The sequence below is a fragment of the Polaromonas sp. YR568 genome, from assembly GCF_943369415.1.
Taxonomy (GTDB): Bacteria; Pseudomonadota; Gammaproteobacteria; order Burkholderiales; family Burkholderiaceae_C; genus Polaromonas.
The window spans coordinates 1-41,112 of the sequence record NZ_CALRNF020000045.1; the positions used below are offsets into that span (position 1 = coordinate 1).

The following is a 41,112-nucleotide window of genomic DNA, read 5'->3' on the forward strand; positions in this document are numbered from 1 at the left end:
GGCTTTGATGAGGTCGCGGCGGGGCGGGTCGCGCTGGTGGTCACCGAGCTGGGTACCAACCTGGTCAAGCACGCAAAGCAGGGCCGGCTGCTGGTCGCCTCGCGCGAGTTCGACCAAAGCCCGCCGGAACTGGAAGTCCTCTCCATCGACGAAGGGCCGGGCATTAACGATATCGACAGGTGCATGCGCGACGGTTTTTCCACCGGCGGCACCCCCGGAACGGGCCTGGGCGCCGCCAAAAGGCTGTCCGACGATTTCGACATCTATTCCGCAGTGCCTTCCGGCACGCTGATTGTTTCCCGCGTGCGTGCGCGGCCGCACCGCCATGACGGGATGTTTCGCTTCGGCTATGTCGCGACCCCGGCGCCCGGCGAGACCGTGAGCGGGGATGGCTGGATACTGGCCGTCGACGGCCCCAAGGCGGCGGTCTTCATGGCGGACGGCCTGGGCCACGGCCCCATGGCGGAAGAAGCCGCGCAGGCCGCTGTGGCACACTTTCGGCGCAAGCCCTTCCATGACCTGTCCGACATGCTGCAATCCATCCATGAAACGCTGAGATCGACACGCGGCGCCGCGGTGGCCGCTGCGTTCCTGGACATGGGCGCCTCCGCCATCCGGTCGGTGGGCGCGGGCAATGTGGTTATGCGCGTGCTCTCCGGTGTCTCGGACCGCACGCTGCTGACCCAGCACGGCACGGCGGGCCTGCAGATCCGCAAGCCCGAAGAGATTTCCACGGCTTGGCCCGACCATGCGGCCTTTGCCATCCACACCGACGGCATCATGCAGCGCTGGCCCGGCGCGGCGATCGCGCCGCTGCTCGGGCGCGACCCGAGCCTGGCCGCCGCCCTGCTGATGCGCGATTTCTGCCGTGGCCGCGACGACGCGACCATCCTGGTCGCGCGGAGGAAAGAATGAACACGCCGGCACAGCTGCTGGACGTGCCCAGCCGCGAAGAGCTGCTGGCCCAACTCGCGGCCAGCAGGCAGGACGTCGAATCGCTTCGCAGCGAACTCGACGAAACGAACCGCGGCGTGCTCGCGCTGTATGCCGAACTGGACGCCCAGGCCGATGAACTTCGGCAGGCGACCGAACTCAAAAGCCGCTTCCTCGCCTACATGAGCCACGAGTTCCGCACGCCCATCGGTTCGGTGCTGAGCATCGCCAGGCTGTTGCTGGACCGGGTGGACGGCCCGCTCACCGACGAGCAGGAGCGCCAGGTCAAATTCATCCAGGAGACCTCGGTCGAGTTTTCCGACATGGTCAATGATTTGCTGGACCTCGCCAAAGTCGAGGCCGGGCGCATCGACATTTCGCCGGACTGGTTCGAGATGGTGGACCTGTTTTCCACGCTGCGCGGCATGTTCAAGCCGGTGCTGACCAATCCCGACCTGCTGCTGGTGTTCGAAGAGCCGCACGACGTTCCCAAGCTGTTCAGCGACGACCGCAAGCTCGCGCAGATTTTGCGCAACTTCATCTCCAACGCGCTCAAGTTCACCGCGAAGGGCGAGGTGAGAGTCTCGGCCAGGAGGGGAGAGGACGGCATGGTGGTGTTCTCGGTGGCCGATACCGGCATCGGCATCGCCTCGGAATTCCACCACGCGATGTTCAAGGACTTCAACCAGATCGATTCACCGATCCAGAAGAGGCTGCGCGGCACGGGACTCGGCCTGTCGCTCAGCAAGAAGCTCGCCGAGTTGCTGGGCGGCACGGTGGGATTGACCAGCGAACCCGGCGTGGGCTCGACGTTCTTTGTGGCCATCCCGGCCGGCGCGCCGGAAGCCGCGCATGGCTGACATGGACGTCGTCGGCATCACCATAGACCGCGCCGAACACACGGTGCTGGTCGTCGACGACAATCCGGCGACCCGGTACGCGACCGCCAGGACGCTGCGTGCCGCGGGCTTCAAGACCGAGGAGGCTGCGAACGGCACCGAGGCCCTGAGCAAGAGCGAAAACAATATCTCCGCGGTCGTGCTCGATGTGCATCTTCCCGACATAGGGGGCTTCGAGGTCTGCCGCATGCTGCGCGCAAAGCCCAAAACCGCCGTGGTGCCGGTGGTCCATCTTTCCGCGACCTACGTCGAGGACAAATACAAGGTGGCGGGGCTCAATTCCGGCGCCGACGCCTACCTGACACACCCGGCAGAGCCGCCTATCCTGATCGCGACCGTGCAGGCCCTGGTGCGCGCGCGGCTCGCCGAGGAGCAGCTGCGCAAAAGCGAGGCCAAATTCCGCGCGATCTACACGCAGGCGGAAACCGGGATCGCCCTGGTGGATTCCGGCGGAACCATCGTCGAAGCCAACCCGGCCCTGCTGCGCATGCTGGGGCGCGCGGCCGATGAGGTCCTGGGGCGCAAGGTTTTTGAACTGGCGCCGCCCAAATGGACGGCGGCCGTTCGCGCCCTGGTCGAACAGGACGAGCTGCCGGCGCGGCAATGGCGGGAGGTCTTCGCGCTTGCGCTGCCGGATGGCGAAGAAGTCCACCTGGAATGGACGATGTCGCCGCACATCGAGCCGGGCCTGCGCGTGGGGGTCGTCTCCAATATCTCCGCCCGCAAAAAGCTCGAAGAGCAGCGCGAGAGCCTGCTGGAGCGGGAAAAAGCCGCGCGCACGTCGGCCGAGCAGCACAGCCAGACCAAGGACAATTTCATCGCGGTCCTGTCCCATGAGTTGCGCAACCCCCTGAACGCCATGCTGATGGGCCTGCACGTGCTGTTCAAACGCGGCGGGACACCTGAGACCATGACGGGCTTGCGCATGATTGAGCGCAACGTACAGGCCCAGGCGCGCATCATCTCCGACATCCTCGACGTCTCCCGCATCAATTCCGGCAAGCTGACGCTCCACCGCGAGCTGATCGATCCCGCGGCGGTGCTGTCGTCCGCGCTGGACGGCATGAAAGAGGCGGTCGAGCAGCGGCGCCTGACCGTCACCCTGGAGGCCGATTCCGCGCATGAGCCGGTATGGCTGGACGCCACGCGCTTCCAGCAGATGTTCTGGAACATCTTCAACAACGCTATCAAATTCTCCGAACCCGGCGGAGCCATCGAAGCCTCATTGAGGCGTGTCGATGATTCGCTGGTTTTGACGGTGCGGGATCACGGCAAGGGCATCGCGCCGGACTTTCTTCGCACCATCTTCGACAAGTTCTCCCAGGGCGCCACACCCGGCAACCGCTCGCACGGCGGGCTGGGCCTGGGCATGGCCATCGTGAAGCATCTGACGGAACTGCACGGGGGCTCGGTCGTGGTCGAAAGCGAAGGCCTGGGCAAAGGCGCCACGGTGACTTTGACAATTCCCGCGCTGGCCGGGCCGCTGCACGGCGAGAACCTGAGCGTCGACTCCGCGCGGCTGGACCCGGATTCCAACCTGTCGGGGCTGGTGATTCTGGTGGTCGAGGACGAGCCGCAGAACCGCGAAATGCTCACCCTGATCCTCAGGGACCGGGGCGCCGCCGTGGTCACCGCGAAAGATTACGAAGAAGCCATCCAGGCCCTCGATGGCAACCACCCCGCCATCCTGATCAGCGACATCGGCTTGCCCGGCCGTGACGGTTACGACCTGATCAGGGAGCTGCGGCGGCGTGAAAGCGAAAACAACGGGTCGCGGCGGCTGCCGGCGATTGCCCTGACCGCGTTCGGGCGGCAGCAGGACATCGAACGCGCGCTGGAGGCGGGATTCGACGCCCATTTGGCCAAGCCCCTGCACGCCCACGAACTGGTCACCCGCATCAATGCCCTGGCGCTTCGCTGACGTCTTCATTGCCGTGAATGGCAGCCGGCGCCGAGCCTGCCGCAATGCCGTGACGTCCCCGGTGAATCGTGAGAAGCTGTAATCGAACCCGGGTCCCACATCACGACCCGCTATCATTGCCCCATGCTTGAACAACGCATAGAACAGCAATTCATCGACAGTGCCGACCTCAAGTACCAGGCCGCGCAAGTCCTGTCCAAGCCCATCGCCGCGGCTGTGCAGGCGATCCTGGCCAGCGTCACCAGCGGCGGCAAGGTGCTGGCTTGCGGCAATGGCGGCTCGGCCGCCGCGGCCCAGCATTTCGCCGCCGAGTTTGTCGGCCGCCATGAACGCGAGCGGCCCGAGCTCGGCGCCATCGCCCTGACGACGGACAGCTCCATCCTCACGGCGATCGCCAACGACTACGACTTCTCGGTGATCTTCTCCAAGCAGGTGCGGGCCCTGGGCGGCGCCGGCGACGTGTTGCTGGCCATGAGCAGCAGCGGCAACTCGGCCAACGTGCTGGCCGCCATCGAGGCCGCCCACGAGCGTGAAATGACCGTGGTGGCCCTGACGGGCCGCGGCGGCGGCAAGATCACCCACGCCTTGCGTGAAACCGATGTGCACATCTGCGTGCCGCATGAGCGGACCGCGCGTATCCAGGAAGTGCACCTTCTCGTCCTCCATTGCATTTGCGACGGTGTGGACACCCAGTTACTTGGCGACCAGGAGACCTCTGTATGAAATTTGTTCCGTTTAAACGCCTGACCTTGGCCGTCGTCACGACGACCCTGCTTTGCGGGGCCCTGACGGCCTGCTTCCCCCTGGTGGTGGGGGGCGTGGCCAGCGGCGCGTTCGTCGCCACCGACCGCCGCACCTCGGGCGCGCAGCTTGAAGACGAAGGCATCGAATTGCGCGCCGTAAGCCGCATCCGCAGCAACGTCGGCGAGCGCGTGCACGTCAACCTGACCAGCTACAACCGGCAGGTGCTGCTCACGGGCGAGGTGCCGAATGCCCAGGACAAGCAGCTGGTCGAGCAGATCGTCGCGCGCGTGGAGAACGTGAACTCGGTGGTCAACGAACTGGCCGTCATGGGCGCATCGACCCTGACGCAGCGCTCTTCCGACACGCTGGTCACCGGCCGCGTCAAGGCCATGCTGGTCGATGCGCGTGACTTGTCTTCCAACGCCTTCAAGGTGGTGACCGAGCGCGGCACGACCTACCTGATGGGCCGTGTCACGCAGCGCGAAGCCGATCGCGCCACCGACGTGGTGCGCGGCACCCCCGGCGTGCAGAAGGTCATCCGCATTTTTGAAATCATCAGCGAAGAAGAACTGGCCCGCATGTTGCCGGCCAAATCCGCCGCACCGGCCCAGCCCAAGCCCGCGGGCGGCTGAAGCCGCACAAAACAAGGCGGCTGCACCGGGCAGCCGCTTTTTTGCGCCTGAAATCTGCGTCTTACTTGAGGCGCTTGATGAGGCTTGAGGTATCCCAGCGCTGGCCGCCCATGGCCTGCACGTCCGCGTAGAACTGGTCAACGAGTGCCGTCACCGGCAGGCGGGCGCCGTTGCGCTTGGCCTCGTCCAGCACCAGGCCCAGGTCCTTGCGCATCCAGTCGACGGCAAAACCGAAATCGAATTTGTCGGCCACCATGGTCTTGCCGCGGTTGTCGAGCTGCCAGCTTTGCGCCGCGCCCTTGCCGATCACGTCGAGCACCTGGTTCACGTCCAGACCGGCTTTCTGGCCGAATGCGACCGCTTCGCTCAAGCCCTGCACCAGCCCGGCGATGCAGATCTGGTTGACCATCTTGGTGAGCTGGCCCGCGCCGCTGGCGCCCATCAGCGTGAAGGCTTTGGAAAACGCCATGCCGGCCGGCTTGACGGCGTCGAAGGCTGCCGTGTCGCCGCCGCACATCACGGTGAGCGCGCCGTTCTGCGCGCCGGCCTGGCCGCCCGACACAGGGGCGTCGATGAACTGCAGGCCCAGCCTGGCGGCCGCGGCGTAGAGTTCGCGCGCCACGTCGGCGGAAGCCGTGGTGTGGTCGACAAAAATCGCGCCGGGCTTCATGCCGGCGAAGGCGCCGTCCGCGCCCAGCGTGACGGAGCGCAGGTCGTCGTCATTGCCGACGCAGCAAAACACGATGTCGGCGCCGGCCACCGCCAGGCGCGGCAGGGCGGCCTGCGCGGGCTTGGGGCTGGCGGCGAATTCGGCGACCCATGCGGCGGCCTTGGCCGGGCTGCGGTTGTAGACCGTGACGGAGTGCCCGGCCAGCGCCAGGTGCCCGGCCATGGGGTAGCCCATGACGCCCAGGCCCAGAAAGGCGACCTGGCGGGGCGTGGAGGACTCGTAGGTTTTGGATGCGGTGCTGGACATGGGGGTGCCTGAGGATGTGGGTGCGTGGAGACGAGGAAGGAAGGCAGAAGGCGGCCGCCGCCGGCGCGAGGCCGGCAGGCGGACCGGCCTTAAACGATGGCGAAGTTTTCGGTGCCGGCTGCCAGGTCGGTCGACTTGGCGCGCTGCGAGTTGAGCTTGATCTGCAGGCGCAGGTCGTTCACCGAGTCGGCGTTGCGCAGCGCGTCTTCGTAGGTGATGAAGTGGCTCTCAAACGCGTCGTACAGCGCCTGGTCGAAGGTCTGCATGCCCAGGTTGCGGCTCTTTTTCATGATCTCCTTGATCTCGGAGACCTCGCCCTTGAAGATCAGGTCGGAGATCAGCGGCGAGTTGAGCATGACTTCCACCGCGGCGAAACGGCCCTTGCCGTCCTGCTTGGGGACCAGCCGCTGCGAGATCATGGCTTTGAGGTTGAGGGACAAGTCCATCAGCAGCTGGGTGCGGCGCTCTTCGGGAAAGAAGTTGATCACGCGGTCCAGCGCCTGGTTGGCGCTGTTGGCGTGCAGGGTGGCCAGGCACAGGTGGCCGGTTTCGGCAAAGGCGATGGCGTGTTCCATGGTCTCGCGGTCGCGGATTTCGCCCATCAGGATCACGTCGGGCGCCTGGCGCAGCGTGTTTTTCAGGGCCGCTTCCCAGCTGTCGGTGTCCAGGCCCACTTCGCGCTGCGTGATCACGCAGTTCTTGTGCGCGTGCACGAACTCCACCGGGTCTTCAATCGTGATGATGTGGCCGTAGGACTGCTCGTTGCGCCAGTCCACCATGGCGGCCAGCGTGGTGGACTTGCCCGAACCGGTGGCGCCGACCAGGATGGTCAGGCCGCGCTTGCTCATCACCACTTCCTTGAGCACCTGGGGCACGCCCAGCCCGTCGATGGTGGGCAGCACGGCCGGAATCGTCCGCATCACCATGCCGACCTTGCCCTGCTGGATGAAGGCATTCACGCGGAAACGGCCCACACCGGGCGGGGAAATCGCGAAGTTGCATTCCTTGGTGCGTTCGAACTCGGCCGCCTGCTTGTCGTTCATGATGGAACGGGCCAGCGCCAGCGTGTGGCCGGCGTTCAGCGGCTGCGGTGATACCTTGGTGACCTTGCCGTCCACCTTCATGGCCGGCGGGAAGTCGCCCGTGATGAACAGGTCGCTGCCGTTGCGGCTGACCATGAGTTTCAGCAGGTCGTTGATGAATTTACTGGCCTGGTCGCGTTCCATGAACGACTCCTTTAATCAAATTCTGCAGCCGAAAACACGGCAAGGGATGAGGGATCTTCAACCAAGCCGGGGCCGCGGGACTGGCTTTGCCAGACCGCAGGCGCAGCGGCCCCCTCGGGGGGCAGCGCATTACACGCAGTCGAAGACGCAGTGAAAAGCGTGGGGGCCATATCTCTAGCCTGGGAAGTTCTCTGGAATCTTGGCTTTGCCGCGAGCCTCTGCGGCGGAGATCACATTGCGTTTGACCAGCTCGGTCAGGTTCTGGTCCAGCGTCTGCATGCCCACGCTGTTGCCGGTCTGGATGGAGGAGTACATCTGCGCGACCTTGGCTTCGCGGATCAAATTGCGGATGGCGCTGGTGCCCAGCATGATCTCGTGCGCCGCCACGCGGCCCGCGCCGTCCTTGGTCTTGCACAGCGTCTGCGAGATCACCGCCTGCAGCGACTCCGACAGCATGGAGCGGATCATTTCCTTTTCCTCGGCGGGGAACACGTCGATGATCCGGTCAATCGTCTTGGCGGCGCTGGAGGTGTGCAGCGTGCCGAAGACCAGGTGGCCGGTTTCAGCGGCCGACATGGCCAGGCGAATGGTTTCCAGGTCGCGCATTTCACCCACCAGGATGGCGTCCGGGTCTTCACGCAGCGCGGATTTCAGCGCGGCGTTGAAGCTCAGGGTGTGCGGTCCGACCTCGCGCTGGTTGATCAGGCATTTTTTGGACTCGTGCACGAACTCGATCGGGTCTTCCACCGTGAGGATGTGGCCGTACTCGTTTTCGTTCAAAAAGTTGACCATGGCCGCCAGCGTGGTGGACTTGCCCGAGCCGGTGGGGCCGGTGACCAGTACCATGCCGCGCGGCTTCATGGCCAGCTCGCCGAAAATCTTGGGGGCGTTGAGCTGCTCGAGCGTCAGGATTTTGGAGGGAATGGTCCGCAGCACGGCGCCGGCGCCGCGGTTCTGGTTGAAGGCATTGACGCGGAAGCGGGCCAGCCCGTCGATTTCAAAGGAAAAGTCGACTTCCAGGAATTCTTCGTAGGTTTTGCGCTGGGTGTCGTTCATGATGTCGTACACCATGGCATGCACCTGCTTGTGGTCCAGCGGGTCGATGTTGATGCGCCGCACGTCGCCGTGAACCCGGATCATGGGCGGCAAGCCGGCCGATAAGTGCAAGTCAGACGCCTTGTTCTTGACGCTAAAAGCCAGCAACTGCGTGATATCCATCCCGGACCCTTTTGAAAATGGTTTTCAAACTAAGTTTACAGTTCGATTATGACCACGATTGTGCGCAATCTCCAGCTAGTCCGTGACCGTATCACCACGGCCTGCGTCGCCGCCGGGCGGAACCCGGCGACCGTACGTCTGCTGGCTGTATCCAAAACCTTCGGCGCCGAGGCCGTGGCCGATGCGGCCACGGACGGGCAGCGAGCCTTCGGTGAAAACTACATCGCCGAGGGGGTGGAGAAAATCCTCGCGTTGCGGCAGCAGCCGGCCGTGCCGGCGCTGGAGTGGCATTGCATAGGCCCGGTGCAAAGCAACAAGACCCGCCTGGTGGCCGAACACTTCGACTGGGTGCAGTCGGTGGACCGCCTGAAGATTGCCCAGCGCCTGAGCGAGCAGCGGCCTGCGCACCTGCCGCCGCTGCAGATTTGCCTGCAGGTCAATGTCGATGGCGGCGCCAACAAGTCGGGCCTGGCGCCGGCCGATGTCCAGGCCCTGGCGCAGGAAGTCGCGCAACTGCCGCGCCTGGTCTTGCGCGGCCTGATGGCGATCCCCGAACCCGCCGCCGACTTCGACGCGGCCTGCGAGTTGCACGCCAGGAGCAAAGCCATTTTTGATGCGGTCAACGCCTCCGGTGTGCTGCCGATACCGATGGATACTTTGTCGCTGGGCATGACGGCGGATCTGGAGGCTGCGATCCACGCGGGCAGCACCATGGTGCGCGTGGGTACCGCGATCTTTGGCAAGAGATGACTTCCGCTCGCTAGATTAGCGCTGCCCTTCGATACCTCAGGGCGAACGGGGAGGGATTCTAAATACCAGCAGGGGCCGCGGAACCGGCTTTGCCGGGCCGCAGGCGCAGCGGCCCCCTTGGGGGAGGGAGCTACACGCAGTGAGCGACCGTGGGGGCTATTTCCTTGGTTTGATCGAGCCGCAATCGGCCGACAGCCATTTGCCCGAGGAATCCATGCTCATCTTCTCGGCCTTGTCCTTGACGGTGGTCGTGGTGTTCATCTTCATGGTGTAGGCGGTGTCGCCAGAGAAGGTCATCACGCCTTCGCCGCTGGAAGGCGGCTGCGTGCAGACATAGGAAAACTTCATGGTGTTGCCGCTGCGCGGCGACTGGGTGGTCTTGCAGTCGCCTTGCTGCTGTTGCGGCAGTTCATTGCGCTCGGCCATTTCCCTGGTGAGGCAGGTCTTCATGCTCATGCCGCCGCCGCTGGCGCTTCCCATCGACACGCCCTGTTTGGCCATCATGTCCTGCATCTGCTTGCGCTGCTCGGGCGGCATGCTCGCCATCTGCTTTTCCATGTTGGCCATGGCTTTTTCCATCTCGCCGGAGGACGACTGCATTTTGGTGTTGATCTCCCACAGGCCCGGTTTTGTGCTCTGGGCGTAGGCGCCGGTGGCCAGGGCCAGCGTGAGTGTGGCCAGGAGGGCGAGGCGGTGTTTCATAGGCAGTCCTGTTTGAAGGCGAGAGGTCTGGATGGGGATGGAAAACTCGCATTATTGCCAGCGCCCGCAGGTTTGCAAGCGCTGGACGGGCTTCACACCCCCAGCGCGAGCCGGGTGGTATTTTTCACCTCTTCCATCACCGCATAGGTGCGGGTTTCGCGCACGCCTGGCAGCTGCCACAGCACGGTGCCGGCAAAAGAGCGGTAGGCCGCCATGTCGGCCATGCGGGTCTTGAGCAGGTAGTCGAAGCCGCCGGCCACCATGTGGCATTCGCTGATTTCGTGGTGCACCTGCACCGCCGCTTTGAAGGCCTCGAAGACGTTGGGCGTGGTGCGGTCCAGCAGCACTTCCACAAACACCATCATCCCGGCGCCCAGCTTGAGCGGGTTGAGCAGCGCTTCATAGCCCAGGATGTAGCCGTCCCGGCTCAGTCGCTGCACACGGGCCAGCACGGCCGTGGGCGACAGGGCCACGCTCTCGGCCAGCTTGAGGTTGGAAATGCGGCCGTCCTGCTGCAGAACATTCAGGATTTTGAGGTCAATGCGGTCAATTTCTGGGGAGGCTTCAAACATGACTAGTGAGTTATTCGGTTAATTCTTCAAATTTAGCGGGAAATTCGGCATTATTCAATGGAACATCGTTGCATTCACTCAATACCCGTCCCAAACCGTGCAATCCACCTTGGAGCCCCTGATGTTTGCTTCCCCCCGCCTGCCCTTCCCTTACCGCCCTGAAGCCGACGTCGTGGCCGGCCAGCTGCGGGGCCTTGCCGGCGCGCTGGACTGGGCGGCAGCGGCGCACTCCGCCCAGCCCTGGGTGCAGGCCGTGCGCGACAACCCGCCGCCCTTTTGGGCCATGGAAAGCCTGCTCAAGGAATACCCGATTTCCAGCGCCGAAGGCCTGGCCCTGATGCGCCTGGCCGAGGCCCTGCTGCGCGTGCCCGACGCCGAAACGGCGATCGCCCTGACGGCCGACCAACTCGGGCGCGCGGATTTTGACGGCGCCGGCGACGGCGTGATGGCGCGGCTGTCGGCTTCGGCCATCTCGATGTCCAAGATGTTTTTGCCCGAGGGCGGCCAGCCCAACCTGATGAGCAAACTCGGTGCGCGCACTGTCGTGGCGGCCACGCTGCGCGCCGTGCAGTTGCTGGGCCGCCAGTTCGTGCTGGGCCAGACGATTGCCGACGCCATGGGCGAGGCCGACGACAGCCGCAAAAAAATCCCGAATTTGCGTTTCAGCTACGACATGCTGGGCGAGGGCGCGCGCACCGACGCCGACGCGCTGCGTTACCTGGCCAGCTACACGAATGCCATCCGGGCCATCGCCGCCGGCGCCGATGCAACGGGCGCCACGGAAACAAACGACGGCATCTCCATCAAGCTCAGCGCGCTGCACTCGCGTTATGAAGACGCCCAGCGTGAGCGCGTGATGGCCGAACTGGTGCCTCGCGTCTGGGGCCTGTGCGAGCTGTCGGCCCGCGCCAACATCAACCTCACGATAGACGCCGAGGAAGTCGACCGGCTGGAACTCTCGCTCGATGTCTTTGAAGCGCTGGCCGCGCTGGTCGCAAAGCATCACCCCCAGTGGCAGGGCTTCGGCCTGGCCATGCAGGCCTACCAGACGCGCGCGCTGGATTTGATAAACCACATCGCCGCCATCGCCCGCAAGTACAAGCTGCGCCTGATGTGCCGCCTGGTCAAGGGCGCGTATTGGGATTCGGAAATCAAGCGCGCGCAGGAGATGGGCTTGCCGCACTACCCGGTGTTCACGCACAAGCACCATACCGACGTGTCTTACCTCGCCTGCGCGCAGGCCCTGCTGGCCGCGCCCGATGCCATTTACCCGCAGTTCGCCGGCCACAACGCCGCGACCATCGCCGCCATCCTGCAGATGGCCTCGCGCAACGCCGTACCGTTTGAGTTGCAACGCCTGCACGGCATGGGCGAGGGCGTGTTCCGCGAGGTGCTCAAGAACCCGCTGATCAGCTGCCGCGTGTACGCGCCCGTGGGCGCGCATCGCGACCTGCTGGCTTACCTGGTGCGCCGCCTGCTGGAGAACGGCGCCAACTCCTCTTTTGTGCACCAGCTTGCCGACGAGTCGGTCGGCATGGGCGAACTGCTGACCTCACCGCTGCGGCTGGAGCCCGACGCCTCGCTGCCGCTGCCGCCCGCGCTCTACGGCGCCGGCCGCGCCAACAGCCTGGGGCTGGACCTGACCGTTGAAAGCATGCGCGCACCGCTGCTGGCCGCGCTGGAGACCACGCCGGTGCCGGTGGTGCCGGAGTTTGACGCCGCGCGCGCCGCCGACCTTGCGAAGACAGGTGTCAACGGCTACCAGCAATGGAGCAAGGTGGACGTGGCCGAACGCGCCGCCATCCTGCGCCGCGCCGCCGACGCGATGGAAGCGCAGATGCCGAAGTTCTGCGCGCTGCTGGTGAAAGAAGCCTTCAAGACCTGGGGCGACGCCGTCTCGGAAGTGCGTGAGGCGGTGGACTTCCTGCGCTACTACGCCAACGAGGCCGAGCGCATCATGCGGCCTGTGGCCTTGCCCGGGCCGACCGGCGAGACCAACGAGTTGCGGTTGACGGCGCGCGGCGTCTGGGTCTGCATCAGCCCCTGGAATTTCCCGCTGGCCATCTTCACCGGCCAGGTCGCGGCCGCGCTGGCCACCGGCAACGCCGTGCTGGCCAAGCCCGCCGAACAGACGCCGGGCATTGCCTGGGAAGCCGTGAAGCTGCTGCACCAGGCCGGCGTGCCCGAAGGCGCGCTGCAGATTGCGCACGGCCCCGGCGATACCGTGGGCGCCGCGCTGGTGGCGGCGCCGCACATCGCCGGCGTGGTCTTCACCGGCTCCACCCAGGTCGCAAAAATCATCAACCGCGCGCTCGCCGCCAAGGACGGCCCCATCGTCCCGCTGATCGCCGAGACCGGCGGCATCAACGCCATGCTGGTCGACAGCACGGCGCTGCCCGAGCAGGTGGCCGACGCGGTCGTGCAAAGCGCGTTCCGCAGTGCCGGCCAGCGCTGCTCGGCGCTGCGCCTGCTGTGCGTGCATGAAGGCATTGCCGGCCACGTGATCGACATGATCAAAGGCGCGGCGCAGGAACTCGTGGTGGGTGAAACCGCCGACCTTGCCACCGACGTCGGCCCGGTCATAGACCGCGAAGCGTTTGACAACATCCAGAAGCATTTGCAGCGTTTGGGTTCAAGCGCCAGGGCGCTGGTCACGCCGGCCGGGCGCACGCAGGCCGTGTCCGGTCCGCTGGCCAACCTCATCGCCCCCGCGGCCTTTGAGGTGCGCAGCCTTGCCGAAGTGAAAGACGAAATCTTCGGCCCGGTGCTGCAGGTAGTTCGATGGGGCAGCGGCGATCTCAAGGACCCGCAGGCCGTGATCGCGCAGATCAACGCGCTGGGCTACGGCCTGACTCTGGGCATACAGACCCGCATCGACTCCCGCGCGCAGGCGCTGGCGGCGGCCGCGCACGTCGGCAACATCTATGTGAACCGCAACATGATTGGCGCGGTGGTGGGGGTGCAGCCGTTCGGCGGAGAGGGGCTCTCCGGCACCGGCCCCAAAGCCGGTGGGCCGCATTACCTTTACCGGTTTTGTGCCGAGCAAACGGTGACGGTGAATACGACGGCTGCCGGGGGGAATGCTGCTCTCCTGGCTGGAGGGGCTTGAGGCCGGGTCTTGCTTCGGCCTTTGCGCTCTTTGCTGAGGGCGGTTGGCCGGGACTCGCCCCGGCGGGCGAGGCACTTTTACCGAAACCCGCAAAGCGGGTTTTCTTTGTTCGCCAAAGGCGCGCTACGCGCGCGGGGTTTGCTCACTTCGCGCAGCGAAGTTACGCAAACACCAAAAGTACCCAAAAGAAAGGCGACCCTGGTTGCTGCGTCCCCTGCGCTTCGCTCCGGGGCAACCTGCGGTGCTCGAGCCAAGCGGGGTCTGGCTAAACTCGCTACGCTGCGCTTCGCTCAGACAACGCCAGCCCTGATCCGCTTGTCTCTGCGCTCCTCGGCGCATCCACAAGGGGCAATCGGGATCGGGAGCGGGGACAGAAGACAAAGAAACCAATACCAATACAAACAAGGACTCGCCATGGCGTGTCCTTGTGGTTTTCGGTATTCGGGGTTTGTCTTCGGCTGTTTGGTATCTCCCCTCCCCGCTCCCACCCCTTGTGGATGCGCCGAGGAGCGCGGGGCCAGACGGATCAGGGCAAAAACTTGTTGAGCCGAAGGCGAGTTGTTTTTGACCCCGTCTGGACCGAGCACCGCAGGTTGCCCGCAGCGAAGCGGAGGGACGCAGCAACCAGGGTTGCCTTTTGGTATTCGCGTAACTTCGCTTCGCGAAGTGAGCGAATCCCCACTGCGTGAACTTTGCTTACGTTCTTTTGGCGAAGCAAAAGAACGTAAGTCGCCCGCCGGGGCGAGACCCGGCCAGCAGGACTAAGAGGAGGGCGCACCCGCCGGAGCAAGAACCGGCGAAAATACCCCTTATGCCCACCCCAACCTCTCCCTGCCACTGGTCCACCCTCAAAACCCCAGACTTCGCCAAGCTGGACCTGGCCCGCTGCATCGCGGTCCTGCCGGTGGCGGCAACAGAGCAGCACGGCCCGCACCTGCCGCTCAATGTGGATGCAACGCTGGTCGAGGGCGTGATAGCCGCGGCCCTGCCGCACCTGCCGGCCACGCAGCCCATCCTGTTTCTGCCCACGCAGGCCGTGGGTTTCAGCCCTGAGCACACGCGCTTTGCCGGCACGCTGACGCTGAAAGCCGAAACGGTGATACGGCTGTGGACCGAGCTGGCCGAGTCGGTCGCGCAAACCGGCGTTAAAAAACTGGTGCTGCTCAATTCGCACGGCGGCCAGGTCGGTTTGCTCGACGTGGTGGCGCGCGACCTGCGGGCCCGGTTGGGCATGCTGGTCTACAGCGTGAACTGGTTCAACCTGCCGCTCACCGGTGAAGACGGCAAGCCGGTGAACGAGTTGTTCAGCGCCGCGGAGCACCGCTTCGGCATCCATGCCGGCGAGATTGAAACCTCCATGATGCTGGCGCTCAAGCCGGAGCAGGTCGACATGGCGAAGGCGCAAGACTTTCATTCCACCTCGCAGGATCGCGCTGAAAAATTCAGCATTCTGGGCGACGGCCGTAGCGCCAAGCTGGCCTGGCAGATGCAGGACTACAACCCGCACGGCGCCGTCGGCAATGCGGCCGTCGCCACCGCCGACAAGGGCCGCGCCCTGCTGGGCGCGGCGGGCCGCAGCCTGGCGCGGCTGCTGGTGGAAATCGACCAGTTGCCGGCCGATACGCTGAGCGATAAAACGGCTTTTTAAGAACTGGTTTAGCGCAGGATCACCGTCTGCCGCTTCCACGCGGCGTCCTGCCAGCGGAAGGCGGCCAGCGTGCCCGGGTCGCCGGCCTGCTTCTCCGCTGTCAGGCTGTCCAGGCGCGCCACTTCGAAATTGCGGCGCAGGCGCCCGGCAATGCGGGTCTCGCGGGCCAGCAGCATCTGCGGCGCGCCGCGCACCCAGCCTGCAAATTCCACATAACCGAGTTCGGGGTCGTTGCTGGCGGGCGGCAGCACATCGATGTTCCACTTCCCGGCGCGCTTGCGAAACACCCACAGTTCGCGCCAGGCATCCAGAGGCTGCACCGCGAGCGCCAGCGCCTGGCCGTCGGGGTGGGCGCTGGCGGAGGCGGCCCAGACGATGCCGTAGGTGCAGCGTCTGGCCACGGCCTCCTTGCCGGGTTTGCCGTCGGCCTTGTTTTCATACAGCGCCACGCAGGTTTCGCCGGCCTGGCCGGCTTCGGTGGCCAGCGTCAACCTGGCAAAGCGGGGGAGGGCGGTTTCGGCGGCCCAGCGCGAGGCACCCACGCGTATCGCCGCGTCGTTGTAGTCCTGCCTGTCGCTGTCGGTCAGTTCCAGCTTGTTCACCGCGGCGAGCTCCGCGATGGCGCGCTGGGCCGCCGCCGCGGGCGCTTGGTCGCGGCGCGCCTGCCCGAAGGCCAGGCTGGCAAACACGCCGGCGCGGCGCAGGCGCAAGCGGTTTTTGCTGACTTCGGACAGCTGGGCGAACTGCGCGGCGCTGATTTTGTCGAGCACCTCGGCGCGCCACTGGTCCTGCGCCAGGCGCTCCTGCGGGTGCAGGTCGGGGCTCATGCAATCGTGGCGGGTCACGGCCAGCGCGGCGCGGGCGCGCTGCTCCGCGTCCGATGGCAACGCCAGCACGCGGCGAAAGGCCTCGCCGTCATAGCAAAGCTGCATGCTGCCGCCCTGCTCATAGCCCTTGAAGCTCACGCCGTAAAAAGACGCCACTTCCATGTGCGCGGAGATCACGTCACTGGTGGCCTTGCCGTGCTTCATCGATGCGCGGCGCGCCAGGCGCTCGGCCATGGTGCCCAGCGCGTCAAACGCTTCAGCGCCTATGGCCTCGGCCGGCGCGGCCTTCAGGTAGGCGGCGGTGTAGGCAATGCCCAGCGCTTCGGCGCCAGGGCTTTCGCGCAGGAAGCGCACCACCGAGAGCAACTGCGGCGCGTCCTCGGGCTGCAGCGAGACGGTGCGCACCTGGCTCACGTGGATGAAGCCCGCGCGTTCGCGCCTGTGGTCGTAGACCTGCATGTAGTCCATGCGCTGGCCGCGAATTTCCAGCGCGTCGCCCTGCCACAGGGCGGCTTGCTGCGCGGCCGAATCGCGCGGCGCGGCGCGCAGGGTGGCCTGGTCCTGCGTCACGATGGCCAAAGTCAGGAGTGCGGTGGTGATCATTATTCGGCCTCTTGCTCTTCTTGCGCGTTGTTGCCGCGAGGTGCTTGTGCCACGGTGCGGCCGCCTTTGGGCGCGCTGCCCAGCAGGCCCGCGCCCACAAAGCCGCCGTCGGTGGAGGGCGGGGCGATGATCACGGTGATCTTGTCGCTCAGCTTGTCGGCCATGGTCTTCTGGATCAGCAGCGGGTGGCGCGTGATCAGCACGCCTTCACGCGCCATCTGCTCGCTGTTGATCTTGCCCACGCGGTCCAGCCGGTAGGCTTCGGCATCCGCCAGTTTCTGGCGCGAATCGGCCTCGCCCGAAGCTTCAATGCGCCTGGCCTGCGCGCTGCCTTCGGCCGTGCGGATGCGCGACTGCTTGTCGGCTTCGGCTTCCAGCTGGCGTTGCTCGATCTGCTTTTGCTTGAAGGGCAGCACGTGCTTCATGGCTTCCTCCTGTGCCCGGGCGGCGATCACCTGCTCGCTGGCGGCGGCCTGGGCGTTGGTCTCGCGGCGCACCTTGTCGGCCATCGCGTCGAGTTCGGTTTCCTTGACGCGTTTTTCCTTCAGTGCCAGCGTGTAGCGCATTTTTTCCGTCGCGAGTTCTTCGGCCAGCAGCTTGTCCATGCCCTGGCGGTAGTCGGCGGGCAGGTCCACCTTGCCCATCTGCACCGTGCGCAGCAGGATGCCGTCGGCCGCGAGTTTGGGTTTGAGTTCGGCTTCAATGAGCTGCTGGATCTCGGCGCGCTTGGTCGAGAAAATCTCCCGCACGGTGTAGCGGGTGAAGGTCTTGTAGATCACGCCCTGCACGGCGGGCTGCACGATCTGGCCCGCGATGTCGTCGGGCAGGTTTTTGGACAGCGCGTTGACCTTGGCCGGGTCCAGCGCATAACGCACGGTGAGGTCCACGCCCAGCGACATGCCTTCGATCGACTGGAAGGGCGAGGGGCCGTCGGCGCGGCTGCTGCCTTCGGGGCGGTAGACCTGGTCGCGCAGCGAGAAGGTGCGCACTTCATGCAGGCCGGGCAGCAAGAGCAGCGAGCCCTCGCGGAATTCGTCCACACCGCCGGTCAGCTGGTTGGTGCGTATGGCCACGTCGCCGCGCGCCACGGACTCCACGGGCGGGTGCACCCACAGCAGGTAGCCGGCGCCGGCCGCCGCGGCGGTGGCGATCATCAGGCCGCTGGCGCTGGCGGCGCGCCGCACTCCCGTGGCGGCGATGCGGCGGGTGCCGTGCACCCCCCTGGAAAAGATGGCGCGTATGCGCAGGGCGATGCGGCTCAAACGTGGGTTCATGAAAGGCTCCTCCGGTGGGTTTGGCGAGAGGCGCGGACTGCGTTCTCTCTGGCCTCCATTGTTCGAACCGGGCCCGGAGCATTCAATGAGGGCGCGCGGTGTCTTTGCGCGGCCTGCCGGCGGCAATCGTCCGCCAACGGAAGAAACACTCACACGGCCTGGCGCGGCCGGCACCCATAATGAAGCCACCCCATCCTCCGCACGCCACGCCCCATGACCAAAATTGCCGTGATCGAAGACGACTTGCCCATGAGCAAGCAGCTCAAAGGCTGGATTGAATCGGCCCGGCCGGGCATACAGGTCGACCAGTGGTTCAACCGCGACGACGCCGAAGCCGCCATCGCCCGCGAAGGCTACGACGCGGTGGTGCTGGACATCGAACTCGGGCGCGAGCGCCATGCCGGCGTGGCCATCATCAACGCCATCAACAAGCAGCGGCAGGGCACGCCGGTGCTGGTGGTGTCCGCCATGCCGGCCGCCATCTACCGCAGCATCATGAAGGCCCTGGATGCCTGGGACTACCTGCAGAAAACCACCTTCGAGGAAGCCGACTTCATCGAGACCTTCCTGGACATCCTGCGCAGCGCCAAGGCCAGGCCCGCGGGCAAGGCGCCCGCCGCGGGCGGCCAGGAGCTGCAACTCGACCCGCTGCGCCAGAACACCGCGATCTGGCGCGGCCAGCGCGTGAACCTGCCGCTGACGGCGCAGCGCATCCTGGCGGCGCTGCATGCGCGCCGCGGCGAGGTGGTCAGCTACGACGACCTCTACCTTGTGGTCAAAAGCGGCCGCAACCGCGACAACATCCGCAAGCACGTCAGCACCATACGCGACGCCTTCAAGGAAATCGACGCGACGTTTGACGGCATTGAGAACGTCCCCATGCGAGGCTTTCGCTGGGCTGAAGCGACCGAGGGCAAGGCGTGAAGCTGCCGGCCAGCCCGGGTGTGGAGCGCCTGCTGCCGGCGCGCGTCCCCTTCGGCCTGCGGGTTTTCTTTCGCGGCGCTTTTTTCCTGCTGGGGCTGGCCACCCTCGCGCTGGCCGTCGCCGTGCTGCAGGACGAAAAGGAGCGCAGCTACCGCAACTACCAGGACGGCTTTCGCAAAAACCAGGCGCAGATCGCGGCCAAACTGCGCCACCCCACCGGCCAGCTGGTGCTGCTCAACCCGACGGCCTACGACCATGAGGTGACACCGCTGCGCCCGCTGGTACTGCCGTTTTCCGCCATCGACTTCGACGACCGCAACAAGGCCCAGCAGGCGGTCGAGATGGCCGGCTGCCTGGTGCAATACCCCGACGCGGCCTCCATGTGCGTGGCCGTCGGCAACAACCCCTTTGCCGGCGGCTTTCTCTACGCCGTCGGCAGCTTCAACAGCGGGCCGCTGGTGTCGCATACCTCGGGCACGCTGGATTTGAGCCAGGCGCACCGCGCCCGCATCACGGTGGACATGCGCGGCCAGCGCTACCGCTGGATCGCACCCTTCCAGGCCATGCAGGCCATGGACGAGGGCCGCAACGCCTCGCCCTTTGCCAACACCCGGGGGCGCCTCGTGGGTTTTGCCGACGACGGCCCCATCACGCCGGCCAGCCGGCCCGTGCGCGATTTCCGCGGCTGGCTCTGGCAGGACGGCCGTTGCGTGGACGGCGCGCCGGCGGGGCCGGACTGCACGCGCCGCGCCTTCGTCAGCGTGCGCCTGCCGGTGGAGCTGTTTCGCGAGGCCTTGTTTGCCAAAGGGCCGGCCGGCATCGTCTGGCCGCCGGCCGACCTGGACCAGATCAAGGTGCAGGTGGAAATGCTGGCGCCCGGCGAAGGCAAGCCCCTCTTCGACAGCAATGCCCAGGGCGCCGCCGCGCCTTTTTCATGGGCCGAGCTGACGCCCCTGCTGCTGCCTGGCGAGAAGCTGCAGATACGCAAGCTGGGCGCCGCCGGCACCAGCACCGGGATCGTGGCGCTGTCCGGCGCCGAGGCCACGGAACGCTCCTCGCCGTTGATCGCCTGGCTGATACGCCGGCTGCAGGTCGAGGGCTATGACGCGCCCGTCACCAGCACCGACATCATCAGCACGCCGCTGGGGCGTTACGAACTCACGCTGACCGGCGACATCCGCAGCGTCAACAAGGTGCTCACGACGGTCGCCACCCGCGTGTCCTGGTTTGTGGGCGGCATGCTGCTGGCCATCTTCGCGACCTGGCTGGCCATCGAGCTGCGCATCATCCGCCGCATCACCGAGCTGACCCGCCGCGCCGCCACCGTGTCCAAGGGCGTGCGCGCCAGCGACAGCCTGGCGGCGGTGGACCTGGCCGACCTGCGCGGCGGTGACGAGCTGGGCGTGCTGGCCGGCGGCCTGCAGGACCTGCTGCAGCGCGTGAACGAGGACGTGCGCCGCGAGCAGATCCGCGTGGCCCAGGAAAAAGACACATGGCACGCGGTCGGCCACGAAATCATGTCGCCCTTGCAGTCGCTGATGGTGCTGCATGGCGATGCCGCCGACCCGGCGCATCGCTACATCAGCCGCATGCAGCAGGCCGTGCGTGTGCTCTACGGCAGCGCCTCGCCCAGCGAGGCCTTTGAATCCACCGCGCTCAATGTGCAGACCCTGGACGCCAACGAGTTCCTGCGCCACGTGGCACGCAATGCCGCGGCCGCCGGCATTCCCGGCGTGGCCTTTGAGCCGCTGGCCCAGCCTGTGACGGTGCGCGCCGACGAATATTCGCTGGAAGACGTGGTCTCGCATGTGCTGCGCAATGCCGAGCGCTACCGGCGGCCCGGCAGCCTGATCCGCATCACGCTGTCCCTGCAGGCACAAGAGGGCACGGCGCCCGAGGCGGTGATCGCCATCAGCAACCTGGGCCCGCAGATAGACGACGGCATGCTGGGCAAGATTTTTGAATACGGCGTGTCCGACCTGCCGGAGGCCGAGAGCGCCGCGCCGGGCCAGCGCGGCCAGGGCCTGTTTGTCGCCAAGACTTATATGGCCAAGATGGGCGGCACCATCACCGCGCACAACCTGGCGAACGGCGTTTGCCTGGAGCTGCGGCTGCAGTGCGCCGCTGGCTGAACCCGGCGGAAAAAATCAAAGCCCCCAGCGAGCGGTAACTCGCTGGGGGCTGTGTCTTGGCGGGCGGACCGGTAAGCCCGCTGCCATGGAAGAAAGTATCGCCCGGGAGTGCCCGAAGAATTTACTTGATTTACCGCTGAATTTGCCAAATACAGATAAAAAATCTGAAAATTCGTAAATTTCAGATAAATTACCTGAATGGACACTTTAGACCGGAAAATCCTTCAGGTTTTGCAGGCCGATGCGCGCACCAGCCTGCAGGACATAGGCCAGGCCGTGGGCCTGAGCCCCTCCCCCTGCTGGGGCCGCATCAAGAAGATGGAGGAGGCCGGCGTGATCGAGGGCTACACCGTGCGCCTCAATGCGCAGGCGCTGGGCCTGGGCGACACGGTGATGGTGCAGGTCACGCTGGACAGCCACTCCGACAACACGCTGGAAAAATTCGGCGAGACGCTGGCGGCGATTCCCGAGGTGATTGAGGCTTACCTGGTGTCCGGCGAGTACGACTACCTGCTGCGCATCGCGGTGCACGACACCAAGGACTATGAGCGCCTGCTGCGCGAGCGGCTCTACAAGATCAAGGGCATACGCCACAGCAAGTCCAGCTTTGTGCTGCGCACGCTGAAGAAGGCTGACCTTCCCTTGCTGCCTGGCTGAAGGCCGGCGCTGACAACCCGGCGGGGGCGCGGCTGACAGCGCCGCTGCCGCCGCAAGCGCACAGTGGTCGGGCGGCGCATTGGTGCGGCGCGCGGCACCCCAGGGAGACTTTATGCGTTCACCGGCTTTTTTCGCCAAGGCATGGCTGGCGCCCGCCATCTGCGTGGCCATCGTCGGCGGCCTGGTGGCCTGCGGCGAGACGGCCTTGCTGCCGCCCGAGGCCGGCATGGGCTCCAACCCCACGTTGCCGCAGCCTGTCAAAAGGCTGATCCCCACCGTGAACATCGCGCCCGCGCAGGGCTGGCCCGAAGGCCAGATGCCCACACCCATGGCCGGCCTGGGCGTGACCGCGCTGGCCGCCGGCCTGGACCACCCGCGCTGGGTCTATGTGCTGCCCAACGGCGATGTGCTGGTCGCCGAAAGCAATGCGCCGCCCAAGCCTGAAGACGGCAAAGGCATCAAAGGCTGGTTCATGAAAAAAGTCATGGGCCGCGCCGGTGCCGGTGCGCCCACGGCCAACCGCATCAGCCTGCTGCGCGACACCGACGGCGACGGCAAGGCCGAAAGCCGCAGCGTCTTCCTGGAAAACCTCAACTCGCCCTTCGGCATGGTGCTGGTGGGCAATGATTTTTACGTGGCCAACACCGATGCGGTCGTGCGCTTCCCCTACCAGCCGGGCCAGACCCGCATCACGGCCGCGCCCGTCAAGGTGGTGGATCTGCCGGCCGGTCCCATCAACCACCACTGGACCAAAAACATCATCGCCAATGCCGACGGCAGCAAACTCTACGTGACCGTGGGCTCCAACAGCAACGTCGGCGAGCGCGGCATGGAGGCCGAAACCGGCCGCGCCGCGATCTGGGAGGTGGACGCCAAAACCGGCCAGCACCGCGTGTTCGCCTCCGGCCTGCGCAACCCCAACGGCATGGGCTGGGCGCCCGGGACCGGCGCGCTCTGGACGGTGGTCAACGAACGCGACGAAATCGGCAGCGACCTGGTGCCCGACTACCTGACCTCGGTGCGCGACGGCGTGTTCTACGGCTGGCCTTACAGCTATTACGGCAGCAACGTGGACGACCGCGTGAGGCCCGCGCGGCCCGACCTGGTGGCCAAGGCCGTGGCGCCCGACTACGCGCTGGGCTCCCACGTGGCGCCGCTGGGCATGGTTTTCTCGGAAGACAAGGCCTTGTCGGCCGCGCTGGCCAGCGGCGTGTTCGTCGGTGAGCACGGCTCCTGGAACCGCGTGCCGCACAGCGGCTACAAGGTGGTGTTTGTGCCCTTCCAGAACGGCTTGCCCGCCGGCCTGCCGGTGGACGTGCTCACGGGATTCCTGAGCCCCGAGGGCCATGCCTACGGGCGGCCTGTGGGCGTGGCGATTGACAAGCGCGGCGCGCTGCTGGTGGCCGATGACGTGGGCAATGTCATTTGGCGCGTGAGCGGCAGTGCTGCCAAATAGGCCGAACCAAATCAACAGCGGGTATGTTGTGCGATCTTTTCAGGGGATTTCGGATCCGATGCCGGCATATGAAAGTCATCTAAGTTATTGATATTGCTAAAGATTTCTATTGGTTTTATAATGAACCACATGGACATCGAAGGCCGGATTTTGCAGTCTCTTCGCCCCCGTCGGGACGGTGTACTTTTGCGCTCCGATGTGAGTGCCTTTGGCAGCTCGAGCCAGGTTTCAGCAGCGCTCAAAGCACTGGGAGACAAAGGCCTTATCAAGCGAATCGGTCGCGGCGTCTACGTCAAACCGGACAGAGTGGCTCAAGTGGGTACGCAGGCATTGTTGGCCCAAGCCTTGGCCAGGGTCAAGCGCCTGCGCGGTCAGTCCCAAAAGCAAGCTGCGCAACGCCGGTTGACCCCAACGGCACGCTACGTGTTGAAACTGGCCAGGCACGAGGGTGTGGCGTTCGCCCCTACGTTCGCAGATCAATGGGCGAGCGCTGTCACCAGGCTCGCGGGCGACGACGTGAAAAGTGACCGCACCGACGACCTGCTCGTCGCGCTCACCCGGGCAGGCAAGCTGCCGCCCAGCGATATGGCCAAGCTGGTCATTGCACATCATCGAGAGTTGAAGCTTGTTTGATCCCTTCGGTGACTTCTCGTCGATGGGGTATCTGCGCAATTCAGGTGCAGAGAAGAACCTGGAAATTATCAAAGCAGTTGAGCACCAGCTTTTTCGCGCGCAACTGCCGGAGGCCCTGGATTTCCTGGCCCGCCTCAAACGCATCGAGTATTCGGATTTCCTTGAGGTGCATCGAATACTTTTCAGCGGCCTCTACCCATGGGCCGGTAAAGACCGCGCCGAAGTGTTGCCTGACAGGGCGGTAAGCAAAGGCTCAGTGTTCTTCTGCCATCCTCGGGACTGCAGGCGCGCGGTCCAGGAGGGACTGTTCCACGCGCAAGACAAGAAGCAGATAAGGACACGCTCTGGCTTCATCATGGGCATGTTTGCCTATGGCCACCCCTTTCTTGACGGAAATGGGCGGACCATGCTTCTTGTTCACGCCGAGCTGTGCTTTCGCGCCGGCATGTCGGTGGATTGGACGCGCACGAGCAAGGAGCCCTATCTCCAGTCCTTGACCCGGGAGATTGAAGATCCAAACGCAGGCCACCTGGACGCCTACTTGGGTCCATTCATCAGCGCGAAGATCCCTCGCGAAAGCTGGCTGCAGTCTGTGGCCGCGCTGCCGGGGCTTGACGGGGCATCCGCACAGTCGGACACCTCGGCACAGTACGCTGACCCCGCAGTAGCAGCGAGCTACCAAGCATTCGAGCGTCGCCGTGGGTACAAGCTCGCCTAGGAGTCTCGGTGGCAGAGGCGAGACGGCGCAACCCCCCGAAGTGTTTTATGAGCGGCTTTTAATACCGCAGGCCCTCACGCCGGCGGCAGGACCATGTCCGCCGTACCGGGCCGCATCCAGCGCGGGTACTCGCGCGAGGTGTCTATGCAGCCGCCCGACTGGTACACGCCCTTGGGCTCGCGCATGCGCAGCATCAGTTCGAGGATGCGCGCCGTCTCGACCGGGTCGGCGCTGGAGGCCTTGACGCCGGCTTCGACAATCTCTTCATTGATGCGCAGCTCGCCCGCGTCGTCGGTGTAGGTCGCGTGCCGCCAGTGGAACAGTTCCAGGCACTTGGCCGTCAGCGTGTAGGGCTGCTCGCGCTTCCAGAAATTGGTGAACAGCCCGTTGCCGATGTAGAACACCCAGGAGCCTTCATAGCCCGAAACGTCGGATGAATGTTCGTCGGGGTTGCGAAACCACAGGCGGTCGCCGGGCACGTAGTACTTGGGCGGCAGCGGCTGCTCCATGGACCCGTATTCGCGCAGGAACACGTCGTGGAACCTGCCCGACATGATGGCGCGGCGCTCCCAGCGCTGCTGAACGGCGGCCAGCAGGGGTGGGTTGCAGGTCTCGAGTTCCTGCGCAATCGCCAGCAGGATCACGTACTCGGTCGCGCGGTAGCAGGAAAAGGAATACAGCTTGCCCGAGGCCTCGGGCTGCGTGGCTTTTTGCAGCGCGGGAATCAGCGCGTAACCGGGCCGCACGGTGAAGCCGTCGTCCTCGGAGTAGGTCCAGCAGTCTTCGGGGCGGTTGACTTCGGTGGTGTGGAACTCCAGCGCCGTCTTGCGCGCGGCCAGCACGATGTTGCGGCGCACGCGCACCGCCGAAACCAGTTCCTCATGGCTGGGAAACTCGAAGGCGATGGGGCTCAGCAGCATGGCCAGCAGGATTTCACGCTCCAGGTCATCGCTGCTGTTCAGCGTGTCCAACTGCAGGCGTTCGGACAGGCCCAGGGTGTCCAGGCCGGGCGCCCATATGGCGGCCAGGCCTGCGGAAAGGCGAAAGCGCCGCACCACACCGGTGCTGTTTTGCGCTGCAAACTCTTCGGTTTCCACGGCGTCCTGCAGGCCGAGCTGCTCCAGCTGCACCAAAAAGCGGTAACTGGCCGCCGCCAGCGCGTCGGCCGTGGCGGCATGAAGATGTATCCCTGCGATGACGAGGCTGGTGGAGCTGGTGGCGGCGCGCATGTTGCCGGAGAGTATCTTTGCTTGGCGCAATCCCGGCAATGGCAAAAACACCACGCCGGGCCCTTGCGGCCAAAGCGGTTCAGGCGTAGGTGATCCAGCTTGCGTGCCGGGGCGCGCCGGCCCGCTAGCGCAGTGTTGCCAGATAGGCGGCCATGTCGCGTGCATCGCCCTCGCTCACACCCATGTCGGGCATGGCGGTCAGCGGCTTGACGTTTTTTGGCTGGCGTATCCATCCAACCAGGTTGTCCGGCGTGTTGGCCAGCTTGCCGGCAATCAGGCTGCGGCTGGCCAGGCCCTGCAGCGGCGGCCCGACATTCGGGGATGAGCTGGTGATTCCCGGAATCGTGTGGCAGGCCTGGCAGGCGTACTGCGCCAGTGCCAGCCGGCCCCGTTCCGCGTCGCCGCTGCGGTTTGGCGCCACGCCCGGCGCCCGGCCCGGCGCGGCAGCGGTTTGCGCAGTGGCTTGCGCGTAGGCCTGCGGGCTCAGGGTGGGCAGGAGCTGCACAAAGGCCGCTACGTCCCACAGCGCTTCCTCGTCCAGACGGAATTGCCAGGCGGGCATGCCGCTCATCTTGATGCCGTGGCGCGTGATCCAGTAAATCTCCCGCGGCCGCCAGCGCTGCAGCGCGTCCACCAGGGGGCCGGGAACGGGTTGCATGCTTTTGCCGATGTCCGCTTGCGCCACCCCCGGCGCGCCGTGGCACTGCACGCAGTGGTCGCGAAAAAGCGCAGCGCCGCGCACCAGGCGCTGCGCATCGTCCAGCGGCGGCGTCGCGATGTTGCGGGCACGCCAGCGCACCGAATGCTGCATCGTGGTCTCCAGCAGCGAATGCACGGCTTGCAGGTGCTGCGAGCTTGCGCTGACGTCATACACGCCGCCATACACCACCACGCCCGCACCGGCCAACGCGGCGCCCAGCAGGGCGGCAAAGGTTGCCAGGGCGATCGCGCTTTTTCCCATGGCAGCCATTGTGCGGCGGGCCTGCGTTTTTCAGCGCAAGTGTCGGTGTTGTCCTGCACGGATTTGCGTATGCGCGGACAAGAATCGGCCATGCCGCGCATGCCCCCCCTTTTCCCCGTCCGGTGGACGTGCGCCCTGGCGATGTTTCCCTTGCTGGCAGCATGCGGCGACTATTCTTCTGACCCCTCCGGTTCCGCGGCACCACGGCCATCGGCGGCGCGCGCCGACCCTTTGCTGGGCCAGCGCCTGATCACGCAATACCAGTGCGGCAGTTGCCATGCGATTCCCGGCGTGGCGGCCGCGCGCGGGCGGCTGGGCCCCTCGCTGCAGGCCTTCGGCAAGCGCAGCTATATCGCCGGGCGTGTGCCCAACAGCGCTGACGCCCTGGCGCAGTGGCTGGTGGCGCCGGCCTCCCTGGTGCCCGACACCACCATGCCCAGCATGGGGGTGTCACAGGAGGAGGCACGCCACATGGCGGCTTACCTGGGGCAGCTCGAATGAGCGCGCCTTCGCTGCCGCAGCTTCAGTCGGTGTTCATGCCGGCCGGCGAAGCCGCCGCCCGGATCACCAGCCTGAGCTGGGTGCTGATCATCGGCGCCGCGCTGATTTTCACCGCCGTGATGGGATTGCTCGGCTGGGCGATATGCGCGCAAGGCGGCCGTCCGCCGCGAGTGCGCTTGTGGATTGCCGGCGGCGGCGTGGTTTTCCCACTGGTGGTGCTGGCGGCGCTGCTGGCTTGGAGCATGGCGCGGACCCCCGGCTGGATGGAACGCCCGCCACCCGGTGCGCTGATCGTGGGCATCACCGCACACATGTGGTGGTGGGAGGTGCGCTACCGCGATCCGGCCAGCGGCCGTGAGATCACGCTGGCCAATGAGCTGCACCTGCCCGCGGGCCGGCCGGTCCGGCTGGGCCTGAGCAGCCCGGATGTCATCCACAGCTTCTGGGTGCCGGCGCTCGGCGGCAAGATGGACATGGTCCCCGGCCGGATAAGCCATCTGATGGTGCAGGTGGACCAGCCCGGCAGCTGGCGCGGCCAGTGCGCTGAATACTGCGGCGAGCAGCATGCACGCATGGCCCTGAATGTGGTGGCGTACACGCCCGCCGGATTCGACGCCTGGCTGGCCGCGCAGGCGCTGCCCGCGGCCGCCCCCTCCGGCGCGCTGGTTGAACGCGGCCGGGATGCCTTTTTAACGCAGCGCTGCAATGCCTGCCACACCGTGCGCGGCGTGGCCGAGGAGGGCCGGCTGGGCCCCGACCTCACACACGTCGGCAGCCGCCTTTACCTGGGCGCCGGCACGCTGCCCAACCAGCCGGGCGCGATGGCGCGGTGGGTCGCCCATACCCAGGACGTCAAGCCGGGCGCGCGCATGCCTTCATCGGCAGACATGGACCCCGCAACGCTTGAAGCGCTGGCCGCTTACCTGGAGCACCTGAAATGAAAAGCACGGCCGAGCGCCTGCCCTCCGGCCTGCCGCGTCCATCCGGCGAGCTTGAGCGGCTGGAGCGCGCCTGGCGGGCGCCCAAAGGCTGGCGCCTGCTGTCCGCCGTCAACAACAGCCACATCGGCGTGTTCTACATCGCCACCGCGATGCTGTTTTTTGTGCTGGCCGGCGTGCTGGGGCTGATGATGCGCGCGCAGCTCGCGCTGCCCGACAGCACGCTGCTCAGTGCGCAGACCTACAACCAGGTCTTCACCATGCACGGCACGGTGATGATGTTTCTGTTTGCCGTGCCGGTGGTCGAGGCGATTGCGGTCTACCTGCTGCCCGGCATGCTGGGCGCGCGCGACCTGCCGTTTCCGCGGCTGAGCGCCTATGCCTTCTGGGCCTATGCCATAGGCGGCATCGCTTTTTTCTGCACCCTCTTTTTCGGCGTGTCGCCTGACGGCGGCTGGTTCATGTACCCGCCGCTCACCGGCAAGGAGCATTCGCCCGGCCTGGGCGCCGACTTCTGGCTGCTGGGCATAGGATTCATCGAGATCTCGGCGATTGCCGGGGCCATCGAGCTGATCATCGGCATCCTGTTCACGCGCGCGCCGGGCATGACACTGTCGCGCATGCCGGTGTATGCCTGGGCCATGCTGGTGTCGGCCTTCATGATCGTGTTCGCCTTTCCGGCCATCATTGCGGGCACCTTGTTGCTGGAACTGGAGCGCGCTTTCGACTGGCCATTTTTCATCGCCGCGCGCGGCGGCGACCCGGTGCTGTGGCAGCACCTGTTCTGGTTTTTCGGCCACCCCGAGGTCTACATCATCTTCCTGCCGGCGGCCGGCATGGTGTCCATGATGGTGCCGGCGCTGGCGCGCACGCCGCTGGCGGGCCACCGCGCCATCGTGCTTGCGCTGGCGGCGGTCGGCGTCATCAGTTTTGCGCTGTGGGCGCATCACATGTTCACCGCAGGCCTGAGCCGGCACGCGATGTTGTTTGTCTCGGCCGCCAGCTTTGCGGTGGCGATCCCGAGCGCGGTGCAGGTTTTTTCCTGGATCGCGACCTTCTGGAAAGGCCGCGTGCAGATGAACGCGCCCACGCTGTTTTTGCTGGGTTTTCACTTCATCTTCGTGCTGGGCGGGCTGACCGGGGTGATGGTGGCGGTGCTGCCCTTCGACTGGCAGGTGCACGATACCTACTTCATCGTCGCCCACCTGCATTACGTGCTGATAGGCGGCATGGTGTTTCCGGTGTTTGCAGGCCTCTATTACTGGTTGCCGGTATTCAACGGCCACCGCTTGTCCGAACGAGCCGCGCGCTGGGTCTTCGGCCTGATGTTCGGTGGGTTCAACCTCGCGTTTTTCCCCATGCACATCAGCGGCCTGCTGGGCATGCCGCGGCGCGTTTACACCTATACCGGGGACCTCGGCTGGAACTTCCTGAACCTGCTGTCGAGCGTGGGCGCCTTCATCCTGGCGCTCGGTGTGCTGGTGTTTTTCATCGACGCCGCGCGCGTGCTGCTCAAAAAGAAAATAAAACACGGCAACCCGTGGAACGCGCCCACACTCGAGTGGCTGCCGCAGGAAGACTACGGCATGCGCAGCATTCCGCAGATCACTTCGCGTGAACCGCTGTGGGACCGGCCAACGCTGGCCGCCGAAGTGGTGGCGGGCCGCCACTGGCTGCCGGGAACGCATTCCGGCGGCCGCGAAACGCTGGTGACCAGCTGGCGCGACGCCGTGCCCCGGCACCTGCTGGTGTTGCCCGGCGACAGCTGGTGGCCCTTCATCGCGGCGGCGGGGACGGCCGGGTTCTTCCTGTTGCTGACGGTGGCCCAGGTGGTGCTGGCGTTTGCCTGCGGCATCACGGCCATCGCCGCGATTGTGCTGTGGCTGTGGCAGACCGACAAGCCGCCGCACGCGGCGACAGCCGAGGTGGCCGACGGCATCTTCCTGCCGGTGGGGGCGCGCGGCAAAGCCTCGCATTCCTGGTGGGCCATGATCATTTTGCTGTGCGTCGATGCCACGGTGTTCGCTTCACTGGTGTTCGCGCACGTGCATGTGTCCATGGCTGCCGAGGTTTGCCCGCCGCCTGGCGCCCAGCTGCCGGCGTGGGTCTGGACGGCGGCTTCGGCGCTGCTGCTGTTGCTGGGTTCGGCCGCAATAGCCGGCGCACAGGTGCTGCTGGGCCGAGGGCACAAGGCCGGCACCTGGCTTCTGTTGTTGTTCGCCCTGTCGGGTCTCGCCGCGGCTTTCTGGGTGGGCGGCCGGGGGTTCCAGCTGGCAGGCCTGCAGCCCGGTGCGAACGCCTGGAGCGCGACCGTGGCCGCCATCCTTGCCTACCAGGGGTTTCATGGCGTGGTGCTTGTCCTGATGGGAGGCTACGTTTGCGCACGCGCCTGGGCCGCCAGGCTGCGGCCGGACGCACGCGCATCGCTGGACAACACGGCTTTGCTCTGGCATTACGTCACCGTGCAGGGCCTGGCCGGCATGGGCGTTGTGTACCTGATGCCGCGGCTGGGCTGAACGTCCTTGAGCGCTGCGCGAACAATGGCGCGTGATCGCGCGTCTAGGCGTAGGTGATCCAGCTTGCGTGTTCGGGCGCATCCAGGTGCGGCAGCGTGTTGTAGGTCACCAGCATGTGGCGCTTGGGCGTGAAGGCGAACTCGGTGAGCGAGCAGTTGCGTATGCGCAGGTTCAGCTCTATGGTGGTCTCCGGGCTGGTGCCCAGCACGTGGCCCACGGCCGTCGAGATGGGGCCGCCGCTGGAGACCAGCAGCACATTGCCGGTGTAAGTGGTGCGGACGTGGTCCAGCACGTCGGTGATGCCGCTGACGAACTCCGTGTAGCTGGGCATACCCTTTGGGCTGACCACCCCGGCCATCCACTGCGCCAGGCCGTCGCGCAGCAGGCGGAAGTGGCCGCGGTATTCCTCGGGCGTCGTGGGCTTTTCGAGCTTGTGGGGGTGGATGGCGCCTATGACGGCGTGGCTGTCGTATTCGTTGAGGCCGGGCCGCTGCTCCGCTTGCATCTCCATCCCCATGCCTTCGCAGATGCCGGCAAAGGTATTGACCTGGCGCTGCAGCGTGCCGGTAAAGGCCGCGTCAAACGTCATGCCCTTGTACTTGAAGTACTCCCCCAGGCGCACGCTTTGCTGCCGCCCCATGGGGCTGAGCACGTCGTAATCGTCTTCACCAAATGAGGCCTGGCCGTGGCGCACGAGGTAGAGGGTTCCCATGGGCGGATTGTGGGCGACAGCCGGACCGGGCCTCAGTCCCGCGTGTGACGGCTCAGGCCTGGGCTAGCACCTTGGCGACAGTGGCTGTGTCCACGTTGCCGCCGCACAGCGTGGTGCCGACGACCTGACCCTTGAGTTGTTCGCGCTCTTTCATGGCCGCCGCAAAACTCGCTGCGCCCGCGCCTTCGGCCACGTTGTGCGTGTCGGCGTACAACGCGCGCATGGCCTGGGCTACTTCGTCGTCCGTCACCTTCACGATGCGTTCCAGGTGCGGCAGCAGGATGGCCAGCGCGGCCGGGTCAGCGACGCGGCAGGCCATGCCGTCGGCCAGGTATGCGGTGACCGGCGCCTCCACCACGCGGCCGGCGGCCAGCGAATCGGCATAGGTGGTGGCATGCGCGCTCACCACACCGACGATGCGCAGCGTGCGATTGAGCGCCAGCTTGGCGGCAATCGCCGAGCAGGCGCCCGAGCCTTGGCCGATGGGGACGTACACCACGTCCAGTTGCGGCACGGCGAGCATGAATTCCCACCAGTAAGTGCTGACGCCGCTCAACAGGTCGGCATGAAAGCTGGGCACCATGTGGGCGCCGCGTTCGGCGGCCAGTGCCATCGCGAACTCGCGGCTTTCCTGGAAGTCGTCGCCGTGTTCGATCAGCGTCACACCCAGCGCGCGCATGGCGGCGTTTTTCTCCAGCGAATTGCCGTGCGGGACCACGATGGTGCAGGCCACGCCGTGCGCGCGCGCGGCCCAGCCTATGCTCTGGCCGTGGTTGCCGCGCGTGGCGCTGATGACTTGCTTGGGCAATTCGCCGCGCCGCTGCAGCGCTTCAAAATAAGTCAGCCCGCCGCGCAGCTTGAAGGCGCCGACCGGCGTGTGGTTCTCGTGCTTGATCCAGCAATCGGTGCCCAGGCGCTGGCTGGACAAACCCCAGCGGTATTGCGGCGTCGCCTGGAATTCGCGGTAGACCACGCGGGCCGCGTCTTCGATCTCGCGCAGCGAGGGCAGCATGTTGCCGGCCTTGTCCAGGCCCGGCGCCCGGTCGAGCACGGCGCTCATTGGGTAGCCTCCGCTCTGCGAGCTGCGGCATTTGCCTTGGGAGCGGCCCGGCGGCTCATGCGGCCGCCCGTTTTTCGGCCAGCAGGCGCAGCGCCAGCAGGCCCAGCACCGTGCCCATCACATAACGTTGCACGCGCATCCAGCTGATGTTGCGATTGAGGAAGCCGGCAATCGCCGCCGCAAAGCAGATCAACAGCGTGTTCACGCTGGTGCTGACGCTGATCTGCACCAGGCCCAGCGTCAGGCTTTGCAGCAGCAGGTCGCCGCGCTCGGGGTGCAGGAACTGCGGGAAGAAGGACAGGTAAAACATTGCCACCTTGGGGTTCAGCAGGTTGGTCATGAAACCCATGAGGAAAAGCGTGCGCGGCGGGTCGTGCGGCAGCTCGCGCGTTTCAAAGGGCGCCAGGCCGCCGGGTTTCACGGCCTGCCAGGCCAGCCACAGCAGGTAGGCGGCGCCGAGGATCTTGATCGCATCAAAAGCCACCGGCACGGCCAGCAGCAGCGCGGTCAAGCCGAAGGAGGCGGCCAGCAGGTGCACGACAAAACCCAGCGCCACGCCGCCCAGCGACACCAGGCCGGCGCGCGGCCCCTGGCACAGCGTGCGCGAGATGCAATAAATCATGTTGGGCCCGGGCGTGATCACCAGCACAAAGGCAGCGAGGGCAAACCAGGCGAGTTCGACAGGGGTGAACAGCATTTCAGGCTCCTTGGGATTCAAGCGTGACCAGGCCGCGCGGCGTCTGCAGTGTGGCGATCAAATTCGGCGGGCCCTGCGAAAGGCCCACGCCGGCCAGGCCTATGGCCTCGTAGCCGGCGCGCAGCGCGTCGGGCCGCGGGTGGCTGGCGTGCAGCGATTGCAGCGTGACGCCCGAGGGCGCCATGCCGTCGGCCGGGTGGATATCGCCCCACTGGATCAGCGTGGGCAGCGCGCCGTAGAACAGCCGCTGGCCGTCCTCGCGCACGGTGATCTTCCAGGCGAGCAGGCCTTGCGGCGTCATGCGCGACGCTTCCAGCACTTCGCCCCGGTCCAGCCCCAGCCGGGCCAGGGCGCGCACGCCGCCGTGCACGCGGTTGGTGGCGGCCACGAAGTGTGCGAGCTGCGGGCCGGTGTTGGCCAGGTGCAATTGCAGTTCCTTGTCGTCCAGGTCATACCAACGTTTGGCCGGTGCCACGCGCGGGCTTGGTTTTGCCGGGTTGATCGCGATGATTTCGAAATAGGCACGCGGAAAGGCCGGCGACGCGACGCTGAACAGCCGGTTGTGCGTGCCCATCAGCCCATGCTCGCCGCCCGGCCCGGGCGTGATGCCCAGCACGCGCTCGCACCACTGCACACCCTGGTCCAGGCTGGCCGCCACCACCACGAGGTGGTCGACCTGCGAGGCAGGCGGTGCGGAGGGTGTTGAGCTGTCCATCTTTAACCGTCCTTAAAGCGAGACGCTTCCGTCCACGCAGCTCACCGATTCACCGCCCACCCAGACCTGGCCGGTCGAATCGCGTTCGATGTGCACCTGGCCCGCGCGGCCCAGGCAAACGCCTTGCGAGGCGGTGTAGCGCTCGGGCGCATGGCCTTCGGCGATCAGCCACTGCGCCAGGCTGGCGTTGAGGCTGCCGGTGACCGGGTCTTCGTCTATGCCCATGGGCGAGACAAAGCCGCGCACTTCCAGGTCGGGTGCGAAGTCCGGTGCGGACGCCGCGAAGGCCCTGGCCTCGCGGTTGGCCCGCGCGATCAGCGGCGCGGCTTCTTCACGCGGGTAGCGCGCGGCGGCGCCGACCTTGATGCCCAGCTTGGCCAGCGCCTTGTGGTCGGGCGCCAGCTGCAGCACGGTTTCGGGGTTGTCGAGCAGCAGGCCCAGCCAGAGCGGGCCGTTGTCCAGGCACTGCGCGGCCACGATGTGTGTGGCCTTCAGCCCCAGCGCGGCGGCCACCTGGGCCAGTACCGTGGGGCTGGGCGCCGAGCGCTTGAGCGGCGGCGCGGCGAAGGCCAGGCGCTTTGTGCCGGGCTCGCGGCGGATCTTCACCAGGCCCACCTGGCATTCCTGCACGATGAAGTCTTTGGCATGCGGCTGGCCGCCCGCTTCCAGCCAGCTGTGGCAGCTGCCCAGCGTGGGGTGGCCGGCGAAGGGCAGCTCGCCACCGGGCGTGAAGATGCGCACGCGGTAATCCGCCGTGGCGTCGGTGGGCGGCAGCAGGAAAGTCGTTTCGGACAGGTTGGTCCATTTGGCAAAGCGCTGCATGGCGGCGTCGTCCAGGCCGCTGCCGTCCATCACCACGGCCAGGGGGTTGCCGTAGTAAGGGGTGGGCGTGAACACGTCGACTTGTTTGAATGGGCGCTGCTTCATGGGGCTCTCAAAAGTTTCGGTCAAGACAAGGGCAGGTCCAGCACGCCGCGCGTGGCCGGGCGTGCCAGGAGGGATTGGTACCAGCGGTCCAGGTGGGGCCGCGCGGGCCGCGGCTGCGGAAGGCCGAACCAGCGGTGCATTTCGCAGCCCAGCGGGATGTCGGCCATGCCGAAGTTTTCACCGCCTATAAAAGCATGGTCGGCCAGGTGCGCGTCGAGCAGGGCCAGCAGCGCGTCGGTTGCGGCCACGGACTGCGCGATCAGCTCAGCGTTGCGCTGTTCCGCCGATGTGCGAATCCACTGGATGAAGGCCACGCGACCGGCCGGGTTGAAGGTGGTCTGCTGCCAGTCCATCCACTGTTCGGCGGCAAAGCGCTGCGGCAGTGCCGTGGGGTAGAAGTTGCCGGGCGAATGTTTGGCGCACAGGTAGCGCACGATGACGTTGGATTCCCAGACGAGGACCTCGCCGTCTTCCATCAGCGGCACCAGGCCGTTCGGGTTCTTGCGCTGGTACGCGGCCTCCCTGACGATGCCGAATTGGCCGCCGGCGTCCGTGCGCTGCAGGGTCAGGCCCAGCTCCTGCGCGGCCCACACCACTTTGCGGACATTGATGGAGCTGATGCGCCCCCAGACATGAAGCATGGTCAGAATCCTTTGGAAGGGCGGTCGAGAAACAGCAGCCGCAGCGCGAGCCCGGCCATGACAAAAGCCAGCAGGCCGCGCTGGAATGCCGCGGCGCCGGGCCGGGCCTGCAGGCGGCGTCCTATCTGCCCGCTGAAGGCGCCCAGCACGGTGTTGAACATCAGCGCCATCGCCGACAGCAAAACGCCCAGCAGCAGCAATTGCAGCGTGACGTGGCCGCGCGCCGGGTTCACGAACTGCGGCAGGAAGACCATGAAGAACAGCAGCGCTTTCGGGTTGACCAGGTTGTTGAGCAAGGCCATGCGCACGATGCGCGCGAAACCCGCAGGCTGGGCCTGCACCTTGCCGCGCGCGCCGGCCGGCCGCAGCGCCTGCCAGGCCAGCCACAGCAGGTACAGCGCGCCGGCATAACGCAGCACATCGAAGGACGGCGGCCAGGCGGCGACCAGCGCGGTCACGCCCGTCGCGGCGCACAGCGTGTGCACCAGGTCGGCCGCCGAGATGCCGAGGGCGGCCGCGAAGCCGCCGCGCACGCCATGCGCCAGCCCGTGCGAGAGCACAAAGGCCATGTTGGGGCCGGGCGAGATGAACAGCGCCAGCACCGCCAACACAAACAGCGACAGCGTGCCCGTGTCCATCATGCGGCCGCGCGCAATTCAGGAAGGCCGGCGGGCAACTGCTCGCGGATGGCCGCGGCCAGCGCGGCGATGCCGATGTTGATCTGCTCCACGCTGGAGGTCACGAAAGACAGGCGCAGCGTGCGGATGTCGGCATGGTCGGCATAAAACGCCCAGCCCGGCACGAAGGCCACGTTGCGTTCCACCGCCTTGGGCAGCAGGTCGATGGCGTTCATGCCCTCGGGCAGCCGCACCCACAAAAACATGCCGCCGGCCGGCGTGTTCCAGCTCACGCCTTCGGGCATGTCGCGCTGCATCGCGGCCAGCATGGCGTCGCGCTGCGATTTGTAGAGCGCGCGTATGGTCGGCACGTGGCGCTCCAGGAAATTGTTCTTCATGGTCTCGACCACCATGCGCTGGTTGAAGCCCGGCGTGTGCAGGTCGGCCGCCTGCTTGGCCTGCAGCAGCTTGGGGTACAGCGACTTGGGCGCGACCAGGAAGCCCAGGCGCAGGCCGGGCGCGAGGATCTTGGAGAAGGAGCCCATGTAGACGCAGCCCTCGGGATTGCGCGCGGTCAGCGGCAACGGCGGCGGGGTGTCGAACCACAGGTCGCCGTAAGGGTTGTCCTCGACGATGGGCAGGCCCAGGCGCGCGGCCTCGGCGCTCAGCGCGGCGCGGCGGGCTTCGCTCATGGTGCGGCCGGTCGGGTTCTGGAAGTTGGGCAGCACGTAGAAAAAACGCGCGCCGGCAGCCTTGGAGGCGAGATCCTTGAGATCCACGCCTTCGTCATCGCTGGCCACGCCCACGACTTCAGGTTCCATGGGTGTGAAGGCCTGCAGCGCGCCCAGGTAGGTGGGGGTTTCCACCAGCACGCGGCTGCCCTCGTCGATCAGGATCTTGGCGATCAGATCCAGGCCCTGCTGCGAGCCGGTAGTGATCAGCACCTGCGCCGGGTCCACGTCCCAGGGCAGCATGGCGGCCACCATCTCGCGCAGCGGCGCGTAGCCTTCGCTGGCCGCGTACTGCAGCGCGGCATGGCCGTCTTCGCGCAGCACCTTGTCGCAGGCCTCGCGGAAGGCGGCGACGGGGAAGGTCTTGGGCGAGGGCAGGCCGCCGGCGAAGCTGATGATGCCGGGCTTTTCGGTGACCTTGAGGATCTCGCGGATCACCGAAGGGTTCATTTTCTGGGCGCGCCGCGCCTGGGTCCATGTCATGTCGCTCATTTCACGCTTCTCCTGAAGGGCCGCCGCGGGCGGCCCGGCTCACACAATCGTTGTCCGAAAAATCCTCATGGTGCCACGGCGCGCCGGCTTCGGCCCATGATCGCATCCTGGCGGTTTTGCGCAAGAGACAGTTCATGCTCAGTCCACCACAAACAGGGTGGCGCCCAGCGGCGCGGTGGAGCGGTGCGCCTCGGCCTGGTCGGCCACCTGGTAGCTCATGCCGGGCTCCAGCGTGAAGCGCCGGCCGTCCTCAAGCTCGGTATGCAACTGCCCCTGCAGGCACAGCAGGATGTGGCCTTTTTTGCACCAGTGGTCGGACACATAACCCGGCGTGTACTCGACCATGCGCACGCGGACGTCGCCGAACTGTTGCGTACGCCAGAAGGCCTTGCCTTCCAGGGCTGAATGCTCGGTGCGGGCCACGGCGGACCAGTCCGTCGTGCCGAAGGGGATGTTGGCGATGTTCATGGGTCAGGTTTTCCGGGGGCGCAGCAGCGATTCGGGCATGGCCACGGGCTGGTGCACCGGCATTTTTTTGCCGATGAACACCGTGGCGATCACCGCCAGGCCGAAGCCCACCGTCACGGCATCCAGGCGCTCGCCCAGCAGCGGCACCGCGAACAGCATGGACAAAAACGGCTGCACCAGTTGCACCTGGCTGACGCGCACCGTGCCGCCCAGCGCCAGGCCGCGGTACCAGGCGAAGAAACCCAGCCACATCGAAAACACCCCCACGTAGCCAAAGCCCCACCAGGCCGACGCCTTGATGGGCCCGGCGGGCCAGCTCAGCGCGGCCAGCGGCAAGGTCAGCGGCAGGGCCAGCAACAGCGCCCAGCAGATCACGTGTTCGGCCCGCATGCGCTGCGAGAGTTTGGCGCCGTAACCGTAGCCCACGGCGGCGCACAGCACGGCGGCCAGCAGCAAGAGGTCGGCCGGGCTGATCGCAAGGCCTGCGCTGCTGCCCGAGCGCAGCATGGCAAAGGCCACGACCAGCGCGCTGCCCAGCGCGGCGCACAGCCAGAAGCCGGCGGACGGGCGCTGGCGGTGCAGCAGCGCGCCTACGGCGGCGGTGGCCAGCGGCAGGGCGCCCAGGATCACGCTGGCGTGCACGGCTTCCACGTGGCGCATGGCGATGGAGGTGAAGAGCGGAAAGCCGAACACCACGCCGCCCGCGGTGACGGCCAGCGGCCACCAGTCTTCGCGCCGCGGAAAAGGCGCGCGCGTGGCCAGCAGGAACACGGCCGACAGGCCGGCGGCCACCACGGCGCGGCCCAGCGCGATGAAGAGGCCCGACATCTGCGGCGCCTCGGGCGTGCCCACGGCCAGGCGCGTCATCGGCAGCGTGACCGAGAAGATCACGATGCCCAGCAGGCCCAGCCAGAGGCCTTTGGTGATTTGCGCCTTGGTGTTCATATAAAGAGCATCCAGATCGCGGTGGCCACCAGCACGCCGGCCATGATGTAGTTGAACCAGCGCAGCCGCAGGCCGCTGCCGGCCGGCCCGGCAAGCCAGTCGCGCAGCAGCGAGCCGGCCAGCGCATAGGTCAGGTTGCTCACGAAGGCATAGGCCAGCATCACCGGCAGCACGATGGCCAGGCGCAGGGCGGGCGCCTCGCGGCCGGCGATCCAGCCGCTGACGATGGCCAGCGCCAGCATCCAGGCCTTGATGTTGACGAACTGCAGCGCCGCGCCCTGCCAGAAGCCGACGTTCAGGCGCGCCGCATCGGCCTGGCTGAGCTGGCGCGTCTGTGAAATCCTGAAGGCCAGCCACAGCAGGTAGGCCACGCCGATGATCTTGACGGCCCAACTGAGCAGCGGCAGTGCCACGATGAGCGCGCCCAGGCCCAGCGCGCACACCAGCAGCAGCGCGCCCCAGCCGACCGGCACGGCGCAGACGAAAGGCAGCGCGCGGCGCAGGCCGTGGTTGGCGCCCAGCGCGGTGGACAGCGTGGTGTTGGGCCCGGGCGAAAAGCTCATCGCCGTGGCCAGCACCAGTAAAGCCGTAAATTCTTGCCAGTTCATGTTTCAGACTTTATAGTTGAAAGCAGTACACCGCCAATACAGTTACCGGTACAAATTTTCAAACTGTACTGGTCAAATTGTCAGCACACACGCCCTGTACCAGGGCGACCGAGGCCGCCATGTTGATGAAAACCGCTTCCCAGTCCCTCACCGAGCAGCTCTCGGCGCGCTTTGCCGAGCGCATACGCAGCCGGCTGCTGGCGCCCGGCGCGCGCCTGCCTTCGGTGCGCCTGTGCGCCGAGCAGCAGGGCGTGAGCGTCTCCACCGTGGTGGCGGCCTACGACCAGTTGCTGGCGCAGGGCCTGGTGGTGGCGCGCAAGAACCGCGGGTTTTTTGTGCGCGACGCTTCGCTCAACGCGGCCCTGGCGCCCGTTCCCAAAACGAAGGCGGCGGACAAGCCCGCGCAAACGGATGCCGCGGCCGGACGCGCGCCGCTGAACGCCTGGAGCACCGCCGGCTGGCTGCACGCGCGGCAGGCGCCGGTCGACGCGACCGCGCTGATACGCGGCATGTTCCACAAGGTCAGCAACAAGCCGCAGCCCGGCATGGGGGTTTTCCCGTCGGAGTGGCTGGACACCAACTTCCTGCCCGTGGCCGTGCGCAAGGTCACCAGCGTCGCCGCGCTGCGGGAGTTTTCGCTGCAGTACGGCGAACCCATGGGCGACAGCGGCCTGCGCCGCGCGCTGTCGCAGAAACTGAGCGCGCTCAACGTGCACGCCGTGCCTGAGCAGATCATCACCACCGTGGGCGCCACGCACGCGCTGGACATCGTGAGCCGCACGCTGCTGCGCGCCGGCGACTGCGTGATGGTGGAAGAACCCGGCTGGGCGGTCGAGTTCGCCCGGCTCGACGCGCTGGGCATGCGCATATTGCCGGTGCCGCGCCGCGCCGACGGGCCCGACCTGGAGGTGATGGCGCAGTACTGCGAGATCCACCAGCCCAAGCTGTTTGTCAGCGTCAGCGTGTTCCACAACCCGACCGGCTATTGCCTCACGCCCGGCAGCGCCCACCGCGTGCTGCAACTGGCCATGCAGCACAACTTCCACATCGTTGAAGACGACACCTACAGCCACCTGGCGCCCGAACACGCCACCCGGCTGAGCGCGCTCGACGGCCTGCAGCGCACGATTTACGTCAGCGGCTTCGCCAAAATCCTTGCGCCCGGCTGGCGCGTCGGCTTTATGGCCGCGCCGCCGGACCTGGTCGAACGCTTGCTGGACACCAAGCTGCTGGCCACGCTGACCACGCCCGCGCTGCTCGAAAAAGCGCTGGCCTGGTGTATAGACCAGGGCCAGCTGCGCCGCCATGCCGAGCGCATACGCACCCGGCTCGACGCCGCCCGCGCGCGCAGCGTGAAGCTGGCCGTTGCCCACGGCTGCACCTTCGCGGCCGAGCCCGCGGGCCTGTTCGGCTGGGTGGATACCGGCGTCGATACCGACGCGCTTGCGCAGCGCATGCTGGACGAGGGCTACCTGATCGCCCCGGGCGCGCTGTTCCATGCGGTGCGCGCGCCCAGCACGCTGATGCGGATCAACTTTGCGACCACGCAGGAGGCGGCGTTCTGGAAGGTGTTTGGGCGTTTGCGTGATGCGGTGAAGTAGCCGGGTCTTGCGCCGGCTTTGCGCGCCCTCGCCCTCTGCATGGGCTTGCTGGCCGGGGTCGCCCGGCATGCGACTCACTTTTTTTGCTTCGCCAAAAAAAGTAAGCAAAAAAAGGCGACCCTGGTTGCTGCGTCCCCTGCGCTTCGCTCCGGGGCAACCTGCGGTGCTCGGTCCAGCCGGGGTCAAAAACAACTCGCCT

Annotated in this window: 38 protein-coding genes; 18 read left to right on the plus strand and 20 right to left on the minus strand. The window is 66.3% G+C overall.

The annotated features are described in order from the left end of the window. The 5 genes from ACLV74_RS22430 to ACLV74_RS22450 all read left to right on the plus strand — a co-directional run. Positions 1-915: ATP-binding protein (locus tag ACLV74_RS22430; RefSeq protein WP_411881638.1), on the plus strand; the 915-nt coding region annotated here is incomplete at its 5' end. Further along, positions 912-1,793 carry a sensor histidine kinase gene (locus ACLV74_RS22435; RefSeq protein ID WP_411881639.1) on the plus strand — a complete coding sequence of 294 codons (882 nt, stop codon included), beginning with the start codon at positions 912-914 and terminating at the stop codon, positions 1,791-1,793. The genes ACLV74_RS22430 and ACLV74_RS22435, both read left to right, overlap by 4 nt. Then, positions 1,786-3,753 (plus strand): response regulator, encoded by a 1,968-nt coding sequence (locus ACLV74_RS22440; RefSeq protein ID WP_411881640.1) that lies wholly within the window; start codon positions 1,786-1,788, stop codon positions 3,751-3,753. The genes ACLV74_RS22435 and ACLV74_RS22440 overlap by 8 nt, the downstream gene beginning before the upstream one ends. Before the next feature lie 123 nt (positions 3,754-3,876). After that, positions 3,877-4,476, plus strand: coding sequence for a phosphoheptose isomerase (locus ACLV74_RS22445; protein ID WP_411881641.1), 600 nt, complete (start codon positions 3,877-3,879; stop codon positions 4,474-4,476). Continuing rightward, positions 4,473-5,129, plus strand: a complete 657-nt coding sequence (locus tag ACLV74_RS22450) for a BON domain-containing protein (protein WP_411881642.1) — start codon at positions 4,473-4,475, stop codon at positions 5,127-5,129. Before ACLV74_RS22445 ends, ACLV74_RS22450 begins: the two co-directional genes overlap by 4 nt. A 61-nt stretch (positions 5,130-5,190) precedes the next feature. Here the strand turns inward: ACLV74_RS22450 and ACLV74_RS22455 are convergent, their stop codons facing one another. From ACLV74_RS22455 to ACLV74_RS22465, 3 genes are all read right to left on the minus strand, one after another. Continuing rightward, positions 5,191-6,105 carry an NAD(P)-dependent oxidoreductase gene (locus ACLV74_RS22455; protein WP_411881643.1) on the minus strand — a complete coding sequence of 305 codons (915 nt, stop codon included), beginning with the start codon at positions 6,103-6,105 and terminating at the stop codon, positions 5,191-5,193. Between the two features lie 89 nt (positions 6,106-6,194). Continuing rightward, positions 6,195-7,331, minus strand: a complete 1,137-nt coding sequence (locus ACLV74_RS22460) for a PilT/PilU family type 4a pilus ATPase (RefSeq protein WP_411881644.1) — start codon at positions 7,329-7,331, stop codon at positions 6,195-6,197. Between the two features lie 174 nt (positions 7,332-7,505). Next, positions 7,506-8,549: a type IV pilus twitching motility protein PilT gene (locus ACLV74_RS22465; protein ID WP_411881645.1), complete on the minus strand. Its 1,044-nt coding sequence runs from the start codon at positions 8,547-8,549 to the stop codon at positions 7,506-7,508. A 48-nt stretch (positions 8,550-8,597) separates the two neighbouring features. Between ACLV74_RS22465 and ACLV74_RS22470 the strand changes: the two genes are divergently transcribed. Further along, entirely contained in the window at positions 8,598-9,299 is a 702-nt protein-coding gene (locus tag ACLV74_RS22470) for a YggS family pyridoxal phosphate-dependent enzyme (protein ID WP_411881646.1), read from the plus strand. Positions 9,300-9,455: 156 nt separating this feature from the next. Here the strand turns inward: ACLV74_RS22470 and ACLV74_RS22475 are convergent, their stop codons facing one another. Then, a complete protein-coding gene (locus ACLV74_RS22475) occupies positions 9,456-10,001 on the minus strand; it encodes a DUF3617 domain-containing protein (protein ID WP_411881647.1) in 546 nt (181 codons plus the stop codon). 92 nt (positions 10,002-10,093) lie between these two features. Continuing rightward, positions 10,094-10,573 carry an Lrp/AsnC ligand binding domain-containing protein gene (locus ACLV74_RS22480; protein ID WP_411881648.1) on the minus strand — a complete coding sequence of 160 codons (480 nt, stop codon included), beginning with the start codon at positions 10,571-10,573 and terminating at the stop codon, positions 10,094-10,096. 121 nt (positions 10,574-10,694) lie between these two features. Between ACLV74_RS22480 and ACLV74_RS22485 the strand changes: the two genes are divergently transcribed. Beyond that, complete coding sequence (locus ACLV74_RS22485; RefSeq protein ID WP_411881649.1) at positions 10,695-13,682, plus strand: L-glutamate gamma-semialdehyde dehydrogenase; 2,988 nt, start codon at positions 10,695-10,697, stop codon at positions 13,680-13,682. A gap of 811 nt (positions 13,683-14,493) precedes the next feature. Next, positions 14,494-15,330, plus strand: coding sequence for a creatininase family protein (locus ACLV74_RS22490; protein WP_411881650.1), 837 nt, complete (start codon positions 14,494-14,496; stop codon positions 15,328-15,330). 8 nt (positions 15,331-15,338) lie between these two features. On the opposite strand, the gene ACLV74_RS22495 is transcribed toward ACLV74_RS22490, so the two are convergent. Continuing rightward, positions 15,339-16,760 (minus strand): hypothetical protein, encoded by a 1,422-nt coding sequence (locus tag ACLV74_RS22495; RefSeq protein WP_411881651.1) that lies wholly within the window; start codon positions 16,758-16,760, stop codon positions 15,339-15,341. Continuing rightward, positions 16,760-18,034, minus strand: coding sequence for an SPFH domain-containing protein (locus tag ACLV74_RS22500; RefSeq protein WP_411881652.1), 1,275 nt, complete (start codon positions 18,032-18,034; stop codon positions 16,760-16,762). The genes ACLV74_RS22495 and ACLV74_RS22500 overlap by 1 nt, the downstream gene beginning before the upstream one ends. Positions 18,035-18,247: 213 nt before the next feature. Between ACLV74_RS22500 and ACLV74_RS22505 the strand changes: the two genes are divergently transcribed. The 6 genes from ACLV74_RS22505 to ACLV74_RS22530 all read left to right on the plus strand — a co-directional run bounded on the left by ACLV74_RS22505 (position 18,248) and on the right by ACLV74_RS22530 (position 24,554). After that, positions 18,248-18,958, plus strand: a complete 711-nt coding sequence (locus ACLV74_RS22505) for a response regulator transcription factor (RefSeq protein ID WP_411881653.1) — start codon at positions 18,248-18,250, stop codon at positions 18,956-18,958. After that, positions 18,955-21,090 carry a sensor histidine kinase gene (locus ACLV74_RS22510; protein WP_411881654.1) on the plus strand — a complete coding sequence of 712 codons (2,136 nt, stop codon included), beginning with the start codon at positions 18,955-18,957 and terminating at the stop codon, positions 21,088-21,090. Before ACLV74_RS22505 ends, ACLV74_RS22510 begins: the two co-directional genes overlap by 4 nt. Positions 21,091-21,288: 198 nt before the next feature. Beyond that, the gene (locus ACLV74_RS22515) at positions 21,289-21,747 is read left to right on the plus strand and encodes an Lrp/AsnC family transcriptional regulator (RefSeq protein WP_092132085.1); all 459 of its coding nucleotides are present in this window, start codon (positions 21,289-21,291) and stop codon (positions 21,745-21,747) included. A gap of 112 nt (positions 21,748-21,859) precedes the next feature. Next, positions 21,860-23,203, plus strand: coding sequence for a PQQ-dependent sugar dehydrogenase (locus tag ACLV74_RS22520; RefSeq protein ID WP_411881655.1), 1,344 nt, complete (start codon positions 21,860-21,862; stop codon positions 23,201-23,203). A 129-nt stretch (positions 23,204-23,332) separates the two neighbouring features. Further along, entirely contained in the window at positions 23,333-23,836 is a 504-nt protein-coding gene (locus ACLV74_RS22525) for a hypothetical protein (protein WP_411881656.1), read from the plus strand. Next, positions 23,829-24,554 (plus strand): Fic family protein, encoded by a 726-nt coding sequence (locus ACLV74_RS22530; protein ID WP_411881657.1) that lies wholly within the window; start codon positions 23,829-23,831, stop codon positions 24,552-24,554. The genes ACLV74_RS22525 and ACLV74_RS22530 overlap by 8 nt, the downstream gene beginning before the upstream one ends. Positions 24,555-24,628: 74 nt before the next feature. Here the strand turns inward: ACLV74_RS22530 and ACLV74_RS22535 are convergent, their stop codons facing one another. Beyond that, a complete protein-coding gene (locus tag ACLV74_RS22535) occupies positions 24,629-25,783 on the minus strand; it encodes a hypothetical protein (protein WP_411881658.1) in 1,155 nt (384 codons plus the stop codon). Positions 25,784-25,907: 124 nt separating this feature from the next. Continuing rightward, positions 25,908-26,744, minus strand: a complete 837-nt coding sequence (locus ACLV74_RS22540; protein ID WP_411881659.1) for a c-type cytochrome — start codon at positions 26,742-26,744, stop codon at positions 25,908-25,910. Between the two features lie 99 nt (positions 26,745-26,843). On the opposite strand from ACLV74_RS22540, the gene ACLV74_RS22545 reads away from it, so the two are divergent. Genes ACLV74_RS22545 through ACLV74_RS22555 form a run of 3 tightly spaced genes read left to right on the plus strand, consistent with a single transcriptional unit; the run spans position 26,844 to position 30,699 of the window. Further along, positions 26,844-27,245 (plus strand): c-type cytochrome, encoded by a 402-nt coding sequence (locus tag ACLV74_RS22545; protein ID WP_411881660.1) that lies wholly within the window; start codon positions 26,844-26,846, stop codon positions 27,243-27,245. Continuing rightward, a complete protein-coding gene (locus tag ACLV74_RS22550) occupies positions 27,242-28,186 on the plus strand; it encodes a c-type cytochrome (protein ID WP_411881661.1) in 945 nt (314 codons plus the stop codon). Before ACLV74_RS22545 ends, ACLV74_RS22550 begins: the two co-directional genes overlap by 4 nt. Continuing rightward, a complete protein-coding gene (locus tag ACLV74_RS22555) occupies positions 28,183-30,699 on the plus strand; it encodes a cbb3-type cytochrome c oxidase subunit I (protein WP_411881662.1) in 2,517 nt (838 codons plus the stop codon). The genes ACLV74_RS22550 and ACLV74_RS22555 overlap by 4 nt, the downstream gene beginning before the upstream one ends. 43 nt (positions 30,700-30,742) lie before the next feature. Here ACLV74_RS22555 and ACLV74_RS22560 read toward each other — a convergent pair whose 3' ends face one another. The 11 genes from ACLV74_RS22560 to ACLV74_RS22610 all read right to left on the minus strand — a co-directional run bounded on the left by ACLV74_RS22560 (position 30,743) and on the right by ACLV74_RS22610 (position 39,312). Further along, the gene (locus ACLV74_RS22560; RefSeq protein ID WP_411881663.1) at positions 30,743-31,411 is read right to left on the minus strand and encodes a histidine phosphatase family protein; all 669 of its coding nucleotides are present in this window, start codon (positions 31,409-31,411) and stop codon (positions 30,743-30,745) included. A gap of 52 nt (positions 31,412-31,463) precedes the next feature. Beyond that, positions 31,464-32,471, minus strand: coding sequence for a threonine dehydratase (locus tag ACLV74_RS22565; protein WP_411881664.1), 1,008 nt, complete (start codon positions 32,469-32,471; stop codon positions 31,464-31,466). A gap of 55 nt (positions 32,472-32,526) precedes the next feature. After that, positions 32,527-33,168 carry a LysE family translocator gene (locus ACLV74_RS22570; protein WP_411881665.1) on the minus strand — a complete coding sequence of 214 codons (642 nt, stop codon included), beginning with the start codon at positions 33,166-33,168 and terminating at the stop codon, positions 32,527-32,529. Position 33,169: 1 nt separating this feature from the next. After that, complete coding sequence (locus tag ACLV74_RS22575; protein WP_411881666.1) at positions 33,170-33,883, minus strand: VOC family protein; 714 nt, start codon at positions 33,881-33,883, stop codon at positions 33,170-33,172. A gap of 12 nt (positions 33,884-33,895) precedes the next feature. After that, complete coding sequence (locus ACLV74_RS22580; protein ID WP_411881667.1) at positions 33,896-34,810, minus strand: PhzF family phenazine biosynthesis protein; 915 nt, start codon at positions 34,808-34,810, stop codon at positions 33,896-33,898. Positions 34,811-34,830: 20 nt separating this feature from the next. Continuing rightward, positions 34,831-35,451 (minus strand): glutathione S-transferase family protein, encoded by a 621-nt coding sequence (locus ACLV74_RS22585; RefSeq protein WP_411881668.1) that lies wholly within the window; start codon positions 35,449-35,451, stop codon positions 34,831-34,833. Positions 35,452-35,453: 2 nt separating this feature from the next. Continuing rightward, entirely contained in the window at positions 35,454-36,092 is a 639-nt protein-coding gene (locus ACLV74_RS22590) for a LysE family translocator (protein ID WP_411881669.1), read from the minus strand. Continuing rightward, entirely contained in the window at positions 36,089-37,282 is a 1,194-nt protein-coding gene (locus ACLV74_RS22595; RefSeq protein WP_411881674.1) for a PLP-dependent aminotransferase family protein, read from the minus strand. Before ACLV74_RS22595 ends, ACLV74_RS22590 begins: the two co-directional genes overlap by 4 nt. 147 nt (positions 37,283-37,429) lie before the next feature. Further along, a complete protein-coding gene (locus tag ACLV74_RS22600) occupies positions 37,430-37,759 on the minus strand; it encodes a DHCW motif cupin fold protein (RefSeq protein ID WP_411881670.1) in 330 nt (109 codons plus the stop codon). A gap of 3 nt (positions 37,760-37,762) precedes the next feature. After that, on the minus strand, positions 37,763-38,704 hold the full coding sequence (locus ACLV74_RS22605; RefSeq protein ID WP_411881671.1) for a DMT family transporter: 942 nt from the start codon (positions 38,702-38,704) through the stop codon (positions 37,763-37,765). Then, complete coding sequence (locus tag ACLV74_RS22610; RefSeq protein ID WP_411881672.1) at positions 38,701-39,312, minus strand: LysE family translocator; 612 nt, start codon at positions 39,310-39,312, stop codon at positions 38,701-38,703. Before ACLV74_RS22610 ends, ACLV74_RS22605 begins: the two co-directional genes overlap by 4 nt. A gap of 119 nt (positions 39,313-39,431) precedes the next feature. Between ACLV74_RS22610 and ACLV74_RS22615 the strand changes: the two genes are divergently transcribed. After that, on the plus strand, positions 39,432-40,913 hold the full coding sequence (locus ACLV74_RS22615) for a PLP-dependent aminotransferase family protein (protein WP_411881673.1): 1,482 nt from the start codon (positions 39,432-39,434) through the stop codon (positions 40,911-40,913). Positions 40,914-41,112: the final 199 nt, after the last annotated feature.

Excerpts from the sequence above, each read along its gene's own strand:
- ACLV74_RS22615 (WP_411881673.1), top strand. The coding sequence starts at position 39,432 with ATGTTGATGAAAACCGCTTCCCAGTCCCTCACCGAGCAGCTCTCGGCG.
- ACLV74_RS22465 (WP_411881645.1), bottom strand. The coding sequence starts at position 8,549 with ATGGATATCACGCAGTTGCTGGCTTTTAGCGTCAAGAACAAGGCGTCT.
- ACLV74_RS22435 (WP_411881639.1), top strand. The coding sequence starts at position 912 with ATGAACACGCCGGCACAGCTGCTGGACGTGCCCAGCCGCGAAGAGCTG.
- ACLV74_RS22480 (WP_411881648.1), bottom strand. The coding sequence starts at position 10,573 with ATGTTTGAAGCCTCCCCAGAAATTGACCGCATTGACCTCAAAATCCTG.
- ACLV74_RS22485 (WP_411881649.1), top strand. The coding sequence starts at position 10,695 with ATGTTTGCTTCCCCCCGCCTGCCCTTCCCTTACCGCCCTGAAGCCGAC.
- ACLV74_RS22580 (WP_411881667.1), bottom strand. The coding sequence starts at position 34,810 with ATGAAGCAGCGCCCATTCAAACAAGTCGACGTGTTCACGCCCACCCCT.
- ACLV74_RS22560 (WP_411881663.1), bottom strand. The coding sequence starts at position 31,411 with ATGGGAACCCTCTACCTCGTGCGCCACGGCCAGGCCTCATTTGGTGAA.
- ACLV74_RS22460 (WP_411881644.1), bottom strand. The coding sequence starts at position 7,331 with ATGGAACGCGACCAGGCCAGTAAATTCATCAACGACCTGCTGAAACTC.
- ACLV74_RS22535 (WP_411881658.1), bottom strand. The coding sequence starts at position 25,783 with ATGCGCGCCGCCACCAGCTCCACCAGCCTCGTCATCGCAGGGATACAT.
- ACLV74_RS22585 (WP_411881668.1), bottom strand. The coding sequence starts at position 35,451 with ATGCTTCATGTCTGGGGGCGCATCAGCTCCATCAATGTCCGCAAAGTG.
- ACLV74_RS22495 (WP_411881651.1), bottom strand. The coding sequence starts at position 16,760 with ATGATCACCACCGCACTCCTGACTTTGGCCATCGTGACGCAGGACCAG.
- ACLV74_RS22595 (WP_411881674.1), bottom strand. The coding sequence starts at position 37,282 with ATGACATGGACCCAGGCGCGGCGCGCCCAGAAAATGAACCCTTCGGTG.
- ACLV74_RS22520 (WP_411881655.1), top strand. The coding sequence starts at position 21,860 with ATGCGTTCACCGGCTTTTTTCGCCAAGGCATGGCTGGCGCCCGCCATC.
- ACLV74_RS22440 (WP_411881640.1), top strand. The coding sequence starts at position 1,786 with ATGGCTGACATGGACGTCGTCGGCATCACCATAGACCGCGCCGAACAC.
- ACLV74_RS22575 (WP_411881666.1), bottom strand. The coding sequence starts at position 33,883 with ATGGACAGCTCAACACCCTCCGCACCGCCTGCCTCGCAGGTCGACCAC.
- ACLV74_RS22545 (WP_411881660.1), top strand. The coding sequence starts at position 26,844 with ATGCCCCCCCTTTTCCCCGTCCGGTGGACGTGCGCCCTGGCGATGTTT.
- ACLV74_RS22450 (WP_411881642.1), top strand. The coding sequence starts at position 4,473 with ATGAAATTTGTTCCGTTTAAACGCCTGACCTTGGCCGTCGTCACGACG.
- ACLV74_RS22600 (WP_411881670.1), bottom strand. The coding sequence starts at position 37,759 with ATGAACATCGCCAACATCCCCTTCGGCACGACGGACTGGTCCGCCGTG.
- ACLV74_RS22490 (WP_411881650.1), top strand. The coding sequence starts at position 14,494 with ATGCCCACCCCAACCTCTCCCTGCCACTGGTCCACCCTCAAAACCCCA.
- ACLV74_RS22570 (WP_411881665.1), bottom strand. The coding sequence starts at position 33,168 with ATGCTGTTCACCCCTGTCGAACTCGCCTGGTTTGCCCTCGCTGCCTTT.
- ACLV74_RS22525 (WP_411881656.1), top strand. The coding sequence starts at position 23,333 with ATGGACATCGAAGGCCGGATTTTGCAGTCTCTTCGCCCCCGTCGGGAC.
- ACLV74_RS22610 (WP_411881672.1), bottom strand. The coding sequence starts at position 39,312 with ATGAACTGGCAAGAATTTACGGCTTTACTGGTGCTGGCCACGGCGATG.
- ACLV74_RS22555 (WP_411881662.1), top strand. The coding sequence starts at position 28,183 with ATGAAAAGCACGGCCGAGCGCCTGCCCTCCGGCCTGCCGCGTCCATCC.
- ACLV74_RS22475 (WP_411881647.1), bottom strand. The coding sequence starts at position 10,001 with ATGAAACACCGCCTCGCCCTCCTGGCCACACTCACGCTGGCCCTGGCC.
- ACLV74_RS22565 (WP_411881664.1), bottom strand. The coding sequence starts at position 32,471 with ATGAGCGCCGTGCTCGACCGGGCGCCGGGCCTGGACAAGGCCGGCAAC.
- ACLV74_RS22550 (WP_411881661.1), top strand. The coding sequence starts at position 27,242 with ATGAGCGCGCCTTCGCTGCCGCAGCTTCAGTCGGTGTTCATGCCGGCC.
- ACLV74_RS22500 (WP_411881652.1), bottom strand. The coding sequence starts at position 18,034 with ATGAACCCACGTTTGAGCCGCATCGCCCTGCGCATACGCGCCATCTTT.
- ACLV74_RS22515 (WP_092132085.1), top strand. The coding sequence starts at position 21,289 with ATGGACACTTTAGACCGGAAAATCCTTCAGGTTTTGCAGGCCGATGCG.
- ACLV74_RS22470 (WP_411881646.1), top strand. The coding sequence starts at position 8,598 with ATGACCACGATTGTGCGCAATCTCCAGCTAGTCCGTGACCGTATCACC.
- ACLV74_RS22455 (WP_411881643.1), bottom strand. The coding sequence starts at position 6,105 with ATGTCCAGCACCGCATCCAAAACCTACGAGTCCTCCACGCCCCGCCAG.
- ACLV74_RS22445 (WP_411881641.1), top strand. The coding sequence starts at position 3,877 with ATGCTTGAACAACGCATAGAACAGCAATTCATCGACAGTGCCGACCTC.
- ACLV74_RS22590 (WP_411881669.1), bottom strand. The coding sequence starts at position 36,092 with ATGATGGACACGGGCACGCTGTCGCTGTTTGTGTTGGCGGTGCTGGCG.
- ACLV74_RS22505 (WP_411881653.1), top strand. The coding sequence starts at position 18,248 with ATGACCAAAATTGCCGTGATCGAAGACGACTTGCCCATGAGCAAGCAG.
- ACLV74_RS22605 (WP_411881671.1), bottom strand. The coding sequence starts at position 38,704 with ATGAACACCAAGGCGCAAATCACCAAAGGCCTCTGGCTGGGCCTGCTG.
- ACLV74_RS22540 (WP_411881659.1), bottom strand. The coding sequence starts at position 26,744 with ATGGGAAAAAGCGCGATCGCCCTGGCAACCTTTGCCGCCCTGCTGGGC.